The 47,123-nt window shown below is 44.1% G+C and carries 34 protein-coding genes, 2 tRNA genes and 3 rRNA genes (1 of these 39 cut by a window edge); 38 read left to right on the top strand and 1 reads right to left on the bottom strand.

Annotated features, from left to right (window positions below; translation table 11 throughout):
• The 15 genes from HMPREF9625_RS11400 to HMPREF9625_RS10800 form a co-directional block, all read left to right on the top strand.
• Positions 1–95: ribosomal RNA gene (locus HMPREF9625_RS11400) — 16S ribosomal RNA — on the top strand; the annotation flags it as partial.
• A 73-nt stretch (positions 96–168) separates the two neighbouring features.
• Positions 169–286, top strand: a 5S ribosomal RNA gene (gene rrf / locus HMPREF9625_RS10865).
• A 273-nt stretch (positions 287–559) separates the two neighbouring features.
• Positions 560–3,440: ribosomal RNA gene (locus HMPREF9625_RS10860) — 23S ribosomal RNA — on the top strand.
• A gap of 147 nt (positions 3,441–3,587) precedes the next feature.
• A tRNA-Asp gene (locus HMPREF9625_RS10855) sits at positions 3,588–3,661 on the top strand.
• 380 nt (positions 3,662–4,041) lie between these two features.
• Positions 4,042–5,367, top strand: coding sequence for an ABC transporter substrate-binding protein (locus HMPREF9625_RS10850; RefSeq protein WP_009534741.1), 1,326 nt, complete (start codon positions 4,042–4,044; stop codon positions 5,365–5,367).
• A gap of 175 nt (positions 5,368–5,542) precedes the next feature.
• On the top strand, positions 5,543–6,613 hold the full coding sequence (locus HMPREF9625_RS10845) for a carbohydrate ABC transporter permease (RefSeq protein WP_009534740.1): 1,071 nt from the start codon (positions 5,543–5,545) through the stop codon (positions 6,611–6,613).
• Positions 6,613–7,482 carry a carbohydrate ABC transporter permease gene (locus HMPREF9625_RS10840; protein WP_009534739.1) on the top strand — a complete coding sequence of 290 codons (870 nt, stop codon included), beginning with the start codon at positions 6,613–6,615 and terminating at the stop codon, positions 7,480–7,482. Before HMPREF9625_RS10845 ends, HMPREF9625_RS10840 begins: the two co-directional genes overlap by 1 nt.
• 12 nt (positions 7,483–7,494) lie before the next feature.
• A complete protein-coding gene (locus HMPREF9625_RS10835; protein ID WP_009534738.1) occupies positions 7,495–8,649 on the top strand; it encodes a LacI family DNA-binding transcriptional regulator in 1,155 nt (384 codons plus the stop codon).
• Positions 8,650–8,786: 137 nt separating this feature from the next.
• On the top strand, positions 8,787–10,541 hold the full coding sequence (locus tag HMPREF9625_RS10830) for a glycoside hydrolase family 13 protein (RefSeq protein WP_009534737.1): 1,755 nt from the start codon (positions 8,787–8,789) through the stop codon (positions 10,539–10,541).
• Between the two features lie 113 nt (positions 10,542–10,654).
• Entirely contained in the window at positions 10,655–12,325 is a 1,671-nt protein-coding gene (locus HMPREF9625_RS10825; protein ID WP_009534736.1) for an alpha-glucosidase, read from the top strand.
• A 217-nt stretch (positions 12,326–12,542) separates the two neighbouring features.
• Positions 12,543–13,799 carry a S1C family serine protease gene (locus HMPREF9625_RS10820; RefSeq protein ID WP_009534735.1) on the top strand — a complete coding sequence of 419 codons (1,257 nt, stop codon included), beginning with the start codon at positions 12,543–12,545 and terminating at the stop codon, positions 13,797–13,799.
• 374 nt (positions 13,800–14,173) lie between these two features.
• Positions 14,174–15,196 (top strand): alpha/beta hydrolase, encoded by a 1,023-nt coding sequence (locus HMPREF9625_RS10815; RefSeq protein ID WP_009534734.1) that lies wholly within the window; start codon positions 14,174–14,176, stop codon positions 15,194–15,196.
• A 118-nt stretch (positions 15,197–15,314) separates the two neighbouring features.
• Positions 15,315–16,730: an undecaprenyl-phosphate glucose phosphotransferase gene (locus HMPREF9625_RS10810; RefSeq protein WP_009534733.1), complete on the top strand. Its 1,416-nt coding sequence runs from the start codon at positions 15,315–15,317 to the stop codon at positions 16,728–16,730.
• Positions 16,731–16,901: 171 nt separating this feature from the next.
• Positions 16,902–18,629, top strand: a complete 1,728-nt coding sequence (locus HMPREF9625_RS10805; protein WP_009534732.1) for an LCP family protein — start codon at positions 16,902–16,904, stop codon at positions 18,627–18,629.
• A gap of 290 nt (positions 18,630–18,919) precedes the next feature.
• Positions 18,920–20,554: an O-antigen ligase family protein gene (locus HMPREF9625_RS10800; protein ID WP_009534731.1), complete on the top strand. Its 1,635-nt coding sequence runs from the start codon at positions 18,920–18,922 to the stop codon at positions 20,552–20,554.
• 96 nt (positions 20,555–20,650) lie between these two features.
• On the opposite strand, the gene hpf is transcribed toward HMPREF9625_RS10800, so the two are convergent.
• Positions 20,651–21,178: a ribosome hibernation-promoting factor, HPF/YfiA family gene (gene hpf / locus HMPREF9625_RS10795; protein ID WP_009534730.1), complete on the bottom strand. Its 528-nt coding sequence runs from the start codon at positions 21,176–21,178 to the stop codon at positions 20,651–20,653.
• A 323-nt stretch (positions 21,179–21,501) separates the two neighbouring features.
• Between hpf and secA the strand changes: the two genes are divergently transcribed.
• The 23 genes from secA to HMPREF9625_RS10680 all read left to right on the top strand — a co-directional run.
• On the top strand, positions 21,502–24,090 hold the full coding sequence (gene secA / locus HMPREF9625_RS10790; RefSeq protein ID WP_009534729.1) for a preprotein translocase subunit SecA: 2,589 nt from the start codon (positions 21,502–21,504) through the stop codon (positions 24,088–24,090).
• A gap of 133 nt (positions 24,091–24,223) precedes the next feature.
• Positions 24,224–25,360, top strand: a complete 1,137-nt coding sequence (gene prfB, locus HMPREF9625_RS10785; RefSeq protein WP_009534728.1) for a peptide chain release factor 2 — start codon at positions 24,224–24,226, stop codon at positions 25,358–25,360.
• A gap of 144 nt (positions 25,361–25,504) precedes the next feature.
• A complete protein-coding gene (locus HMPREF9625_RS10780; RefSeq protein ID WP_009534727.1) occupies positions 25,505–26,758 on the top strand; it encodes a homoserine dehydrogenase in 1,254 nt (417 codons plus the stop codon).
• 226 nt (positions 26,759–26,984) lie between these two features.
• Positions 26,985–27,416, top strand: a complete 432-nt coding sequence (gene tsaE, locus HMPREF9625_RS10775; protein WP_009534726.1) for a tRNA (adenosine(37)-N6)-threonylcarbamoyltransferase complex ATPase subunit type 1 TsaE — start codon at positions 26,985–26,987, stop codon at positions 27,414–27,416.
• Positions 27,413–28,180, top strand: a complete 768-nt coding sequence (gene tsaB, locus HMPREF9625_RS10770) for a tRNA (adenosine(37)-N6)-threonylcarbamoyltransferase complex dimerization subunit type 1 TsaB (protein ID WP_009534725.1) — start codon at positions 27,413–27,415, stop codon at positions 28,178–28,180. Before tsaE ends, tsaB begins: the two co-directional genes overlap by 4 nt.
• A 14-nt stretch (positions 28,181–28,194) precedes the next feature.
• On the top strand, positions 28,195–28,635 hold the full coding sequence (gene rimI / locus HMPREF9625_RS10765) for a ribosomal protein S18-alanine N-acetyltransferase (RefSeq protein WP_009534724.1): 441 nt from the start codon (positions 28,195–28,197) through the stop codon (positions 28,633–28,635).
• Positions 28,636–29,541, top strand: a complete 906-nt coding sequence (locus tag HMPREF9625_RS10760) for a ribonuclease Z (protein ID WP_009534723.1) — start codon at positions 28,636–28,638, stop codon at positions 29,539–29,541.
• A 207-nt stretch (positions 29,542–29,748) separates the two neighbouring features.
• Entirely contained in the window at positions 29,749–30,786 is a 1,038-nt protein-coding gene (gene tsaD, locus HMPREF9625_RS10755; protein WP_009534722.1) for a tRNA (adenosine(37)-N6)-threonylcarbamoyltransferase complex transferase subunit TsaD, read from the top strand.
• A gap of 33 nt (positions 30,787–30,819) precedes the next feature.
• The gene (ispD, locus tag HMPREF9625_RS10750) at positions 30,820–31,656 is read left to right on the top strand and encodes a 2-C-methyl-D-erythritol 4-phosphate cytidylyltransferase (RefSeq protein ID WP_009534721.1); all 837 of its coding nucleotides are present in this window, start codon (positions 30,820–30,822) and stop codon (positions 31,654–31,656) included.
• 76 nt (positions 31,657–31,732) lie between these two features.
• Complete coding sequence (locus tag HMPREF9625_RS10745; protein WP_009534720.1) at positions 31,733–33,004, top strand: bacterial transcriptional activator domain-containing protein; 1,272 nt, start codon at positions 31,733–31,735, stop codon at positions 33,002–33,004.
• Between the two features lie 116 nt (positions 33,005–33,120).
• A tRNA-Arg gene (locus HMPREF9625_RS10740) sits at positions 33,121–33,194 on the top strand.
• A 189-nt stretch (positions 33,195–33,383) separates the two neighbouring features.
• Complete coding sequence (locus HMPREF9625_RS10735) at positions 33,384–33,704, top strand: ribosome maturation factor RimP (protein WP_009534719.1); 321 nt, start codon at positions 33,384–33,386, stop codon at positions 33,702–33,704.
• 48 nt (positions 33,705–33,752) lie between these two features.
• Positions 33,753–34,919: a transcription termination factor NusA gene (gene nusA, locus HMPREF9625_RS10730; protein WP_009534718.1), complete on the top strand. Its 1,167-nt coding sequence runs from the start codon at positions 33,753–33,755 to the stop codon at positions 34,917–34,919.
• Positions 34,920–34,945: 26 nt separating this feature from the next.
• Entirely contained in the window at positions 34,946–35,212 is a 267-nt protein-coding gene (gene rnpM / locus HMPREF9625_RS10725; RefSeq protein ID WP_009534717.1) for an RNase P modulator RnpM, read from the top strand.
• Positions 35,202–35,522 (top strand): L7Ae/L30e/S12e/Gadd45 family ribosomal protein, encoded by a 321-nt coding sequence (locus HMPREF9625_RS10720; RefSeq protein ID WP_009534716.1) that lies wholly within the window; start codon positions 35,202–35,204, stop codon positions 35,520–35,522. The genes rnpM and HMPREF9625_RS10720 overlap by 11 nt, the downstream gene beginning before the upstream one ends.
• Entirely contained in the window at positions 35,512–38,202 is a 2,691-nt protein-coding gene (gene infB / locus HMPREF9625_RS10715; RefSeq protein ID WP_009534715.1) for a translation initiation factor IF-2, read from the top strand. Before HMPREF9625_RS10720 ends, infB begins: the two co-directional genes overlap by 11 nt.
• A 9-nt stretch (positions 38,203–38,211) precedes the next feature.
• On the top strand, positions 38,212–38,628 hold the full coding sequence (gene rbfA / locus HMPREF9625_RS10710; protein ID WP_009534714.1) for a 30S ribosome-binding factor RbfA: 417 nt from the start codon (positions 38,212–38,214) through the stop codon (positions 38,626–38,628).
• Positions 38,629–38,733: 105 nt separating this feature from the next.
• The gene (locus HMPREF9625_RS10705) at positions 38,734–39,717 is read left to right on the top strand and encodes a DHH family phosphoesterase (protein WP_009534713.1); all 984 of its coding nucleotides are present in this window, start codon (positions 38,734–38,736) and stop codon (positions 39,715–39,717) included.
• Between the two features lie 117 nt (positions 39,718–39,834).
• Complete coding sequence (locus HMPREF9625_RS10700; protein ID WP_009534712.1) at positions 39,835–41,493, top strand: bifunctional riboflavin kinase/FAD synthetase; 1,659 nt, start codon at positions 39,835–39,837, stop codon at positions 41,491–41,493.
• A gap of 162 nt (positions 41,494–41,655) precedes the next feature.
• A complete protein-coding gene (gene rpsO / locus HMPREF9625_RS10695; RefSeq protein ID WP_009534711.1) occupies positions 41,656–41,922 on the top strand; it encodes a 30S ribosomal protein S15 in 267 nt (88 codons plus the stop codon).
• A gap of 277 nt (positions 41,923–42,199) precedes the next feature.
• A complete protein-coding gene (locus HMPREF9625_RS10690) occupies positions 42,200–44,293 on the top strand; it encodes a polyribonucleotide nucleotidyltransferase (protein ID WP_009534710.1) in 2,094 nt (697 codons plus the stop codon).
• A 19-nt stretch (positions 44,294–44,312) separates the two neighbouring features.
• The gene (gene gltX / locus HMPREF9625_RS10685; RefSeq protein ID WP_009534709.1) at positions 44,313–45,767 is read left to right on the top strand and encodes a glutamate--tRNA ligase; all 1,455 of its coding nucleotides are present in this window, start codon (positions 44,313–44,315) and stop codon (positions 45,765–45,767) included.
• Positions 45,768–45,913: 146 nt separating this feature from the next.
• Positions 45,914–47,123: the 5' portion of a threonine--tRNA ligase gene (locus HMPREF9625_RS10680; protein ID WP_009534708.1), read on the top strand. The gene runs 671 nt beyond the window's last position; 1,210 of the gene's 1,881 nt are visible here — the first part of the coding sequence; it begins with the start codon at positions 45,914–45,916; its stop codon lies beyond the right edge, outside the window.

Below are 47,123 nucleotides of genomic sequence, written 5' to 3'. Positions count from 1 at the left end.
CCCAAGAGAGGGAGCTGCCGAAGGCAGGACTGATGACTGGGGTGAAGTCGTAACAAGGTAGCCGTATCGGAAGGTGCGGCTGGATCACCTCCTTTCTAAGGATAAAGTAGGGGTTTGTGTGTTATTCGATCGTTGGTTACAAGGTGAAAAATTAAATAGTTTATTTTGTCCGGTGTTGATGCGTTTAGGGGAAACACCCGTTCCCATCCCGAACACGACGGTTAAGACTTAAACGGCCGAAAATACTTTGCTGGTAACGGCACGGGAAGATAGGTGGGTGCCGGACATTTTTTTAAAAACAAAAAAGAATAAAATACAATGCTGCGAGGAGCACAGGAGGTTCATGACTTCCCATTGTACTGCTTACGAAAGTAAGCATCGTACCTTGAAAACTACATATCAAGAAAGAAATAATTATTCTAGTAAATAGAGTAAGACATCCGAGGGTACAAGGTAAAACTTGTACAAACAATCGAGAGTAAGAAGAGAAATCTTCTTCACAATCAGAAAAGAGATACACGCTAGTATCTCAAAACACTTGAGAAGTCAAGTGGAGAATTGGTTAAGCAATAAGAGCATAGGGTGAATGCCTAGGCACTGAGAGCCGAAGAAAGACGTGATAAGCTGCGAAAAGCTGCGGGGATTGGCAAATACGAGTTGATCCGCAGATATCTGAATGGGGAAACCCACTAGAGAAGACCTCTAGTACCGTACAGCCAATACATAACTGTACGGAGGGAACCCGCTGAACTGAAACATCTAAGTAGGCGGAGGAAGAGAAAACAACCGTGATTCCGAAAGTAGTGGCGAGCGAAATCGGAAGAGCCCAAACCGAGGTGCGTGCACCTCGGGGTTCGGACTGCATAAAGATCTGTAAGTGAGTGGAAGCCGATGGAAATAGGCGCCATAGAGGGTGAAAGCCCCTTACACGAAGCGTAAAGGATTAAGCAGTATCCAGAGTACTGTCAGACACGTGGAACCTGGCAGGAAGACGGGGGGACCACCCCCCAAGGCTAAATACTACTCAGTGACCGATAGCGATTAGTACTGTGAAGGAAAGGTGAAAAGGACCCCGGGAGGGGAGTGAAAGAGAACCTGAAACCCTGTGTTTACAAACTGTGGAACAGCGCAAGCTGAACCGCGTACTTTTTGTAGAACGGTCCGGCGAGTTATAGTTACTGGCAAGGTTAAGGACTTTAGGTCCGGAGCCGAAGCGAGAGCAAGTCTAAATAGGGCGTTAAGTCAGTAAATATAGACCCGAAACCGGGTGACCTATCCATGTCCAGGATGAAGCTAAAGTAAAATTTGGTGGAGGTCCGAACGCACATCCGTTGAAAAGGGTGGCGATGAGGTGTGGATAGCGGAGAAATTCCAATCGAACCCGGAGATAGCTGGTTCTCCTCGAAATAGCTTTAGGGCTAGCCTCGCTGATAAGTCTTTCGCAGGTAGAGCACTGAATTCTTGAGGGGGCGTCAAAGTCTACCAAGAGATATCAAACTCCGAATGGCGGTAAGATATAAGCGGGAGTCAGACTGCGGGATATAAATTCCGTAGTCAAAAGGGAAACAGCCCAGATCTACAGCTAAGGTCCCAAAGTACATGTTAAGTGGTAAAGGATGTGGGATTTCATAGACAACTAGGATGTTGGCTTAGAAGCAGCCACACATTCAAAGAGTGCGTAATAGCTCACTAGTCGAGAGGTCCTGCGCCGAAAATTAACGGGGCTAAAACATGACACCGAAGCTTAGGGATGGTGTAAACCATCGGTAGAGGAGCATTGAAAACGAGATGAAGCGGTACCGGAAGGAGCCGTGGATTGTTTTGAAGAGAGAATGCCGGAATGAGTAGCGAGATGGAGGTGAGAATCCTCCAGGCCGAATATCTAAGGTTTCCAGGGTAAAGCTGATCTGCCCTGGGTAAGTCGGGGCCTAAGGCGAGGCGGAGACGCGTAGTCGATGGACAACTGGTGTAGATTCCAGTACCTTACTAAATCAGAAATGTGGGGACACATGGAGAAAGAGAGAGCCGGGAATGAGAAGACCGGTGCAAGGGAGGTAGGAGTGTAGTAGGAAAAACCGCTACATAATCTGAAGACCTGATGCGGATCGAAATAAAGTAGAGAAGCTCTTTAACTCTGTGGCGAGAAAAGCCGCTATAGTGTTTAGTAAGCCCGTACCGCAAACCGACACAGGTAGATGAGGAGAGAATCCTAAGGCCGGCGGGAGAAGCATTGTTAAGGAACTCGGCAAAATGACCCCGTAACTTCGGGAGAAGGGGTGCCCAGGCAACTGGGCCGCAGAGAAAAGGCTCAAGCAACTGTTTAGCAAAAACACAGGTCTATGCGAAACCGTAAGGTAAAGTATATGGGCTGACGCCTGCCCGGTGCTGGAAGGTTAAGAGGAGAGGTTAGCGTAAGCGAAGCTTTGAATTGAAGCCCCAGTAAACGGCGGCCGTAACTATAACGGTCCTAAGGTAGCGAAATTCCTTGTCGGGTAAGTTCCGACCCGCACGAAAGGCGTAATGATTTGAGCGCTGTCTCAACAATGCACCCGGTGAAATTGAAGTGCCAGTGAAGATGCTGGTTACCCGCGCCAGGACGGAAAGACCCCATGGAGCTTTACTCCAGCTTGATACTGGGATTCGGTAATGTATGCACAGGATAGGTGGGAGACTGAGAAGATAGTACTTCGGTATTATCAGAGTCGCTGTTGGGATACCACCCTTATGTTATTGGATTTCTAACCTTAGGCCGTAAACCGGTCAAGGGACAATGTCAGGTGGGGAGTTTGACTGGGGCGGTCGCCTCCGAAAGAGTATCGGAGGCGCTCAAAGGTTCCCTCAGGATGGTTGGAAACCATCCAAAGAGTGTAAAGGCATAAGGGAGCCTGACTGCGAGGTTGACGGACCAAGCAGAGTAGAAATACGGACTTAGTGATCCGGTGGTATGAAAGTGGGATTGCCATCGCTCAACGGATAAAAGCTACCCTGGGGATAACAGGCTGATCTCCCCCAAGAGTTCACATCGACGGGGAGGTTTGGCACCTCGATGTCGGCTCATCGCATCCTGGGGCTGAAGTCGGTCCCAAGGGTTGGGCTGTTCGCCCATTAAAGCGGTACGCGAGCTGGGTTCAGAACGTCGTGAGACAGTTCGGTCCCTATCCGGCGCGGGCGTAGGATATTTGAGAGGATCTGTCCTTAGTACGAGAGGACCGGGATGGACTGACCTCTGCTGAACCTGTTGGGAATCAATCCCATCGCAGGGTAGGCAAGTTGGGAATGGATAAACGCTGAAGGCATCTAAGCGTGAAGCCAACCTCAAGATGAGATATCCCATCGTTAAGAGTAAGACCCCTTGAAGAGAACGAGGTAGATAGGACTGAGGTGTAAGTGTAGCAATACATTCAGCTGACAGTTACTAATAGGTCGAGGGCTTATCCAATGCGTCTGATTGATTTGTTTTACTTCTAGAGTTATTTCTTTGATATGTTGTTTTTCTGAGGAAAGGTAGTTGTTGGAGAATTAGACTCCGGGGATTACTAAGTACTCGGTAAGATATAAACTTCTATTATAAGAAGCAGGTACGAAATGGCCCGGTGGCTCAGTTGGTTAGAGCGCCGCCCTGTCACGGCGGAGGTCGACGGTTCGAATCCGTTCCGGGTCGCTAGGCTTAAGCACATCTCTATAGGGATGTGCTTTTTTTACTTTTATTGCAGTCGGAATGTTGTTTTTATAATGAATATATGTTCAAATAAATTTAAAAAATATAGTAATTGCCTCATAATGCATAAAATAATTTTTTTATAGGAGATATTTATTAAATAATAATATTGTAATGAAATACTTTCAAATTATCCAGTTGATTTATCTGATTTTATGTGCAATTTATCATAATTATTCTTGAATTTAAACTTTAAAACTGCTATTATTCATCTTGTGAGCGAAAAATAATAGTATTTATTTTTACTAATGTAAAAAAGCTCGACTTTTCTTGGTTTAGAAAAGATTAACCTCAATTTTGAGGAAGAATAAGGAGGAAAGTAGATGAAAAAAAGAAATCTGGCACTATTGACAGCGCTTCTTGCTTTTGCACTAACTGCTTGTGGAGGCGGTTCTGATGCAGGAAAGGACGCATCTCAAGGCTCTGAGGCAGCTAAAGAAGGGGGAAGCTCTTCCGGTAAGGAACTTCGTCTTGTTAACGGTAAGATTGAAGTCGATGCACAGCTCAAGGAATTAGCCGCAGCGTATGAGAAGGAAAGCGGTGTTAAGGTAAACATTGAGTCCATGGGTGGCGGAATTGACATTCAAGGTACTCTTAAGGGTTATTTCCAGGCCGACAATATGCCGGACATCTTCGTTAATGGCGGTGAAACAGATTTTAAAAACTGGGAAGGGCACCTTGTAGATATGTCCAATGAGAAGTGGGTTTCCGATACGGATGCTGCTTTTAAGGATGCTGATGGAAAAGTAATCGGTTTCCCTTATACAACTGAGGCCATTGGTTTAGCTTACAATGCTGATGTTTTAGAAAAGGCAGGAATTGATCCGAAGTCTATTACAGGACCGGAGTCTATGAAGAAGGCTTTTGAAACTCTTGACAGCAAGAAGGATGAACTTGGTTTAACAGCAGTTATCGGGTATGTTGCCGAAGCTACGAACCTTTACTGGTCTACCGGAAATCATCTTTTTGGCGTATATGAAGATGGCGGATTAAAGAGGGATGATACCAGCTATTTTGATCTTCTTCAGGATGGCGGTAAGATTGACAACGAGCGTTTCTCAAAGTATGCAGAGATGGTTGATTTATTCAATAAATATGCAGATCCTGCACTTCTTGTCTCCGGAACATATGATCAGCAGATTCAGAACTTCTCTTCCGGCAAGTATGCTTTTGTAACCCAGGGTTCTTGGATTGGTGCAACCATGACCAATGATGATAAGGAGCAGTATGATGCCGCAGGAAACTTTAAGGTTGGCATGATTCCTTATGCTTTCGAGGAAGGAATTGATACCATTCAGACTAACTCTCCGTCTTGGTGGGCAGTTTATGATAATGACAACAAGGAAGAGGCTCTGAAGTTCTTACAGTGGGTATCCGAGGATGCAGGACAGAAGATTTTAGTTGAGAAGGCCGGCTTTGTAAGTCCGTTTAAGTCTATTAGCTACGTAGCAAGCGATCCATTTGCACAGACGATTTCCGACTACACAAAGGCAGGAAAGACTTCTGCTTGGCATTGGTTAGGAAACAAGGAAGGTCTTGCACAAAATGCCTTAGGAGTTGTATATCAGGATTTTGCTTCCGGAAATCTGGATGTAAAGGGCTTTGTTGATGCTATAGAAAAGGTAGTTGCACAGTATTATGAAGGGTAAATTTGATTTGCCTTTGCAATCTGAATGATGCATTCCGGATTGTAAGAATTTCGAATTAAAATCATGTATTAAAGCCTTTATTTATTCACGATTTTAATTTAAACTACATTAAATAAGAATAGAGTATTTATAAGCGGGGCAGCTCTGCTGCCCCATTTTTTAAAAGGGGGAACACATGACAGGACGAAATACAAAAATCGAGTCCACAGTCCTACTTTTTGTAGGGGCCTTTTTCATGCTTGCTGCTCTTTTTTTTGCATTTACTATGAAAACAACTTATAGTGGGGCATTAAAGAGTTTGGTGACATTTAGAGGAACGATACTGATTATAGGAGCAATCTTATTTTTAAGGGGATTGTACTTAGTACCCAGTACCAAACATCATAGGAAGATTGTTTACTTTCTTTTTCTCTTTCCCCTGCTTTTTGCATTTTTTGTTACGGTAATTATTCCCTTGATTCTCGGTATAGGGTATTCATTTACTGACTGGACGGGAATTAAATTCACTAAAGTAGTGGGGCTTCAAAATTATCTGAAGATGTTCAGTGATCCGGCATTTATCTGGTCTGTGATGATTACCTTCGGATTTGTTTTTATGAATGTTATTTTGATTAATCTTGTGGGCTTTTTACTGGCCCTTCTTTGTACAACCAAGCTTAGAGGGGTTGCTTTTTTCAGAGCGGCTTACTTTCTTCCGAACTTAATTGGAGGAATTGTACTTGGTTATATCTGGCAGTTTGTTTTTAACAATGTACTTTTAAAGTATCTTAATTTTTCTATGCTTTCCGATACAAGGTGGGCGATGCTTGCCATTATTATTGTGTATATTTGGCAGTATGGCGGATACATTATGTTGATTTATGTTACCGGTCTAACGCAGATACCGGGAGATGTTCTGGAAGCTGCTTCGATTGACGGAGCGAGCGCTTTGCAAACCTTGTTTAAGGTAAAAATCCCGATGATTGCATCCACGGTAACAATTTGTACTTTCTTAACACTCACTTCTGCTTTTAAGCAGTTTGATGTAAACATGGCTTTAACCAACGGTACCGGATCCGTGGCTAACTTCCTCGGTTCATATCTTTCTAACGGTACACAGATGTTGGCTTTGAATATTTATAATACCGCTATTGCGAAGAACAGCTATGCTCTTGCGCAGGCGAAGGCTGTTTTATTCTTCATTATTTTGGCTGTAATTTCTTTGATTCAGGTGCGAATCAGTAATAGTAGAGAGGTGGAAATGTGATGAATAAGACAAAGAACGGAAAAAACATCCTTTTGGGACTTGTGGGGACATGTATTGCGTTGTATATTCTTTTCCCCTTTTATCTGGTGTTGATGAATGCATTTAAGAAGCAAGGGGATATTGTGGCAAATCCGGTAAGTGCAAACGGTGTTAGTATTTCTCAACTTTTAAAAAACCTGAATGCAGTAATCCATAACTCGAACTTTAATTTCTGGTATGCCTTTGGTACTTCTACTGCCGTTACTCTAATTTCACTTGTGCTTCTTGTTGTTTTGGGAAGTATGGCGGCATGGGTAATCAGCAGAAATAATAAGAAAGCTTGGGCGACTGCGATTTATATGGTTTTTATCGCGTCCATGATTATCCCCTTTCAGGTAGTAATGCTTCCGCTGGTTGCTACTTTCCGTGATGTGGGAAAATTCATCGGAATCAGTATGCTGCAGTCTGTGCAGGGAATAGTTTTTGCGTATTTGGGCTTTGGCGGTGCAATGACCGTCTTTATCTTGACCGGATTTATTAAGGGAATTCCCTATGAACTTGAGGAAGCTGCCGCGATTGACGGCTGTTCTCCCGAAGGAACCTTCTTTAAGATTATTTTCCCGCTCTTAAGACCGATTATCACGACGGTTACAATCTTAAACGGAATGTGGATTTGGAACGACTACTTACTTCCTTCTTTGATGCTTGGACAAAACGGAAAGGTAAAGACTCTTCCGGTCGCTGTACAGGCCTTTGTCGGCTCTTATGTTAAGCAGTGGGATCTCATTCTTTCAGCCGCTCTTCTTGCGATTTTACCGATGATTATTGTCTTTATCGTGGGACAGAAGCAGATTATGAGCGGAATGGTGGAAGGTGCAGTAAAGGGCTAAAAGAGGCTTCTAATGGCAAGAATTAAAGATATTGCAAAATTGGCAAAGGTAAGCCCCTCAACTGTTTCCAATGTCATTCACAAAAGAGCGAATAAGGTAAGCCCGGAAATCTATGCCAGAGTTGAAAAGATTCTGGAAGAAGAAAATTATGTTACCCACATGGGGGCTAGGATGCTGTCGAAGAAGGGTTCAAAGCTCATAGCCCTTATTCTTGCGTATAAAAGGATAGAAAAAGAAAGTATAGTGGAAGATCCCTTTGTATCTTCCGTGGTCGGTGCAGTGCAGCTCGCCCTGCAAAATGCAGGCTATTTTCTTCTTCTATACAGTAATCCGGATATGGATGAGTGTGCGAGAATTTCTAAAGAATGGAATGTGGAAGGGATTATTCTTCTGGGGGCAAAAAGAGAGGGCTACTATAAAATTCGAGAATTTCTTTCGGTTCCCGTGGTTTCTATTGATACCCCTTTTTCGAAGGATGACCGCTCCTATGTGAATGTAGGTTTAGAGGATTTTAATGCAGCAAAGGAAATGACGCGCTACCTTCTTTCTATGGGGCATCAAAAAATTGCCTTCTTTTCCTTGACGGAAGGAGGAGATCTTTTAGAAAGACGTTATATCGACAGTGAGCGCTATGCGGGTTATAAAGAGGCGATGGAGGAGGTCAAGCTTTCTGCGGGTTTATGGCACAATCTATCTTTTACGGAGGTGGAGAGAAAGAAGCAGTACCTTTCATTTTATGAGGAAAAATTCTTTCAGGCTACAGCCCTTTTTGTTACAGCGGATATCATGGCACTGGAACTCATTCGTTTCTGTGAAGATTGGGGAATCAAAATTCCGGAGGACCTTTCTATAGTGGGATTTGACGGGATTAAGATAGGAAAGGTCTTGCACCCGATGCTCACGACGATGGAACAGGATAGTGCGGAAAAGGGAAGAAGAGCAGTGAAGGAGTTGCTATCTCTAATAAGGGGAGAAGAATTTCTTTCTCCTTGTGAAGAGCGGAAAAAAGGTAGTGAGCAAGGATGCGGCAATAGAAAGTATAACGATAGAGAAGATAACGATAGAGAAGATAATGATGGAGAATATAGTGTTAGGGAGCACATTTGCAAGAATATTCGTCTTCCTGCAAAATTGTTCATCGGTGAGACTGTATCAAAGTTGGAATAGAGTCTTGAAGATTCAGATGAAGTAATGAAAAGAGTGACAGACGATGGAAAAGCAGTAGGATCAAGTTTAAGAAATGGCATCTTCCACTTTGTTGTTTGATAGGGCTTAGATAGTAGATAGATAAAAGGAGTAGTACGATGAAAAAGAGTTGGTGGAAAGAATCGGTGGTTTATCAGATTTACCCGAGAAGCTTTTGCGACAGTAACGGAGACGGAATCGGAGATTTACGGGGCATTATTTCAAAGCTTGACTACTTAAAGGAGTTGGGGATTGATGTCATTTGGCTCTCTCCGGTTTATCGTTCTCCGAATGATGATAACGGCTATGACATTTCCGACTACGAAGACATCATGGAAGAATTCGGTACAATGGCGGACTTTGATGAACTTTTGAAAGAGGCACATAATCGAGGCATAAAGATTGTTATGGACCTTGTGGTGAATCACAGCAGTGACGAGCATGCGTGGTTCATGGAAAGCCGAAAAGACCGAGAGAATCCGAAGAGAGATTTCTATATCTGGAGAAAGGGAAGAAAGTTAAATGAAGTTTCTCCGGAGGAGCAAGCCTGTCTTTCGTCGGATGTCGTGGAATATAAGGGAGAAAAATTACTGCCTCCCAATAACTGGGGCTCTTATTTTTCCGGATCTGCATGGGTTTTTGATGAAAAGACAGGAGAGTTTTATCTGCATTTATTTTCTAAAAAGCAACCCGATTTAAACTGGGAAAATGAGGCTGTTCGAAAGGAAGTCTTCGAAATGATGAGTCGCTGGTGCGAAAAGGGGATAGACGGCTTCCGTATGGATGTGATTTCTCTGATTTCGAAACCGAAGGGACTTCCGAATCAGCCGATTCCGAAAGGGGCTGTTTACGGAGACTCCGGAGCTGCCTGTGCAAACGGGCCAAAGGTACATACTTATTTACAGGAAATGAATGAGAAGGTTTTATCCCGCTACGACATCATGACAGTAGGGGAGACTGCAGGGGTAACACTTGAAGAGGCAAAGCGCTATGCGAATAGTGAGGGAACCGAGCTTAACATGGTTTTCCAGTTTGAACACATGGATTTAGACGGAAGTAAGAAGCACGGCTTTAAGTGGGCTACGGAAAAAATGCCCCTTGTGCCTCTAAAAAAGAATCTTGCCAAGTGGCAAAACGGCCTTCATGAGCTTGCCTGGAACAGTCTTTATCTTTGTAATCATGACCAGCCTCGTATTGTTTCGCGTCTTGGAGAGGAAAGCGGAGTGCTTCGCGAGCGTTCCGCGAAGTGTATCGCGACCTTCCTTCACATGATGCAGGGAACCCCCTACATCTATCAGGGGGAGGAGCTTGGGATGGTGAATTATCCCTTCAGCGCCCTTTCCGAGTTTAGAGATTTAGAAAGCATCAATGCTTTTTCGGAGCTTACGGAAAAGCTGCATTTAAGTATGGAAGAACTTTTTCCGCTAATCGCCCATAAGAGTAGGGACAATGCGCGGACGCCCATGCAGTGGGATGATACAAAGGAAGCAGGCTTCACAAGCGGAAAGCCTTGGATTGCCGTGAATCCCAATTACAAGGAAATCAATGCTAAGGAAGAACTTGGCAGGGCGGATTCGGTGTTCCATTATTATCAGAAGCTGATTCAACTTCGTCACCAGTCGGAGCTGATTGTCTATGGGGATTTCCACCTCTTGGAAGAGGAGGATCCGGATCTCTTTATTTATGAGAGAAGCCTTGGGAAAAAGAAGCTCTTATGTGTTTGCAATGTTTCGGAAAATACACGAAGCTACAGCGTTCCGGAGAAGTTCAGATCCGGAAAAGTTCTTATTCGAAATGTAGAGAGACAGGATGCCATTTCCGGAGAACTTGCACCGTATGAAGCTTTTGTTTTGGAAATTCAAATGAAGGAGTAAATTGGAGAAAAAGACGAGTTTACATTTTCCTTAATTGCTAAGAATAGCGTAAAATTGCTAAGATTTAAATTGCTAAGATTAAAATGGATAAGAATAGAGTAAAAGGAGAAGAAATGAAAAAAGAATGGTGGCAGGAAAAAGTCGCATACCAGATATATCCGAAGAGTTTCCTGGATACAAAAGGAAACGGTATCGGAGACTTAAGAGGAATTATCGGAAAGCTCGATTATCTGAAAGGGCTGGGAATCGATATCATCTGGATTTCCCCTTGCTTTCTTTCCCCTCTTGCGGATCAAGGCTACGATATTGCCGACTACTATAAGATTGACCCGCGCTTCGGTACGAATGAGGACATGGATGAGCTGATTTCCGAAGCGAAGAAGAGGGATATGTATATCCTTCTCGATCTTGTGGTAAATCATTGCAGTGATGAGCATGAGTGGTTTAAAAAAGCGGTAGCCGATCCTAAGGGGCATTATGCAAACTATTTTCACTTTGAAGAGGGTGTGGACGGTCATGCACCGAATAACTGGAGATCTTACTTCGGCGGTTCGGTATGGGAGAAGGTGGAAGGAACGGAGAATACCTACTACCTGCACCTATTCCATAAGAAGCAACCGGACTTAAACTGGGAGAATCCGGAAGTACGGGAAGAAATCTACAAGATGATCAACTGGTGGCTGGATAAAGGCATTGCCGGCTTCCGAATTGATGCGATTTTAAACTTAAAAAAGGTCTTTCCTCTTCAGGGCTACAATTTCCCGGCAGATAGGGAAGACGGCATGGCAAGCTGCCGCAACATGATTTATGCTGCAAAAGGAATCGGCGAATTCCTGGGGGAGATGCGAGACCGCTGCTTTAAGCCTCATCATGCTTTTACCGTGGGAGAAGTGTTTAACGAGACGGAGGAGCAGATTCCGGAGTTTATCGGGGAAAATGGTTATTTCTCTTCCATGTTTGATTTCCGGGCACATTCCAGCGCACATTCTGAAATCGGCTGGTTTGATGCAGAGACGGTTAGCCCGAATATGTATCGAGATTGCTGTTTCCTTACGCAAAAGCTCGTCAATCCGGTCGGTTTCATTTCCACCATTATTGAAAACCATGACGAATCCCGCGGGGTGAACTTCTATATACCGAAGGAAGATTTGTCGGAAAAGGCGAAGAAATTCCTAGCTACCATGCAGATGCTGCAAAGAGGACTTCCCTTTATTTACCAGGGGCAGGAAATCGGTATGGAAAATATCGTGCTGGAAAATATTTCCACAGTGGACGATATTTCTACCATTGATGAATATGCGCTCTGTCTGGAAGAAGGATTTTCCGAGAAGGAAGCACTTGCCATTGTGAACCGCTTCACAAGAGATAATGCGCGTACTCCGATGCAGTGGAGCGATGATGAAAATGCTGGATTTACTAAGGGAAAGCCATGGCTTCCCGTAAATCCGAATTACACAAGAATCAATGTGGAATCACAGGAGCGGGACGAAGATTCCGTTTTGAGCTATTATAAGAAGCTCTGTGCTCTAAGAAAGAATCCGGAGTATAAGGAAACGATAGTTTACGGAGACTTTATTCCTTTTATGCCGGAAGAAGACCGCCTGATGGCATTTTACAGAAAGGGCGAAAAGACGATCCTTGTCCTCGGGAACTACAGAAAAGAAGAACGGGAAATCGAACTTCCCTCCGAGGTGAAGAAAGTAATACTCTCGAATGCCGAACCTTGCCTTTTCGGGAAGAAAATACGACTGTCCGGATATGAAGCGACGATACTGGAGCTATAGCGAGAGCGTGCCTCCGATATGGACCTGCACAGCATAAAGGAGTTTTTTTATAGATCGAAAAGTGACGAGCATATCGGAAAGAGTGAAGACACATTATCTTCACTCTTTCTCCATTTTTAAAACATATTTTTTTTCTATTCTATGCCTCGTAAAGCAAAGAAAGTTTTAACGCCTTCGGAAATAAGAGGCGATTAAAGATGGTTTAGGAGGTATAGATATGAATAGAGGAAGAAAATTTGCCGGACTGGTTTTATCGGCTATGCTCTTCGGCTCGGTTGCCGGGGGTACAATGGTTGGGGTAAATGCGTTATCCACGCAGTATCGATCGGAGGTCTTGGGACAAGCGAATGCGAATAAGGGAACGACACTCTTTGGTGAGGATGCTGCAAATAAGGAAACGGAAAAGAACTCTGCGCAGCAGTTAAATTCTTCTTCTGCAAACACTCGTTCGGAAGCAAGCGGGTCGGTTTCGGAGATTGCGAAGAATGCAATGCCGGAGGTGGTTTCCATAACGAATACCATTCGCTATCAGCAGTACGGATACTCCATTTTCGGGCAGAGCGGAGAGCAGGAAGCAGCAGCAAGCGGTTCCGGTGTGATAATCGGAAAGAATGATTCCGAGCTTTTGATTGTTACAAACAACCATGTGGTAGAGGATTCTACGGCTCTTTCCGTTCAGTTTGTAGACGGAAAGTCCTATGATGCGGAGATTAAGGGAACAGACAGCGATGTAGATCTTGCGGTCATTGCGATTCCGCTTTCCGCTATTTCTCAGGATACTTTAAATAGCATTAGCTTTGCAAAGTATGGAGATTCTGACAGTGTAAGTGTTGGAGATCAGGTGGTGGCTATCGGAAATGCTTTAGGATACGGACAGTCTGTAACCACCGGTATCATTTCCGCTAAGAATAGAGATATTTCCACGGAAGGTGGAACGGAGTCGGGTCTTTTACAGACCGATGCGGCAATTAATCCGGGTAATTCCGGCGGAGCTCTTCTCAATATGAACGGGGAGCTCATCGGAATCAATGTGGCAAAGTATTCCGATACTACAGTAGAAGGTATGGGTTATTCTATTCCGTCGAAGAAAGTAAAGGAAATCGTGGAGGGGCTTTCCAAGAGAACGACAAGGGCAAAGGTCAGTCAGGAAGAAAAGGGCTATATCGGAATCCAAGGGAAAACGGTGGATAGCAGTATTTCCGAAGCCTACAATATGCCGGAGGGGATTTATATCTTTAAGCTCTTAACGGGGGAGGGAATCGACAACTCCGCTTTACAGGAGAAGGATATCATTACAAAGTTCGACGGGCAGTCTGTGGCAAGCCTTGAGGAGCTTTCCGGCCTTCTTTCCCGCTATAAGGCAGGAGAAAAGGTGGAAGTCACGGTACAGAGACTTTCCGGTAAGGGAGAGTATGAAGAAAAGACCGTTTCGGTAACATTAGGGAAGAATAATCAATCAGAAACGAGAGGCTAAGGAATTTTTTCCCTAAAAAAATAATAGAATTGCGATATAAAAACAGTAGAATTGCGATATATAAATAGTGAAATTGTGATATAAAATGCGATAAAAAAGCTGTGTTATAGAAAGGAACGACTTCCGTAAGTCCCAAATTCATCGGAGAACGGAAACAAAAAACTTTCTTATAATCCGGCTTTTTTTATTTTTATTGATAAAAACTTATTTTTTTGTTAAGATTGACGAGATATTTTTGTGGAAAAAACATGCCTTTTTATTTACTTGCTTTTAGATATAACAGCAGGCGAAAAGGCATTCTCAAATTAAGGAAAAGGAGTTTGCATAGAATAGCGGGTTTTTAGCTTGTTATTTTGCAAAATAAGGATTGCATTATGGGGAAAGTACATTTCATAGGGAAGAAAAAGCTTCAAAAGTTCCTTAGAATGGCCTTTTTTTCTTTGTTTATTTTTTGTATAGCGGGCTTTGTCGGCACATCCGATACTTTGGCCGGTTCAAGAAGATACAGTAAAGCGGCCGCGCCGGTCAATATAGCGGTCAGCAGAAGAGACGCCTATTATGAGTTTACTTGCTATAAGGATATTCCTTACCCCTCCACTTATCCGAACAATTATTATGATGCCTATGTTTATCCCAATGAGAGACGGAAGAAAGTTTTGGGAACCATCATTTATGTTCATGGTGGCGGCTTCGTTTCGGGAAGCAAGGAGGTTGTGGAAGACAATCCTTATTTTCTCGCTTGGCTCCGTTCCGGCTTTCAGGTCATTGCGGTAGACTATTCTTTGGCTCCGGATTATCCCTATCCTACAGCGCTTAAGCAGCTATCGTACTGCGTACAAAAGATCTTGGAGGACAGGGACAAGCTGGGAATTAATCCGAGGAAGCTGATTTTAATGGGAGACAGTGCCGGGGTAAATCTTGCCGGTCAGTTTCTTTTAACGCAGACCAATGAAAGCTATGGAAAGAAATTGGGTATTCCCTCTTTCCTGACAAGAAGAGGAGCAAGAGTTTGCGGTCTTATTTCTCTTTCCGGCTTATTGGACTGCACGCGCTTCCATCAGACCGGTTTGGAAGAAAATGATGAGCTTTTTCTTTCCTGGGGAAGGGATTATTTCCAAGATGATGAATTTTATTCCGGGAAGAAGGCAGAGGAAACAAGATTGGAAGATTTCCTGACCAGAAGCTTTCCTCCTACATTTTTATCGGATGCAAGCATCGGTTCTTTCCGTGAGCAGGCACTGGATTTTGAAAAAAAATGTAAAGCGTTGGGGATTCCGGTCAGCTCTTATTTTCCGGAAGGAGATCTTCCGCATGACTATGAACTTCACATGGATTTAGTCGAAGCGGAAGAGAGTTTAAAGGAGCAGATTAACTTTGCTCGCTCTGCAGTTTCCTAGAGAGAATCTTTACCGGAATCAGATTTAAAAAATTACGGCAAATATGGACTTTTAAAAAAGCAGGAGTTTCTCCTGCTTTTACTATGCAAGTGATTCATCCTATTGTATAATCGTCACTATGATTAAGGACTTCCAAAGACAATTAAATCAATTGCAAGTGCTTTTAGATGCCTTGGTTTTGGCGTTATCCTATAGCCTGGCGTGGTATTTTGCGATAAAGAATCCGATATTTCCTCAGGGGCATGGTGTGCTTTCTCCGAGGTTTTATTTTACTGTGCTGATTCCTATGATTCCGGCTTATCTGTTTTTGTACTGGATATTAGGGTTGTATAAGCCGATGAGAACCATTCGCATGAAGACGGCGCTCTTTAGGATTATTCAGAGTAATTCCATAGGGCTTCTTCTTTCTGCATCCATTCTCTTTGCTTTTCGAAAGAGTGGATATTTTGAACATTATTCCACAAGAATGTTGGGATTTTTCTATATTTTTTCTATCTGTATTACGACGGTGGAAAGGTATGCTTTACGGAGAACTCTTTCTTCTCTTCGAAAGAGAGGCTTTAATCAAAAGCATATTATTCTTGTTGGCTTTTCTCCGGTTTCAGATCGTTTTATCGATTTGTGTAAGAAAAATCCGGATTGGGGCTATCGTATCTACGGAATAGTTGATGATCTGACGGAGCAGGGAGCGTCTTACCGTGATGTTTCCGTAATTGGTAAAATCAAGGATCTCGGAGAGCTTTTGAGTAAGAATACAATTGATGAGATTGCGATTACACTTCCTCTTGCTGCCTACGAAAAGCTTCCCGGAATCGTAGCGGTATGTGAAAAATCCGGAGTACATACGAAGTTCATTCCCGACTATCAGGAAATCATTCATTCTAAACCGATTGCGGAAGACATGGACGGCTTACCGATTATCAATATTCGAAATGTTCCGTTGACCGAGCCTTTCAATGCATTACTGAAGAGGGTGATCGATATCATCGGGGCTCTGGTGGGGCTCATTCTTTTTGGACCGCTTATGCTTGTTATAGCGGTGCTTGTCAAGCTGAGTTCTCCCGGACCGATCATTTTTAAACAGGAAAGAGTTGGACTTCACAACCGTCCCTTTATGATGTACAAGTTTCGCTCTATGGGCGTTCAAAAAACAGAGGATGAAAAGAAGGCATGGACTGTAAAAGGGGATCCGCGGGTAACCGGAATCGGAAAAATTATCCGGAAGACTTCTATTGATGAACTTCCTCAATTTTTTAATGTTTTAAAGGGAGATATGTCTCTTGTCGGCCCGAGACCGGAGAGGACCCAGTTTGTTGAAATGTTTAAGGAACAGATTCCCCGTTATATGATTAAACATCAGGTTCGTCCGGGGATTACGGGATGGGCGCAAGTGAACGGTTTCAGGGGAGATACTTCTATTCCGGCGAGAATTCGCTGTGATCTTTGGTATATAGAACACTGGAGTCTCGGTCTGGATATTAAAATTCTTTTTTTAACCGTATGGAAAGGATTTGTTAACAAAAATGCCTATTAACTTTTTCTTGTTTTGTGGTAATATACTCTATCATTCCGTGTGTGAAGAAAACTTTTAGAATTTTCACTATCGGAAAAAGCTGAGTTTTCGGCTGCAAAAAAAAGAGTACAGGTAAAAAGCTGATTGGAAATGCCGGAGTGGCTTAAACGATCCGGTTGATGGAGGTAGATTTTGGCATTAGAGCAGAATAGGGGACGCAGAAGACCCCATAGCGAGCTGAATAGAAATACGACCGAGAAAAATAGCGAAAATACCATATCCGGAGAGGGAAGGAGAAAAGCTCCCATCGTGACTCTTCCCGAGGAAAAGAAGGAAGGAAAGAGAAGGATTGAACATCTGGATATTCTGCAGGTCAATACGCCTAAGGATATTCAAGAAGAGCTGGATGAGGTATACAGTAAAAAAGAAAAAAAGAAAAAATCCCGCTGGAAGAAGATTTTGCTGCTTTCCGTTATTGAAATCCTGACATTGGTTTTTATTTTCTGTACAGCCTATATTGTGCGGTACATGAATATTAAGCCGGAAGTAGAGTTTAATATAAAAAATGTAAAGAACGAGAATATTGATGTAACTAAGCAAGAGCAGATGCAAGGCTACTGGACCATTGCCGTTTTCGGTGTGGATAGCCGTGACGGAGGAGTAGGTAGAGGGGCCAATGCCGATGTACAGCTCATTGTCTGCATAGACAGAGCGACAGGAGCGGTTAAACTTGCCTCTGTGTTCCGTGATACCTATCTGAATCTCGCAGCAGGGTCTCGCTTTGCGAAAATAAATGAAGCTTATGCGGATGGCGGACCGGAGCAGGCTGTTGCCGCATTGAATAAGAATTTGGACTTGGATATTGAGCATTATGCGACCTTTAACTGGCGTGCGGTTGCGGATGTAATCAATATGTTGGGCGGCGTAGACATTGATATTACGGAAAAAGAATTCAAGTATATGAATGCTTACATTCATGAAACCAGTATTGAGTCTAAAGTCAATGTGAAAAACCCCGCTGCGGAATATATTAAGAAGCCGGGGATGCAGCATCTGGACGGTGTGCAGGCGGTAGCTTATGCAAGACTTCGTTATATGGATGATGATTTTACCAGAACGAAGAGACAGAGAGAAGTTATTTCCCAGGTTCTGGAGAATGCAAAGAAGGCGGATCTTGCAACTCTGACCAATGTGATTGACACGGTTCTTCCGCAGATTGCGTTTAATGTGGATGTGGGAGATATTTTGGAACTTGCGAAGGGGGTAAACCGTTACAATATTGTCGGTTCCGAGGGATTCCCGTATGATCTTCGTACGCAAATGATGGGAAAGAAGGGGGATTGTGTTATTCCGCTTAACTTGGCTTCCAATGTAACGAAGCTTCATGCTTATCTCTTTGGAGATGAGGATTATAAACCGAGTTCCGCTGTTTGGACCTTTAGTGATACCATCGCTTCCGATGCGGCGGCTTACAAGAACGGAAAGGGCGACTCGAGCGAAAAACACTCCGAGAAAAAATCCAAAAAGAATGAGGATGAGGAGGAAGGCACGAAGTCCAAGGACGGTAAGCAAGAAGAAACGAAGAAAAAGAAGAATTCTGCTGAGGAAAGCGAATCCGAGAAGAATAAAAAGCAGGAGACGGATGCGAACGGAAATAGTATAGAAAGCAGTTCGTCCGGGAAAAATTCGGATCAGAAGCCGACTGTGGAGGACAATAAAAAGAGCACCGAGGAGACCAAATCACAAGGTCCTTCGGAAACAAAGAAAAACTCCGATGAGAAGAAAAGTACGGAGGAAACAAAGAAAAACGCCGACGAGACGAAGAAGAGTGAAACAAAGTCGCAGGAGCCCAGTATCGGGGTGGAACCGACTGCGGATTCAGGTGGTGGAAATGACGGTCCTGGCGTTATAGTGGATTAAATAGTAAAGAAGAAACAATTGTTGCAAGGAAGTACTGTGACAATTGTTTCTTTTATGAGAAGAAGCATGTATAGTAGATGCGTGTTTAGATTTGGAAGAACGGCAAAACAGAAACAGATAGCAGCAGAACCGGAGAGCGGTAAAACAGAAACAGATAGCAGCAGAACCGGAGAGCGGTAAAACAGAAACAGATAGCAGCAGAACCGGAGAGCGGTAAAACAGAAACAGATAGCAGCAGAACCGGAGAGCGGTAAAACAGAAACAGATAACAGCAGAACTGGAGAGCGGATATGGAACAGCTTTTAGAACGAGAAAAGGCTAAAGTCGAGAAGGACTTTTATAAGATTGGTGGGGGAATCAGTATGATTTACCTTGCCATAATCCTCTTGATTTATCCCTTATACATACATGACGGGTATTATGATATTTTGCAGGTAAAGTTTAAGTTTTTTTGGGTTTTGACCCTGGCGTATACGGTTATTATGCTTGCTTTTCTTCTTTTGCATGCTCTTACCCTAAAGAACGGGATGAGGAAGCCGCTTTATTTTTCCTTGTTCATTCGAGAAGAGGAAGGGAAGAAAAAGCCTTTTTTGGCTACGGATATTCCCTTTTTCTTTCTTATTCTTATTTTTTTGATTTCCATGATTCATTCCGGCTATATTTATGAAACCTGGTGGGGAAGCACGGGCAGATATATGGGAAGCTTTACTTGGTTATTGCTTTTCTTTGCTTATTTTTTTGTAAGCCGATTTTACCGATTTAAGAAAATCCATCTTCTTTTTCTATCTATTTCTATCGCTTTACAGGCAGCTTGGGGTATCAGTGATTTCTTTTGGATGAATCTATTTCATTTTTTTGATTTAGTGGAAGCGGATTATCTTAAGGCATCTTTTGCAGGCGGAATAGGAAATATTAATGGCTATACCTCTCTGATGATTAGTTATACCGGGCTTTTTGCGGGACTTTTCATAGGAGAAAAGCAGGGGAAGTGGAGCCTTCTTTTCCTGCTTATGTATGCCTTTACCCTTCTTGCGGCTTTCTACGGAATGAGTGACAACGTTGTATTTGCTCTTTTTGTACTATTTCTTGCCTTGCCTTTTTTCTGTTTTGGAAAAAAAGAACGTCTGTTAAATTGCATAGATTTATATATTGCTTTTTTTCTTGTGATGAAGTTGGCTACCTTTTTCATTCCTAAAGCAAACAGTTCCTATCAATATGGCGACAAGGGATTTTTTCTTCAGCTGGGATTCACTACGGTTCCTTTCCTGGCTATCGCGGTTTTGGGAATCATCAAACTGCTTGTTGTAAAGCTAAAGGAAGAAAGAATCGAAAAGGTACTGAAACCCATCTATTTCCTGATTGTGGTGCTGATTCTTTTTGCCGTAGTTTTTGTTTTTTATGATGCCAATGTCTCGCATCGTTTGTCTTTTTTAGAAAATTACAGTAATTATTTTCGCTTTGATGATAGCTGGGGATCCGGACGCGGCTTTATCTGGAAGATGGGCTTAAATTATCTTACAAAAAAGATGCCCTTCTCTCAGGTTCTCCTTGGGTACGGACCGGACGGATACCTTATGCTGACAAATGACAATTATAAGGTTGCGATTTCGCAAAGCCATTATCAGGCCATTGACAACATTCATAATGAATATCTGAACCTTTTACTGACGATAGGGGTTATAGGCCTGATTTCCTATCTTTCCTTACTTCTCTCCTCCTTCAAAACTCTTTTTACGAAGAATGACAGGGGAGAAGAGGGGGATTTCTCGGAAAGGGTATTTCCTTTTGCTGCAGGGCTCTGCCTTCTTTGCTATGTTTCGCAGGCAGTCATCAATATAGCGGTGCCGATGGTTTTGCCTGTCATCTTTATCCTGTCCTTCATGGGACTTGGAGAAAAGGTGAGAGCAATAGGAAAGGTGAAATAAGCAAGGAATAAGAAAAAATAAAGAGGCGGTTCCGATCGTTTTTCGGAACCGCCTCTTCACTATACCGGCTATAGTGAGGCCGGTTTATGTTTCCGTTTATTCTTCCGGTTCAATTAAACCGTAGCTCTTTGTCTTTCTTTTATATACAACATTGACCTTTCCGCTGTCTCCGTTTAAGAATACGAAGAAGCTATGTCCTAAGAGTTCCATCTGTAGGCAGGCCTCTTCCGGAGTCATGGGCTTTAAGTCAATCTGTTTTGTACGTACAATCTTGATTTCTTCCTCGTCATATTCAGCGGCTTCCTCCAGAAACGCTGCTGTAAAGGAGGAGGACTGGTGCTTGGCAATCAGCTTATCCTTATATTTTCTGATCTGTCTTTCTAGAACGTCCACTACAAGGTCAATGGACTGGTACATGTCCTCGGTAGACTCCTCAGCGCGGATCACACTACCTTTCACGGGAATGGTCACTTCGATTTTCTGCATATCCTTCTGCGTAGAAAGAGTTACATTACAAGGTGTGTCAGCCTGAAAAAACTTATCTAACTTTCCAAGTTTTTTCTCCACCATATTTTTCAAACCCTCTGTCAAACTAATGGTTCTTCCTGTAATGCTAAATTTCATAATCGAATCCTTCCTTTCTTTGTTTTTCAGAAGTAAGTCCCTGTATTGCAAGGGAAGATTCTTCCTGCTTTCAGTATAGCATTTTCTATAAAGAAAGAAAGCGAAATCCATAAAATAAAGATATTTTTCACAAAATATTCATGGATGAGGTGTTGAAAAAAGGAAAATACAATCAAGCCTGAAAAGCTTGAACTTTTTGCGTGGGATTTCACAGTATTTTCATGGCTTCTTCCTTGATAAAGGCGGGGACTAATGGTAGAATCTATGAGTTATAGATTTATAAAATGCCATACTACTGCTGTATGGAGAAGGAGCATATAAGAATGAAGCTTTTTGAAAAGATATTTGGGACACATTCGAGTAGAGAATTGAAACTGATAGAACCGAAGGTGGATAAAATCCTTTCTTTACAGGGAACGATGGCGGCAATGTCTGATGAGGATTTAAAAGCCCAGACAGGAAAGTTTAAGGAAAGGCTTTCCGCGGGGGAAACATTGGATGATATTCTTCCGGAAGCCTACGCAACGGTTAGAGAAGCGGCAAAGAGAGTGCTCGGCATGGAGCATTTTAAGGTGCAGCTTATCGGTGGAGTAGTTTTACACCAGGGTAGAATTGCCGAGATGAGAACCGGTGAAGGAAAGACCTTGGTTTCGACCTGTCCGGCTTATCTCAATGCTTTGGCCGGTGAAGGGGTACACATTGTTACGGTTAACGATTACCTTGCAAAGCGTGACTCGGATTGGATGGGGCAGGTTCACCGTTTCCTTGGCCTTACTGTAGGAACGGTTCTAAATGAGATGTCTACTGAAGAGCGTCAGGCTGCTTACGCCTGTGACATTACCTATGTGACGAATAACGAGCTCGGCTTCGACTATCTTCGTGACAATATGGCGATATACAAGAATCAGCAGGTATTACGAGGCTTGAACTACTGTATCATCGACGAGGTGGACTCTGTTTTGATCGATGAGGCAAGAACTCCGCTTATTATTTCCGGACAGTCCGGGAAGTCTACGAAGCTCTATGAACTTTGCGATATCTTGGCAAGACAGCTAGAAAGGGGAGAGGAGTCTGCCGAGTTTTCCAAGATTAATGCCATCTTAGGAGAGGAAATCGAGGAGAGTGGAGACTTTATTGTAAATGAGAAGGAAAAAACCGTAAACCTTACCCAGCAGGGTGTAGAAAAAGTAGAAAAGTATTTTCATATCAATAACCTTGCAGATGCGGAAAACCTCGAGATTCAGCACAATATCATCCTTGCTCTTCGGGCAAATAACCTTATGCAGAGGGATGTGGATTATGTCGTAAAGGATGATGAGGTTTTGATTGTCGATGAGTTTACCGGCCGTATTATGAACGGAAGACGGTATTCTGACGGACTGCATCAGGCGATAGAAGCGAAGGAACATGTGAAGGTAAAGAGAGAGTCCAGAACGCTGGCAACCATTACCTTCCAGAACTTCTTTAACAAATTCAAGAAAAAGGCCGGAATGACCGGTACGGCACAGACGGAGGAGAAGGAGTTCAGAAACATTTACTCCATGGACGTTATTCAGATTCCGACCAACAGACCGGTGCAGAGAGTGGACTTGGATGACGCGGTATATAAGTCCAAGAAAGAGAAGTTCCAGGCGGTTGTGGATGAGATTGAAGCGATTCATGAGACCGGCGCTCCGGTGCTGGTGGGTACGATTGCCATCGAGACTTCCGAGCTTCTTTCCGGCATGTTAAAGAGACGCGGAATTAAGCACAATGTTTTAAATGCAAAGTTTCATGAGCAGGAAGCGGCGATTGTTGCGGAAGCCGGTGTGCACGGTGCGGTAACCATTGCGACCAACATGGCCGGCCGTGGTACCGATATTAAGCTGGATGAGGAAGCAAGAGCAGCGGGCGGTCTTCATATTGTGGGTACGGAGAGACATGAGTCCAGACGTATTGATAACCAGCTTCGCGGTCGTGCGGGAAGACAGGGAGATCCCGGACAGTCCCAGTTCTTCATTTCCTTGGAAGATGATCTGATGCGTCTCTTCGGTTCCGAGCGTCTGATGGGCATGTTTGAGGCTCTGGGCGTTCCCGATGGAGAGCAGATTCATCACAAGATGCTTTCCAATGCGATTGAAAAGGCACAGGAGAAGATTGAGTTAAACAACTACGGTATCCGTGAGAATCTTCTGAAATATGATGAAGTAAACAACGACCAAAGAGATGTGGTTTATGCGGAAAGAGAGAAGGTTCTTGAAGGAGACAATATGCGTCCGCTCATTACCCGCTTTATCACGGACATCGTTGATTTCTATGTCAATGAGAACATCGTGGACAGCGATAGTCCGAAGGACTGGGATTTCCAGGGCTTAAACGATACCTTGATGCAGATTATTCCTTTAGGCAAGCTGAATTTTACGGAGGAAGAATTCGCGCATATGACCAGAGATGAGCTTGCGCAGAAGCTAAAGGAAAGGGCAATCCGCCTTTATGAAGAAAAGGAAGCGGAGTTCCCGAATCCGGAGCAGATGAGAGAGGCGGAGCGCGTTATTCTCTTAAAGGTTATGGACCAGAAGTGGATGAGTCACATCGATGACATGGATATCCTTCGTGACGGAATCGGACTGCAGGCTTATGGGCAGAAGGATCCGCTTGTAGAGTACAAGATTGCCGGCTATGAGATGTTCCAGGAGATGATGAGAAGCATTCAGGAAGAAACAGTGAGAGTGCTTTACCAGATTAAGCTGGAACAGAAGGTGGAAAGAGAGCAGGTGGCAAAGCCTCTGGCGACAAACCGTGACGAATCCGCGGTAAGAACACCGAAGATGAGAGAGGGAAGAAAGATTTATCCGAACGATCCCTGTCCCTGCGGATCAGGTAAGAAGTACAAGAACTGCCACGGACAAAGCATTTATCAAAAAGAGCAGTAGAATGATTTTCGACATCACTAAAGAGAGGGGAAGAAAGTGGTTCTGAAAGGCTGTGTTTTGTCTTTGAGAAGGAATCTTTTCTCCTTTCTTAAAGGGAATTTAGGCAAGGATTATGAGAAAGGAAGGAGCCTCTATGATTGAATTTGATCAATTTAAGACGGAGCTAAATACAAAAACGGAGCCGCTTAAAGCCTTAGAGCAGGCTCTGGACTTGGAAAATAAACAAAAAAGAATAGCGGAGCTGGATCGCATGATGGAAGAGCCCGACTTTTGGTCGGATGCGGAGAAGGCGAATCGTTTATCCACGGAAGTAAGACATCTGAAGGATGAGGCGGAGAGCTTTTATCAGTTGAAAACAAGCTACGAGGACATTGATGCCCTGATTCAGATGGGGAAGGAAGAAGGGGACGAGTCCGTGATTCCGGAGATTCGGGAAATGCTGAGTCAATTTTCGGAAGACTTGGAAAATATGAACACTACCCTCCTTCTTTCCGGAGAATACGACAGTATGAACGTCATCCTGCGTTTAAATGCCGGTGCGGGCGGTACGGAGGCAAATGACTGGGCGGGTATTCTTTACCGAATGTATATCCGTTGGGCGGAGCGACACGGATTTTCTGTAAAAATCCTCGATTATCTGGATGGAGATGAGGCCGGAATTAAGTCTGTTACCATGGAAGTGGTGGGGCAGTATGCCTATGGTTACCTTCGTTCCGAGGCGGGAATTCATCGTTTGGTTCGAATATCGCCTTTTAATGCGCAGGGAAAGAGACAGACCTCCTTCGTCTCCTGTGACGTTATGCCGGATATTGAAACGGAAATCGATATCGAAGTTCGGGAAGAGGACATCAAAATGGAGGTTTTCCGTGCTTCCGGTGCAGGTGGACAGCATATTAACAAAACTTCTTCCGCAGTGCGTTTAATCCATATTCCGACAGGAATCGTGGTGGCCTGCCAGGAAGAACGTTCTCAGTTACAGAATAAAAATAAGGCGATGCAGATGCTGAAGACCAAGCTTTATCTGAAAGAAAAAGAAGAGCAGGAGGCAAAGCTTGCCGGCATCCGTGGAGAGGTAAAGGATAACGGCTGGGGTTCTCAGATTCGTTCCTATGTTTTACAGCCCTATAGGATGGTCAAGGATCTTCGTACCGGAGAAGAAACAGGAAATACCGATGCGGTACTGGATGGAGATATCGATCGCTTCATTACAGCATATCTAAAGTGGATGCAGCTGGGCTGTCCGGATAGAAAAGTTGCCGGAAATGACTAAAATAATTACCGAAATGGACCGGAAGAATCGTGGCTCTAAGTGATGAAAAAAATTATAGAAAAGAATTAGACAGAAAAAACAAGACATAAAAATAAGCTGCAAAAGAGAAAACAAAAGGAAATGTACGGAGGAAAGGGGAAAGGCATGAAGATTGCCATAATGGGATTCGGAACAGTGGGTTCCGGAGTGAAGGAAGTTTTAGAGTTAAATCGAGCGCAAATTGAAAAAAAGGGAGGGGAGAAGATTGAAATCAAGTATATTCTTGCCCGTCGGGAGCATATTCCCGGAATTCCCGATGAACTGATTACAACGGATTTTTCCGTGATTGAAAATGATCCTGAGATTGAACTTGTCGTAGAGGCAATGGGCGGGATTCATCCGGCTTACGAATACATCAAAAGCTGTTTGGAAAAGGGAAAACATGTAGTCAGCTCCAATAAGGCAGTGGTGGATGCCTGCGGTTCCAAGCTTGTGCGTACGGCAAAGGAACACAAATGTAACTTCTACTTTGAAGCATCGGTTGGCGGAGGGATTCCGGTTATTCGTACCCTCTACCACAACTATGCAGGAGAAAATGTGATGGAAATTACCGGTATCTTGAATGGCACCAGTAATTTTATCTTAAGTAAAATGAAGGATGAAGGCTCTACCTTTGCGGATACTTTAAAGGAAGCACAGCGTCTCGGATATGCGGAGAAGGATCCGTCTGCGGATGTAGACGGCTTTGATACTTCCAGAAAGACAGCGATTCTCCTTTCCATGTCTTCGGGAATGCGTTGCCGTCACGAGGATATCTACACTGAAGGAATCCGAAATATTTCCGATATCGATATGTCTTATGCCAAAGAGATGGGCTATCATATCCGCCTTCTCGGATCGGTAGAAACGGTGGAAGACAAGTACTTTGCTTATGTGGCTCCTATTATGGTAGGAAAGGATGACCCTCTTTACTTTGTAAACGGGGTCTATAACGGAATCCGTGTTGTAGGAAACTGCCTTGGAAATACTATGCTCTACGGTAAGGGGGCAGGAAAGCTTCCGACAGCCAGCGCGGTGGTTTCCGATATTATTGCGGCAGCAAGACATAAGGATCATTTTCAGGGAATCGGATGGTCTGAGAAAATGATTGAAATTGAACCCATGGGTTCCAACGCTTTCCGCTACTTTCTTCGTATAGAAGGAACCGCAGAAGGAATCAAGAAAGCGCTTAAGGCGCATTTCCTTGGAGAAGGGGAAGAGCTTTGTCCTATTGTTTTGGAAGGCAGACAGGATGAGTTTGCGATTGTTTCGACCGTCTTGTTTGAAGAAGATTTTTTATCCAGGATGCGGGAGTTTGAAGAAGAAACAGGAAGAAGAGTCTTCCATTTCATTCGTATAAAGGGAATGACGGAAGAATAAATAGTAGGGCTATAAAAGTAAAAATGAATCATAACGTTTAACGGGGATAGGTCTGAAAGGAGGGGAATCTGGGTATACCCGAATTTCAGACCTATCCTATATGAAAGCAGAATTCATATTTTTTAGCCCCTGTTTTCATGGGGAGGATTATTAAAAGACTTCAGTACGGTGCTGCTGCAAAAAATCATTGAATCTAATTAGTACGAATTGCGATAAGAGGGAAAAGATGAGAATCTTGGAAAGCAGAAGTGAAGAAGAGAGCTTTCGAATAGCGGAGGAGCTGGGAAAGAAAGCAAAGGCAGGAGAAATATACTGTCTGGAAGGAGAACTCGGTGTGGGAAAAACCGTATTTGCCAAGGGATTTGCAAAGGGGCTTGGTATAGATGCTGTAATCGATTCTCCAACTTTTAATATCGTAAAAGAATATCAGGGCAGGTTTATGCTTTATCACTTTGATGTTTATCGAATTGAAGATATCGATGAGCTTTTGGAAATCGGTTTCGAGGAAATGACAGGGGGCGACGCGGTATGTCTTATTGAGTGGGCAAGTCGGATTGAGGAAGAAATCCCTTCTTTTGCCAAGTGGATACGCATTGATAAAGATTTGGATAAAGGCTTCGAGTATAGGAAAATAACTTTAGAAGAGGGAAGAGCATGATTAGTTTAGGGATAGATGCTTCCGGGCAGGTTGCCGCCGTAGCCATCGTTCGGGATTCGGAACTTCTTGCAGAGTTTCATTTAAAGCTGGGACAGACACACTCGGAAACGCTGCTTCCTGCCTGTGTCTCTTTGCTTAAGCAGTGCGGCTTGTCCATGGAAGAAATCGATTTAATCGGGATTTCCAAGGGGCCGGGCTCTTTTACGGGCTTACGAATTGCGGCAGCGACCGGAAAGGGACTTGCGCTTTCAAGGCAGATTCCGGTTTTGGGAATCAGTACCTTAGAGATGATAAAAGAAAATCTTTCTTTTATGCCTGAGCCGATTCACGTCCTTTTGGATGCAAGAAGAGGGCAGGTTTATACCGCATCCTACCAAGGGCGGCAATGTATCAATAAGGAAAGAGCCTGTTCTTTAGAAGAGCTTTTGGATTATGCAAGTAACCTTCCCGGAAAGCAGATTTTTATGGGAGACGGAGCGGTTCGATTTAAAGAAGATATTCTCCGTACAATCGGTGCGGAAAATGTCATTTTCCCGAATGCAGGCTCTATCCTGCAAAGAGCTTCTTCCCTTGCTTTTCTTACGGAAGAGAAATGGCTTTCGGGGGAGAGAGAGGCATTCCGCTTAGAATATTTACGAAAACCGCAGGCGGAAAGGCAGAAAGAAGCCGGAGAACTGAGGGATTTTCAAGTGATAGAAGAAAAGGACACGGAAGCAATTGGAAAGACGGAAGACCGGCTTTCTGCAAAGAATTATCCTATTTAGGATAGGAGAAGAAGATGTTTTTTAGAGAGATGGAGGAAGCGGATTTGTCGGAAATCCTCCTTTTGGATCGGGAGATTTTTCGTTCCATGGCCTATAGTGAAAGGGATTTTCGTTATGCTATTTCCGGAAAATATGATAGGGCGATTCTTCTTGTAGAGGAAGAACAGATTATAGCTTACGGTATCCTGCGTCTTCTCGGTACGGAGGGGGAGCTGGAGAGCATTGCAGTTCGGAAAGAGTATAGAGGAAGGGGATATGGCAGACTTCTTTTATCGGAATTCTTGCGGCTTGCTAAGCTTGCAGGAACGGAGAAACTCTTCTTGGAGGTTCGAGAAGGAAATCAGGCAGGAATACAATTATATGAAAGCGCGGGCTTTCGCACATTTTCCCGAAGGAAGGCATATTATCGGGACCCTGTGGAAGATGCCCTTCTTATGGAAAGGATTATGGAGTAAATGTTGGAGTTAAGTTTGCTGGGAACAGGGGGAATGATGCCGCTTCCGAAGAGATGGCTGACGAGCCTTATGGCGCGCTGTAACGGCTCAAGTCTCTTGATTGATTGCGGAGAGGGAACACAGATTGCCATGCGGGAAAAAGGATGGAGTCCCTATCCCATTGATACAATCTGCTTTACGCATTACCATGCGGATCATATATCGGGGCTACCCGGGATGCTGTTAAGTATGGGCAATGCGGAGCGTACAAAGCCTGTACGTCTAATCGGCCCGAAGGGGCTACAGAGGGTAGTGGACGGACTTCGGACTATTGCGCCGGAGTTGCCCTTTCAACTGGAGTATAGAGAACTTAGCGAAGAGATAGAACAGTTGGAATCGGAAAGTTTTGTGATTGAAGCTTTTAAGGTTCAACACAGTATTCCCTGCTATGGCTATCGTCTTTCTATTCCCCGTAAGGGAAAGTTTTCCGTGGAAAGAGCAAAGGAGCAGGAGATTCCCCTGCAGTGTTGGAATCGATTACAGCATGGAGAAATCGTGCAGTTTGAGGGAAAAATCTACCGTCCGGAGATGGTTATGGGGGAAGATAGAAAGGGTATTTCCGTTGTTTATTGTACCGATACGAGACCCATATCTCGGATTTCCGATATGGCGAAGGGCGCGGACCTCTTTATCTGTGAGGGAATGTACGGGGAAGAAGATAAGGCGGCGAACGCCCGAAAGCATAAGCACATGACGATGGAAGAAGCGGCAAAGCTCGGGAGAGAGGCGGAACCGAAGGAAATGTGGTTAACGCACTATTCTCCTTCTGAGTTATATCCGGAGCAGTACAAGGATAAGTTCAAAGACATTTTCCCGGTAAAATTTGCGAAGGACGGCTGGAGTAAAGAACTGGTCTTTGAAGACTAAAGCAGTAAGGAAGCGGTAGCGAAGTTTCCGAATGTGAAGCATAGGAAACCGATTTTTGATGATAAAAACGGTCTTTGAGAATAAAATTGTTTTTTGAAAATAAAATCGTTTTTTGGATAAAAAATATACCTATGAAAGCGAAAAGGGATGTTTAGGAATAAAGAAAAGTAGAGTCAATGAGGAAGGCTAAGAGAAGCGGAGAAGCAAATGGAAGATGTTTTGATACTGGGAATAGAGACAAGCTGTGATGAAACGGCGGCTGCAGTGGTAAAAAACGGGGAAGAAGTGCTTTCCAATGTGATTTCTTCCCAGGTAGCTCTGCATGCCGAGTTTGGAGGGGTGGTTCCGGAGATTGCTTCCCGAAACCATCTGGAAAAAATAGATGAAGTTATACGGCTTGCCATAAAAGAGGCGGGGATTTCCATGCAGGAACTTACAGCCATTGCGGTTACGGTGGGACCGGGTCTTGTGGGCGCTTTACTTGTCGGTGTTTCAGAGGCGAAGGCCCTTGCCTTTGCCCTTGGGAAACCGCTTATTCCCGTGCATCATATTGAAGGACATATTGCCGCGAATTTTATTTCCAATCCGGAGTGTGAACCGCCCTTTGTCTGCCTTGTAGCCAGTGGAGGACACAGCCACTTGCTTCTTGTGGAGGATTACGGGAAAATACGAATTTACGGCAGGACCAGAGATGATGCCGCAGGAGAAGCCTTTGATAAAGTGGCACGTGCGGTGGGGCTTGGTTATCCGGGAGGACCGAAGCTTGAGAAAATGGCTAAAGAAGGGAATCCTCATGCCTATCATTTTCCAACAGCGAAGATGGAGGACGCTCCCTATGACTTCAGCTTTTCCGGTGTGAAATCGGCAGTCTTAAATGAAATGAATCGAAAAAAAATGCTGGGAGAAGAGGTGCGTGTAGCGGATCTTTGCGCTTCTTTTCAGGAAAATGTTACGGAGGTTCTTTCGGAGAAGGCAATCGCTCTTTGTAAAGAGCTTCATATCAATCGACTCTCCATTGCCGGAGGGGTGGCGGCAAACGGAAAGCTGAGAGAGAAGATGGAGGAAAAGGCCAAGCAGGAAGGAATGGAGTTTTTCTGTCCGAAGCTGATACTTTGTACCGACAATGCGGCCATGATTGCGGCGGCGGCCTATCATGAGTGGAAGAAGGGAAATTTTGCAGGGCATGATGTGAACGCCTATCCCTCTCTTTCTTTATCAGAAGTGAAAGACGAAGAGAAGCCATAAACCGAGAAGAGTTTGCTTTAGCCGGAGAGAGAGATGGAAACAGAAAAAGAGGATAGAAAAACGGATAGAATAGAGAAAGAAGAGAACAAAAGGACACGGAAAGATAAGAATGAAAGTATAGAAAAGGAAAAGAAGAATGGAGCAGTAAACAGGTCGGTTACTGCCGTGATTCTTATGGCGGGAACCGGAAAAAGAATGCATACAGAAGAAAAAAAGCAGTTTTTGCCCCTCTGTGGAAAACCTCTTTTTTGTGCTTCCGTGGAACGTTTTATTTCTTGGCTGCGCTGTGAAGAGGTTCTTCTTGTTGTGGGAGCGGAAGATAAAGAAACGGTAGATGGCTTCGTGGAGCAAGAAGGCTGGAGAAAAGAGAAGAAGATCTCTATTGTGGAAGGCGGTGCGGAACGCTTTGATTCGGTGGCGGCAGCTCTTCATTTTATAGAAGAAAAGGGAAAGCCGGAAAACTATGTTTTTATCCATGATGCGGCGCGTCCCTTCTTTACGGAGGATTTACTGGAACACCTGTATAAGGAATTGCAATATTCTAAGGCGGTTATTCCCGGTATTCCGGTGAAGGATACAATCAAAGTTGAGCGAGATGGAGTTGTTGAGAAAAGTTTGGATAGAAAAACACTCTACGCTGTACAAACGCCGCAGGTTTTTGATTTTCAAGTTCTTTCTCGGGCTTTTAAAAGTTTTCTTCCAAGAAGAGAGGAGTGGAAAGACAAAATTACGGATGATGCTATGATTGTGGAAGAATTTTCAAAGGAGAGGATTCGTCTCATTGCAGGGGAAGAGGAAAATATTAAAATTACAGTAAAAGAAGATTTGCGCTTTTTGAATGAAAAACATAAAAATTTTTTTCCATTTTAAACTTTACTTTCTTTAAGACTAATCTTAAAATAACAGGAGAATAGTAGGAAGCTTGATAAATTGGTGAAGGATCATTATGGAAACGAAAAAGAAAACTAAAATTTATGTGCAGATGCTGGGCGGGTTCTCCATAACTGTCGGAGACGAAAAATTAGATTTGGGGTCGAATAGCAAGGCTAATTTTTTAAAGCTGACCGAAATTGTATTATTAAGAGGAATGGGCGGAGTCTCTAAAAGAGATTTGATTGACGGTATTTTCGGACATAAGTCTCTTTTAGATGAGAATAACAGTCTGAACAATTTACTTCATCAGGCAAGAACCCAGTTAAAAAAAGCCGGGATGCCGGGAAGAAAGATTATTGACGGAAAAAGAGGGGTGTATGCACCCGAGAACAATCCGGATTATGAATATATCTTAGATGTTCAGGAATTTGAAGATGTTTGCCTTAAGGCAAAAAGCGAGAAGAAGGACGATAAAAAACTCTACTATTATCAGAAGGCCTTCGGAATTTATGGTGGAGAGTTGCTTCCCGAGTTTGCAACAGATTACTGGGTTATTTTAGAGAGCGTTCGTTTAAAGAGACTTTACGATGATGTAGTGGATTTCTTGGGAAAGCACTATAAGGAAGCGGAAGACTTCGAGGCACTTTTTGATTTATATGATAAGGCAAACAAGATCTACCCTGACAACGGCTGGCAGATCGAGATGATTGATGCTCTGATTTTGAGAAAAGAGTATAAGACGGCGTATGAGCTTTATACGAAGTGTGCGCATTATTATCAGGATGAGTTGGAAGTTCCCATTCCCGATGCTCTTCGTTCCTGCTATGAAAGGCTGTCAGACAATGTAAGAGTGGTTACGGATGACATTCGTCAGATTCAGGCCAACATCATTCGAAAGGACGAAAAGCTGAAGAGCGAGATGGGAACAAGGAAGATTGGAGCCTATCTCTGTCCATTTACCAGCTTTATTGACGTATATCATGTACTTAGAAGAAACTTGGAACGAAGAGGTTCTTCCATCTTTATGATGCTCTGTACCCTTGTTGACTATGAAGGAAAGCCCATTCAGAATCAGGAGAAGTTGAACGCAAGGGCGGAGATTCTGCAGCAGTCTCTTTCCGAGGGCTTAAGAAAGGGTGACGTTTATACGAAGTACTCTTCTTCACAGTATCTGATTCTGTTGATTGGAACGAAGAGAGAGGACTGTGCAATCATTTACCAGCGACTTTCCAGAAGAGTAAAAGAGCTTGCCGGTTCCAGAGCAGAGTTTCGCTATCGTATTGTTTCGCTTGCTGAAATCCCGGGAATTTTGGACAGGAGCCAGCAGGGAGAAGATGAGGAATAAGATTCAAAACGGATTCCAATTCAAAAGGGAAAAACAAAGAAATCAAGCAGAAAAAAATAAACTTAGTGCTTGACATGGATTTCACGATTTGATAAGATAACTCTTGCATTTCTTGAGCGTGCGTAGCTCAGCTGGATAGAGCGTCTGGCTACGGACCAGAAGGTCGTGGGTTCGAATCCTGTCGCACGCATAGAAAAAAGACTCTTCGAAAGAAGAGTCTTTTGCATTTATTACGAAAAAACCTTGCATTTATTTTGTGAATATGCTAGAGTGTAACGGTATTTTATTGATTCTGGAGAAGGGGCAAGCATTGGCTTGCTCCTTTTAATGATAAAGAGCAAAATCGATAAAGCGAAAGTCTTTTTGAATGGAGAATGGCATGGAAATCGAGAGAACAACGAGTTATTTAGAAGAAATCCTTCCGGATATGGGTTATGTTTTAGATAGCGTAACTTTCACAGAGGAAGCGGGAACCCACTATCTTCGAGCATTTATCTATAGAAGTGATGAAGAGGATATGACAGTCAATGACTGTGCTATGGTTTCCAGAAGACTGTCCAAGTGGTTGGATAAGGAAGATTTTATTGAGGAAGAATATATTTTAGAAGTCTGCTCTTTGGGCTTTAAAGACAATCCTTCCGGAGAATCGGAGGATTGGGATAGTGAAATAGAAGAAGCAACAGAGGATACGGAAGAATAACGATATAGATGAAGGTCTTTCTACAAATGGAAGAAGAGGAGTAAAGCAATGAATAATGATGAATTACGATTGGCACTGGATATGTTGGAAAAGGAGAAGGGGATTTCCAAGCAGGCGATTATCGAGGCAATTGAGCTGTCCTTACAGACAGCATGCAAAAACCACTTCGGATCTGCAGACAATGTTCGCGTAAGTATGAATCCGGAAACGGCAGCCTTTTCGCTTTATGCGGAAAAGACCGTTGTAGAGGTCGTGGGAAATCCAAGCACGGAAATCAGCCTGGAAGATGCCAAGGCGGTGGATGCCGGCTATTCTCTTGGAGAAACCGTTCAAGTGCCGATTGACTCCAAGTCTTTTAGCCGTATTGCTGCGCAAAATGCAAAGGGTGTTATCGTACAGAAGATTCGAGAAGAGGAAAGAAAGATTCTCTTTGAAGAATATTACTCCATGGCAAAGCAGGTTGTATCCGGTGTGGTGGAAAAGGATACAGGAAGAGCGTTAATTGTGAATCTCGGCAAGGTGGACGGTTATCTTGCTGACGGAGAACAGATTAAGGGAGAAAAGATTCTTCCGAATCAGAGAATCAAGGTCTACGTTGTAGAAGTAAAGGACAATCCCAAGGGACCGAAGGTTATGCTTTCCAGAACCCATCCCGAGCTGGTTAGGAAGCTTTTCTTTGATGAGGTTTCTGAGCTTAAGGAAGGGATTGTGGAAATCAAGGCTATTGCCAGAGAGGCTGGCTCCCGTACCAAGATGGCAGTTCTTTCTCACGATGAAGATGTGGATGCGGTTGGAGCTTGTGTCGGTTTAAACGGAAACCGTGTCAATACCATCGTAGAGGAATTAAGAGGCGAGAAGATTGACATCATCAATTACGACGAAAACCCGGCTTATCTTATTGAGAATGCATTATCTCCCGCAAAAGTAATCGCCGTTATTGCGGATCAGGACAATAAGGATGCGCTGGTTATTGTGCCGGACAATCAATTGTCTCTGGCTATCGGTAAAGAAGGACAGAATGCCCGCCTTGCCGCAAAGTTAACCAACTATAAGATTGACATCAAGTCGGAGTCCCAGGCTCAGGAGCAGGGTATCTTTGATGAGATGGGGATTGATTATCATGGCGACGGAGAGAACTATGATGAAGGCTATGATGAAGATGCTTACAATGAAGAAGAGTATGAAGACGGCGAGTCTTATGAGGAAGAAGAGTAAGATTCGAGTATGAAGCCGGAGGAAAAATGAAAGTAGAACCTTTACGTTCCTGTATTGCCTGCAATGAGAAAAAAACGAAGAAAGAGCTTCTTCGCATAGTGAGAGAGGAAGATGGAAGTTATTCTCTGGATTTGAGCGGAAGAAAGAACGGGAGAGGGGCTTACATTTGCCCAAAGCTTTCTTGCTTGGAAAAAGCGGAAAAAAGAAAGGCCTTTTTCAGAGCCTTCAAGGAAAATATTTCCGAAGAAAGCTTAGCGAAGCTAAGGGAGGAAATCAGAGAAATTGCAGAATAGAATTTATGGATATATCGGACTGGCGATGAAAGCCGGAAAAATAAAGGCCGGAGAGTTTTCCACAGAGAAGTCCATAAAGGGCGGGAAGGCAAGACTGGTCCTTGTTGCTGAAGATGCTTCGGACAATACGATAAAAAAGTTCAGTAACAGTTGTTTGCATTATAAAGTCCCTTTTTATACATTTGGGACTAAGGATGAGCTGGGGAAGATCATCGGTAAGGAAATGCGTTCTTCTCTATCTATAGAGGATGAAGGCTTCGGGAAGAGAATAATCGGTATTATGAATGGAGGGAATGCGGATGTTAGATGAGAATAAGGCAAAAGGCAGTACAGAAAAGAAGGAAGAAGGAACCGTTAAGAAGAAAAAGTTGGCGGTGGTTTTCCATTCCCAAAATTCTGTAAACCATAAGAATCACCCTCTTAGCGGTAAGTTTTCCGATAAGGCAAAAAAGGTAAAGGAAGCCAAAGAGTTGAAGAAGGAGGAGGATAAGAAGTCTCCGAACGGAAGGCCGCTTCCTCCCGGAACAGCAAGAGTTACACCGCTTAAGGCTTTGAACGCCATTCAGAAAAAACAGGCTGAGGAAGAGAAGAAGCTGGAAGAAGAGAGACTTCTAAAGGAAGCCAAGGAAAGAGAAGAAGCGGCAAAGCGTGAAGCGGAAGAAGCTGCAAAGAGAGTAATGGAAGAGCAGAAGGAAAAAGCGGAAGAGACTGAAAAGCCGGCTAAGCTGAAGGCAAATAAGCTTTCCGGTATTGTTGCACATGCCGTTTCCAAAGAAGGAAAAGAGAGAAGTGCTTCAAGAGAGAAGACAGAGGGCAGAGCTCCTGCGGTTCTTAAGGGAGATAGAAAATCGGGATTTAATAAGGATTTCGGAAAAGACGGCGATAGGAGAGGCGGATTCTCCAAAGATGGTGAGAGAAAGCCCTTTGACGGAAGAGGAAAAGCGCCTGCAGGAAGAAAACCGGCTGTGGAATCCTTTGCACCGGAAATTGTGGAGAAGCAGAGCCGCGTGAAGCACGATGCTGTAAAGCCTGTAAAGAAGACTTACGGCAATAAGAGCTTTGAAAACGAGAAGGCAACGATTTCCCAGAAGAACAGAGCGCAGAGAAAGCAGAATAAGTACGGGGCAACCCAGTCTTACGAGAGAGATGACCAGGTAAAGGCAAAGAAGACCGGAAAGGGTGCTTTTATTAAGCCGGAAGTAGTGAAGGCGGTGGAGGAGACAATTAAGTCCATTACCCTGCCTGAGGTAATTACCATTAAGGAACTGGCTGATAAGATGAAGCAGAAATCTGCAGACATCATTAAGAAGCTCTTCTTAAAGGGACAGATTGTGACCTTAAATACCGAGCTTTCTTATGAAGAAGCGGAGAACATTGCGGTAGAATACGATATTCTTTGCGAGATGGAAGAAAAGGTTGATGTGATTGCGGAACTGGTGCAGGATTCGGAAGTGGATGAGGAAAAAGATTTAGAGGCTCGTCCGCCTGTTGTTGCCGTTATGGGACATGTTGACCATGGTAAAACTTCTATTCTTGATGCGATTCGAAACACCAATGTAACCAGTAGAGAGCACGGCGGAATCACCCAGTCTATCGGTGCGTATCAGGTATCTGTAAAGGTAAACGGGGATTCCAGAGTGATTACCTTCTTAGATACTCCGGGACATGAGGCCTTTACCGCCATGCGTATGCGTGGTGCGCAGTCTACCGATATTGCAGTACTCGTTGTTGCTGCAGATGACGGAATTAAGCCGCAGACCATTGAGGCGATTAATCATGCGAAGGCTGCGAATACCGAGATTATTGTGGCAATTAATAAGATAGATAAGCCTACTGCGAATATTGATAAGGTTAAGCAGGAACTTATGGCATACGATCTGGTAGCGGAAGATTACGGCGGAAGCACCATATGCTGCCCTGTTTCTGCAAAAACAGGAGAAGGATTGGAGAACCTTTTAGAAAATATTGCTCTTCAGGCGGATGTGCTTGAGTTAAAAGCAAACCCGAATCGTAAAGCTTACGGTGTAGTGATTGAGGCGGAGCTGGATAAGGGAAGAGGATCCGTTGCGCGTCTCCTTGTACAGAAGGGAACACTCCATATTGGCGATGTTGTGGCGGTAGGATCCGCCTTCGGTAAGGTTCGTGCCATGATTGACGACAAGGGAAGACGAATCAAGAAGGCTACTCCGTCCATGCCTGTTGAGATTTTGGGACTGAACTCCGTACCGAACGCCGGAGAGATTTTCCAGGTGAAGGACAACGAAAAAGAGGCGAAAGCTTATGCGGATACCTTCGTTTCCGAAGGAAAGCAGAGAATGGTGGAAGAGTCCAGAAAGAAAGTCAGTCTCGATGCACTCTTTGACCAGATTAAGGCAGGCGAGCTGAAGGATCTCCCCATTGTGCTTAAGGCAGATGTGCAAGGATCCGTGGAAGCGGTTCGTGATTCCTTACAGAAGATACAGAATGAGGAAGTACAGGTTAAGGTTATCCATTCCGGTGTAGGTGCAATCAATGAGTCCGATATCAACTTGGCTATCGCTTCCAATGCAATCGTAATCGGATTTGATGTGAAGCCGGATGCTACAGCAAAAGATATTGCCGAGAGAGAAAATGTAGACGTGCGTCTCTACAACATCATCTATAAGGCAATTGAAGATATTGAACTTGCTATGAAGGGTATGCTTGCGCCCGTATTTGAAGAGAAAGTTATCGGTCATGCCGAAGTACGTATGATCTTTAAGTCCTCCGGTGTGGGTGTGATTGCAGGATCCTTTGTTACGGACGGTAAGGTACAAAGAGGAGCAAAGGCGCGCCTTACAAGAGACGGAGAGCAGCTCTTTGACGGAAATATTGCTTCCGTACGACACTTTAAAGATGATGTGAAGGAAGTGGGAACCAAACAGGAGTGCGGTATTGTATTAGAAAGCTATACTGACATTCAAGAGGGCGACCAGATTGAAGTTTACATCATGGAAGAAGTACAGAGATAGAGGTGAAGCTTGAAAAGGCAGAGTTTTAAAAACCAAAGAAGAAATGAGGACGTGCGGAGAAATCTCTCCGTCCTCATTCGTAATGAAGTAAAAGACATCCGGGTGTCTCCCTTCTGCGACGTGACCGGAGTGGATTTGACTCCGGATTTACAGTACTGTAAGGTCTATGTTTCCTGTCTCGGAAGTGAAGAGAGCCTGGGGAAGACCATTGAAGGCTTGAAAGCTGCGGCGGGCTTTTTGAGAAGGGAGCTTGCGCGGAGCTTAAATCTTCGTCATACCCCGGAACTGCAATTTGTTCCCGATCATTCCGTGGAATACGGCTCCCGTATGGATGCTTTAATCAACAAGGTAAAAGAGGAAGATGAAGCGCGCCCTGTAGGAGAAGCGGTGAATCAGGAAAATCATTATAAAGAGGACGAAGAATAAAGAACTTGAGTCGATTATGGCTTTACAAAATAAAGCAATACGGAATTTATAATTTCAAATAGAGAAATAAATACCGGGGAAATGGAACAATAGAAAGGCGAAAAAATGAAAGAGGTTCTGGAATCTCTAATTGGCAATGCAAAAAGCATCTGTATATTGGGACATACCCGTCCGGATGGAGACTGCCTGGGATCCACTCTTGGGTGGAAAAATTATATCAAAGGACGGTTCCCGGAGAAGGAAGTGACGGTGTTTCTTATGGAAGCGAATAATAAATTTGCCTACCTTCCGGGATTCTCCGGGATTCGCCATGACGTCCCAAAAGATGAGTATGACCTGGCAATCATCTGTGATTGTGGAGTTTACGAAAGATTGGGAGAGTACGGGCGCCTTGCAAAAAATGCGAAAGAGCGCTATGTAATTGATCACCATATCACAAGCAGCGGAGAAGAGTTTCCGAATCATACGATACTTCCTGATGCCTCCAGCACGAGTGAAATCAGCTTTGATTTAATGGATGAGCGGTATTTTACTAAGGATGTGGCGACCTGTATCTATACCGGTATTATTCACGACACCGGAGTTTTTAAGTATACTTCCACAAGCTCTCACACCATGGAAATAGCGGGAAAGTGTATGGACCGTGGGATTGATTTCTCCTCCATCATTGATGACAGTTTCTATATGAAGACGGTGAACCAGCAGCAGGTTACCGGAAAGGTGCTCCTTGACGGAAGGCTCTATATGGAGGGGCGTATTTTTGCTTCTTCCCTCAGTATAAAGGATATGGACAGTTTTTCCGTAGACCAGAAAGATGTGGACGGCATCGTCAGCATTCTTCGAGAAACAAAGGAGGTAGACGGTGTTATTTTCCTCTATGAGGTAGGAAATAACACCTATAAGGTAAGCCTTCGCTCGAACAATACTGCACTGGATGTTTCCACTGTGGCGGCACACTTTGCCGGAGGCGGACATAAGATGGCGGCAGGCTGCAGCTTAAAGGGGGATACAGCATCCATTTTGGAAAACATTATCGAAGAGCTTAGAAAGCAGATGGATGCACCGGACTTTGTAAGTAACAGGCAGTAATCAATAGGCTATGACGAATCAAGAAAAATTTTAGATCATTTTTTATAATAAGCTCCACGTTTAAAATGAGTTAGACTTTATACCGTTGGGAGAAGCTAAGAGAAAATAATACAAACTATGGATGGAATCATCAATGTCAATAAAGAAGCGGGAATGACGAGTTTTGACGTGCTCCGCGCTTTAAAAAGAATTCTCCATGAAAAGAAGATGGGACATGCAGGCACCTTGGATCCTATGGCGGAAGGGGTGCTTCTTGTTTGTGTGGGGAAGGCTACAAAGCTTGTCGAAAGCCTCATGAGTGAAGTGAAGGTTTATCGGGCTGAAATGCTTCTTGGTATAGAGACGGATACGGAAGACAGTACGGGAAAGCTTTTATCGGAAGAAGAAAGGACGGTTACGGAAGAAGAAGTTCTATCCGCTTTTCAAGCTCTTCTTGGAAAAAGAGAGCAGATTCCTCCCATGTACAGCGCGAAGAAGGTGGATGGAAAGCGACTCTACAGTATGGCAAGAGAAGGAATCGTGATAGAGCGAAAGCCTTCTCAAATTGAGATTTTTTCCATAGAGCTTCTTTCTATGACGGCTCCGGAGAGCGTTGCTGCACTTTCCTGCCGGGAAAAGCACCAAAGAATTACGTTTCGTGTAAAATGCTCGAAAGGCACTTACATTCGTACACTTTGTACGGAGATAGGAGAGAAGCTGGGAACGAAGGCCTGTATGTCTGCACTTTTCCGAGAAGAGGTCGGAGAATTTCAATTTAAAGAGAGTAAGACACTTTCCGAAATTGAAAAGGAGATGAAGAAGGGAGATCTTTCCTCCTTCTTGAAGCCCGCTTTATACAGTAAAGTTCCGACAGCGCTGACCTTCGGGAAGTTCGACGGTGTACATCTCGGGCATCAAAAGATTTTTTCCTCTGTTTTCGGCATTGCAAAGGAAGAAGGTTTAAAGCCTGCCGTTCTTTCCTTTACCATGGAAAAAGACAGCTTCTTTTTACAAGGGCGAAAGGATATGCTTTCTACGGAAGAGGAGCATTTTACCAGACTGAAAAATGCGGGATTTCATGAAGTATATCTCTACCCCTTAACGGTGGAGGCAGCCCGGATGAGCCCGGAGGACTTTGTGAAAATCATTTTGATAGAGTCCTTGAAAGTGAAACACCTTGTTGTGGGAACGGACTGTAGCTTTGGCTACAAAGGAGCGGGGAACGTAGAACTCCTTGAAAGTTTGCAGCAAAAATATGGCTTTAAGCTTACAGTAGTGGATAAGGTTCTGACCCTAAACCCTGCCGGAGAAGAAGTGGAAGTCTCGAGTTCCTATATTCGAAAAGCTTTGGAAGAGGGAAGGGTGGAAGAGGCGGCTGCACTTCTTGGAAGACCGTATAGCATAAATGGTAGTGTGGTGCACGGAAAAGCTATAGGAAAAAGTCTTTCCTTTCCGACTGCAAACATTTTCCCGAAGGAAGGGAAGCTGTGTCCGGAAGAAGGAGTGTATTACACGAGAGTTATGGTTCTGGGAGAAGAGTATGATGCGATGACCAATATTGGGAGAAATCCCAGCATTTCCGCGGAAAATCCTTTAACAATTGAAAGTCACCTTCTCGAATTTGACAGAGATATCTATGGGGAGAAGATCCGAGTAAGTTTCATAAAGAGAATTCGGGAGCAAAAGCATTTTCCAAATCTTGATGCTTTGAAAGCGCAGTTAAAGGCGGATTTACGTACCGTTGAAAATTGTGTTAAATCCAAGAAAACCTTGACAGTTGAGAGGGGAATGCAGTAATATACTCTTTCGTGAAGAGATTGTTTAATTCTTTTCACAGACGGATTTCATACAAGAGAGAAATCCAAGAAACTTTTATGACGCGAAGGCGTAGCAAAGCGCACTCCGACGCTTGTTCCGTTTTTCGTGAGTAGCGAGCTTAGGCTCAAAGAAGGAGAAAAGATGATTACAAAAGAGAAGAAAGCAGAGTTGGTTGCTAAGTACGGCAGAAAGCCCGGAGATACCGGTTCACCTGAAGTACAGGTTGCGCTTCTTACAGAGAGAATTGTAGAGCTTACCGAGCACTTAAAGAGCAATCCGAAGGATCACCACAGTAGAAGAGGACTTCTTATGATGGTTGGTCAGAGAAGAGGACTTCTTGATTACTTAAAGAAGACGGACTTAGACGGATACAGAGCTTTAATCGAGAAGCTGGGTATCAGAAAGTAAGATATTTTCAGGGCAGAGGGGTTATCCCTTCTGCCCTGTTTTGCTTTTTTTGAGAAAGGACAAGGAGCCAAAAGGAGACTTGGATAAAAGTTTGGATTCCCTGATATATTTCATCCGACTCTTGCGGCGACTTCTTCCCTTTAGTATAATGATTTATTGGTGATTTTATCAAAAATTTTCCTTTGGAAGGCAACCGAGATCACTGAAAAATAGACGAGTTTCGTAGCTTTTTCAGTGCTTTTGGGGCTTCCGAAGGAAAGAAGAAAAAGGAGGCTTTATGTACAAAAGTTATTCAATGGAACTGGCAGGCAGAATGCTCACGATAGATGTGGACAGAGTCTGTGCACAAAGTAACGGTGCGGTTTTAATGCACTATGGAGATACTACTGTGCTTTCTACCTGTACTGCATCGGAAAAGCCAAGAGACGGTATTGATTTCTTTCCGCTTTCTGTAGAGTATGAAGAGAAGATGTATGCTGTCGGAAAGTTCCCGGGCGGCTTTAAAAAGAGAGAAGGTAGAGCAAGTGACAATGCCATTCTTACTGCAAGAGTCATTGACCGCCCGATGCGTCCGCTTTTCCCGAAGGACTATAGAAATGATGTTCTTCTGAACAATACGGTGCTTTCGGTTGATCAGGATGCTTCTCCGGAGCTTCTGGCCATGCTCGGATCTGCCCTCGCTACGTCCATTTCCGACGTGCCCTTTGACGGACCTTGTGCAACGACACAGGTAGGTATGATTGCCGGGGAGTTTATCTTGAACCCGGGAAATGGAGAAAAAGCTGTATCCGACTTACTGCTCACTGTCGCATCTACAAAAGAAAAGGTCATCATGATTGAAGCCGGCGCGAACGAGCTTCCGGAAGAGAAGATGATTGAAGCTATTTACCTTGCGCATGAGACCAACCAGCAGATTATCGGCTTCTTCGAGAGCATCATAGCAGAGTGCGGAAAAGAGAAGCACAGCTACGAGTCTTCCGCTATTCCTGAGGCCGTTTTCGAGAAAATGAAGAGCGTGGTAAGCCCGGAAGAGATGGAAAAGGCGGTATTTACCGATGAGAAGCAGGAAAGAGATGCCAACATCTCCGCTCTTAGTGAACGTTTGGTAGAGGCTTTCCAGGATGATGAGGAAGCGCTTGCGATTCTCCCGGATGCCATTTACCAGTACGAGAAGAAGACGGTTCGGAAAATGATCTTAAAGGATCACAAGAGACCGGACGGAAGAGCAATTAATGAGATTCGTCCTTTGGAATCGGAAGTGGATGTTCTCCCGAGAGTCCATGGCTCCGCTATGTTTAAGAGAGGACAAACCCAGATTTTAAATATTACTACTCTTGCCCCTCTTTCCGAGGTACAGAAGGTTGAGGGCATGAATGAATTTGAGACGGAGAAGCGTTATCTACACCAGTACAACTTCCCGGGGTATTCCGTAGGAGAGGCAAAGGCTTCCAGAGGTCCCGGAAGAAGAGAAATCGGACACGGCGCTCTTGCAGAGAAGGCTTTAATTCCGGTGCTTCCTCCTGTAGAAGAGTTCCCCTATGCGATTCGTTCCGTTTCCGAGACCATGGAGTCCAACGGTTCCACCTCCATGGCTTCCACCTGTGCATCCTGCATGTCCTTGATGGCTGCCGGTGTACCGATTAGAAAGCCGGTTGCCGGTATTTCCTGCGGACTTGTAACAGGGGATAGCGATGATGAGTATTTGGTGCTGACCGATATTCAGGGACTTGAGGATTTCTTCGGCGATATGGACTTTAAGGTTACGGGAACAAGAGACGGGATTACCGCAATCCAGATGGACATCAAGATTCACGGTCTAACCCGTCCCATCGTGGAAGAGGCGATTAAGAGAGCCAGAGAGGCAAGACTCTTCATCATGGACGGGGTAATGAAGGATGCGATTGCCGAGCCGAGAAAAGAGCTTTCTCCCTATGCACCGAAGATTATTACCTTACAGATTGAGACCGACAAGATCGGAGATGTTATCGGTAAGCAGGGTAAGACGATTACCGCAATTATTGATGAAACCGGTGCAAAGATTGACATTGATGACAGCGGTATGGTATCCATTTCCGGAATTGACCTTGCTGCTTTAGAGAGAGCGAAGGAAATTATCCTTTCCATCGTAAATGACATTGAGCCGGGTCAGATTTTAGAGGGAACCGTAGTGCGTATGATGAACTTCGGTGCTTTCGTGCAGCTCAGCCCGACAAAGGATGGTATGGTACACATTTCCAAGCTCTCCGATAAGAGAGTGAATGAGGTGGAGGATGTTGTACATATTGGTGACAAGGTACGCGTAAAGGTTATTGAGGTAGATAAGATGGGAAGAATCAATCTTTCCATGAGACCGCAGGATTTAGCAGAATAATATAAGTTAGGGGGCATTTATGAAAATCAGGACCAGATATGCTCCTTCCCCCACAGGAAGGATGCATGTAGGGAATCTTCGTACAGGGATGTACGCCTATTTGATTGCCAAGCATGAGGGAGGAGACTTCCTTCTTCGTATAGAAGATACAGACCAGGAAAGAGAAGTGGAGGGGGCTGTGGACATTATCCGGAGAACCCTCGAAGAGACGGGGCTTTTTTGGGATGAAGGTCCGGATAATCCCGGCTCCTGCGGCCCCTATGTACAGTCCGAGCGTGTGAAGACCGGCATTTATATGCAGTATGCCAAGAAACTTGTGGAAAAGGGAGAGGCTTATTACTGCTTTTGTGATAAGAATCGGCTCGAGTCTTTACAGACTGAGGTCAACGGCGAGATTTTGATGCACTATGACAAACATTGTCTTTCTCTTTCCAAGGAAGAGGTGGAGGAAAAACTTGCTGCGGGTCTTCCCTATGTTATCCGGCAGAATAACCCGACAGAGGGAACAACGACTTTTCATGATGAGTTATACGGCGATGTTACTGTGGATAATGCGGAGCTGGACGACATGGTGCTCATCAAGTCCGACGGTTTTCCGACTTATAACTTTGCCAATGTCGTGGACGATCATTTAATGGGGATTACCCACGTGGTACGTGGAAATGAATATCTTTCCTCCAGCCCGAAGTACCAGAGGCTCTATGATGCCTTCGGCTGGGAATCTCCGAAACTTGTGCATTGTCCTTTGATTACGGATGAGAACCATAAAAAGCTTTCCAAGCGTTCGGGTCATTCCTCCTTTGAAGACCTGATTGACCAAGGCTTTGTGCCGGAAGCGGTTGTAAACTTTGTCGCGCTTCTTGGATGGAGTCCGGAAGGAAATGAAGAGATTCTTTCGTTGCAGGATTTGGTTCGGGAGTTTGATTATCACAGAATTTCGAAGAGCCCGGCCGTCTTTGATATGGGAAAGCTTCGTTGGATGAACGGAGAGTATATTAAGAAGATGGACTTCGATAAGTTCTATGAGAGAGCCTACCCCTATCTGAAGGAGGCTGCCGGGGAGAAGGTGGATTTAAAGAAAATCGCCGAGATGGTGAAGAGCCGTATTGAGATTTTCCCTGATATTCCGGAGCATGTAGACTTCTTTAAGGCAGTGCCGGACTACTCTTTAGAGCTTTATCAAAACAAAAAAGCCAAGACCAATTTAGAGAATTCTCTTAGTCTTCTGAAAGAAGTGCTTCCCCTTTTGGAGAAGGAAGAAGATTACAGCAATGACCGCCTCTACAGCCTTTTACAGGAGTTCAGTACGGAGAAGGAATACAAGACGGGCTTTACCATGTGGCCGATTCGGATTGCTCTTTCCGGAAAGCAGATGACGCCTGCGGGAGCAACCGAGATTCTTTCCGTTCTCGGAAAAGAGGAGTCCTTAAAGAGAGTAAAGGCGGCTATAGAAAGACTGGAAGCAAACACTTAATGACAATGATAGAATATACTTAATTTAAGTGTATTGAAGATGAGATTAAAGAAATAGAGATTTCATTGGAAATAACAGTTTGCTCGGAAATACGGAAGAAGAAATCCGAAAAGTCGAGGAATCAAGTAAGTAAAAGAGGTTAAATTATGGATAGAGAAGAATTTTTAGAGAGATACAGACATTCCATCGCCCATGTTTTAGCAAAGGCAATGATTGAGCTTTACGGGGAGGAAGTGCAGTATGCTATCGGACCGCAGATTGAGGACGGAGCATACTATGACTTTTTAGTACCGAAGAATTTGTCTGAAGAGGATTTCCCCGCTATTGAGAACAAGATGCGGGAAATCATTAAGAGAAGAGAAGACTGGACGAGAGAAGAGCTTAGCAGAGAGAATGCTTTAAAGCTTTTTTCCAAGCAGAAGTTCAAGAAGGAGCTCATTGAGGACCTTCCCGAGAGTGAAATCATCAGCGTTTATCATACCGGATCCGACTTCGTGGATCTCTGCCGCGGACCGCATGTAGAGAATTCTCAAGAGCTTATGAATGTGGCTTTCCAGGTAAAGTCCGTTTCCGGAGCGTACTGGAGAGGTGACGAGCATAGAGACCAGCTGCAGAGAGTCTATCTCTTTGTGTACCCGGATAAGAATGCTTTGAAGGAACATTTGAAGTGGTTACAGGAAGCACAGGAAAGAGATCACAAGAAGCTCGGAAAAGAACTGGACCTCTTTATGTTCGACGAGACTGCACCGGGTATGCCTTATTGGCTTCCGAGAGGCTGGAAGATGTATCAGGCGCTACTTCAGTATTCCAGAGAGGTACAAAGAAGACATGGCTATACCGAGATTTCCGCACCGCTTATCAACAATAAGAAGCTGTGGTTGATTTCCGGTCACTGGGCGCACTACATCAACAATATGTTTATGGTTCCCGGCGTTTCCGGTTGGTTAAAAGCCGATGCGGACCTCTCCGGAGTGCTCGAGCACCCGACCGATGAAAGCCTTGGAGAAAAGACGGTGAAGATTCAGGCGGGCTCTGTAATTTATAACCGTGAAAATATCGACACCATGGCGGCAAAGCCGATGAACTGTCCAAATGCGATGCTCACCTACAAGAGAAGAAATCGTTCCTATAAGGAACTGCCGATTCGTTATTCCGAGTACGATGTTCTTCACAGAAAAGAGAAGTCCGGCCAGATGAACGGTCTTTTCCGTGTGCAGGAGTTCCGTCAGGACGATGATCATACCTTTGTAATGGAATCTCAGATTGAGGCGGAGATTGCCGACATCATCTCCATTGCGGATGAAATCTATGGTACCTTCGGAGTAAGCTACCGTGCAGAGCTTTCTACAAGACCGG

This window comes from Oribacterium parvum ACB1 (assembly GCF_000238055.2).
Taxonomy (GTDB): Bacteria; Bacillota; Clostridia; order Lachnospirales; family Lachnospiraceae; genus Oribacterium; species Oribacterium parvum.
This window is presented reverse-complemented; position numbering and strand designations above follow the sequence as displayed.

Bases quoted from the DNA above. Each gene is read 5' to 3' on its own strand.
- HMPREF9625_RS10850 (WP_009534741.1), top strand. From the start codon at position 4,042: ATGAAAAAAAGAAATCTGGCACTATTGACAGCGCTTCTTGCTTTTGCA.
- HMPREF9625_RS10845 (WP_009534740.1), top strand. From the start codon at position 5,543: ATGACAGGACGAAATACAAAAATCGAGTCCACAGTCCTACTTTTTGTA.
- HMPREF9625_RS10840 (WP_009534739.1), top strand. From the start codon at position 6,613: ATGAATAAGACAAAGAACGGAAAAAACATCCTTTTGGGACTTGTGGGG.
- HMPREF9625_RS10835 (WP_009534738.1), top strand. From the start codon at position 7,495: ATGGCAAGAATTAAAGATATTGCAAAATTGGCAAAGGTAAGCCCCTCA.
- HMPREF9625_RS10830 (WP_009534737.1), top strand. From the start codon at position 8,787: ATGAAAAAGAGTTGGTGGAAAGAATCGGTGGTTTATCAGATTTACCCG.
- HMPREF9625_RS10825 (WP_009534736.1), top strand. From the start codon at position 10,655: ATGAAAAAAGAATGGTGGCAGGAAAAAGTCGCATACCAGATATATCCG.
- HMPREF9625_RS10820 (WP_009534735.1), top strand. From the start codon at position 12,543: ATGAATAGAGGAAGAAAATTTGCCGGACTGGTTTTATCGGCTATGCTC.
- HMPREF9625_RS10815 (WP_009534734.1), top strand. From the start codon at position 14,174: ATGGGGAAAGTACATTTCATAGGGAAGAAAAAGCTTCAAAAGTTCCTT.
- HMPREF9625_RS10810 (WP_009534733.1), top strand. From the start codon at position 15,315: ATGATTAAGGACTTCCAAAGACAATTAAATCAATTGCAAGTGCTTTTA.
- HMPREF9625_RS10800 (WP_009534731.1), top strand. From the start codon at position 18,920: ATGGAACAGCTTTTAGAACGAGAAAAGGCTAAAGTCGAGAAGGACTTT.
- hpf (WP_009534730.1), bottom strand. From the start codon at position 21,178: ATGAAATTTAGCATTACAGGAAGAACCATTAGTTTGACAGAGGGTTTG.
- secA (WP_009534729.1), top strand. From the start codon at position 21,502: ATGAAGCTTTTTGAAAAGATATTTGGGACACATTCGAGTAGAGAATTG.
- prfB (WP_009534728.1), top strand. From the start codon at position 24,224: ATGATTGAATTTGATCAATTTAAGACGGAGCTAAATACAAAAACGGAG.
- HMPREF9625_RS10780 (WP_009534727.1), top strand. From the start codon at position 25,505: ATGAAGATTGCCATAATGGGATTCGGAACAGTGGGTTCCGGAGTGAAG.
- tsaE (WP_009534726.1), top strand. From the start codon at position 26,985: ATGAGAATCTTGGAAAGCAGAAGTGAAGAAGAGAGCTTTCGAATAGCG.
- tsaB (WP_009534725.1), top strand. From the start codon at position 27,413: ATGATTAGTTTAGGGATAGATGCTTCCGGGCAGGTTGCCGCCGTAGCC.
- rimI (WP_009534724.1), top strand. From the start codon at position 28,195: ATGTTTTTTAGAGAGATGGAGGAAGCGGATTTGTCGGAAATCCTCCTT.
- HMPREF9625_RS10760 (WP_009534723.1), top strand. From the start codon at position 28,636: ATGTTGGAGTTAAGTTTGCTGGGAACAGGGGGAATGATGCCGCTTCCG.
- tsaD (WP_009534722.1), top strand. From the start codon at position 29,749: ATGGAAGATGTTTTGATACTGGGAATAGAGACAAGCTGTGATGAAACG.
- ispD (WP_009534721.1), top strand. From the start codon at position 30,820: ATGGAAACAGAAAAAGAGGATAGAAAAACGGATAGAATAGAGAAAGAA.
- HMPREF9625_RS10745 (WP_009534720.1), top strand. From the start codon at position 31,733: ATGGAAACGAAAAAGAAAACTAAAATTTATGTGCAGATGCTGGGCGGG.
- HMPREF9625_RS10735 (WP_009534719.1), top strand. From the start codon at position 33,384: ATGGAAATCGAGAGAACAACGAGTTATTTAGAAGAAATCCTTCCGGAT.
- nusA (WP_009534718.1), top strand. From the start codon at position 33,753: ATGAATAATGATGAATTACGATTGGCACTGGATATGTTGGAAAAGGAG.
- rnpM (WP_009534717.1), top strand. From the start codon at position 34,946: ATGAAAGTAGAACCTTTACGTTCCTGTATTGCCTGCAATGAGAAAAAA.
- infB (WP_009534715.1), top strand. From the start codon at position 35,512: ATGTTAGATGAGAATAAGGCAAAAGGCAGTACAGAAAAGAAGGAAGAA.
- HMPREF9625_RS10705 (WP_009534713.1), top strand. From the start codon at position 38,734: ATGAAAGAGGTTCTGGAATCTCTAATTGGCAATGCAAAAAGCATCTGT.
- HMPREF9625_RS10700 (WP_009534712.1), top strand. From the start codon at position 39,835: ATGGATGGAATCATCAATGTCAATAAAGAAGCGGGAATGACGAGTTTT.
- rpsO (WP_009534711.1), top strand. From the start codon at position 41,656: ATGATTACAAAAGAGAAGAAAGCAGAGTTGGTTGCTAAGTACGGCAGA.
- HMPREF9625_RS10690 (WP_009534710.1), top strand. From the start codon at position 42,200: ATGTACAAAAGTTATTCAATGGAACTGGCAGGCAGAATGCTCACGATA.
- gltX (WP_009534709.1), top strand. From the start codon at position 44,313: ATGAAAATCAGGACCAGATATGCTCCTTCCCCCACAGGAAGGATGCAT.